At 44.6% G+C, this 57,671-nt stretch carries 57 protein-coding genes (1 of these 57 running past the window's edge); 46 read left to right on the forward strand and 11 right to left on the reverse strand.

The window, feature by feature from the left end; all coding sequences use genetic code 11:
- Window positions 1-150 precede the first annotated feature (150 nt).
- Complete coding sequence (locus tag ABLT31_RS26955; RefSeq protein ID WP_367757668.1) at window positions 151-1,164, reverse strand: YeiH family protein; 1,014 nt, start codon at window positions 1,162-1,164, stop codon at window positions 151-153.
- Window positions 1,165-1,357: 193 nt separating this feature from the next.
- Here ABLT31_RS26955 and ABLT31_RS26960 point away from each other — a divergent pair, with 193 nt between their 5' ends.
- Both ABLT31_RS26960 and ABLT31_RS26965 read left to right on the forward strand, forming a co-directional pair.
- A complete protein-coding gene (locus ABLT31_RS26960) occupies window positions 1,358-2,245 on the forward strand; it encodes a LysR family transcriptional regulator (RefSeq protein WP_367757670.1) in 888 nt (295 codons plus the stop codon).
- Between the two features lie 120 nt (window positions 2,246-2,365).
- Window positions 2,366-2,485 (forward strand): putative holin-like toxin, encoded by a 120-nt coding sequence (locus ABLT31_RS26965; protein WP_367757672.1) that lies wholly within the window; start codon window positions 2,366-2,368, stop codon window positions 2,483-2,485.
- Window positions 2,486-2,739: 254 nt separating this feature from the next.
- On the opposite strand, the gene ABLT31_RS26970 is transcribed toward ABLT31_RS26965, so the two are convergent.
- Window positions 2,740-3,840, reverse strand: a complete 1,101-nt coding sequence (locus ABLT31_RS26970; protein ID WP_367757674.1) for a CdaR family transcriptional regulator — start codon at window positions 3,838-3,840, stop codon at window positions 2,740-2,742.
- A gap of 163 nt (window positions 3,841-4,003) precedes the next feature.
- On the opposite strand from ABLT31_RS26970, the gene ABLT31_RS26975 reads away from it, so the two are divergent.
- Window positions 4,004-5,149: a glycerate kinase gene (locus ABLT31_RS26975; protein ID WP_367757676.1), complete on the forward strand. Its 1,146-nt coding sequence runs from the start codon at window positions 4,004-4,006 to the stop codon at window positions 5,147-5,149.
- A gap of 19 nt (window positions 5,150-5,168) precedes the next feature.
- Entirely contained in the window at window positions 5,169-6,509 is a 1,341-nt protein-coding gene (locus tag ABLT31_RS26980) for a GntP family permease (RefSeq protein WP_367757678.1), read from the forward strand.
- A 121-nt stretch (window positions 6,510-6,630) separates the two neighbouring features.
- Here the strand turns inward: ABLT31_RS26980 and ABLT31_RS26985 are convergent, their stop codons facing one another.
- On the reverse strand, window positions 6,631-7,890 hold the full coding sequence (locus ABLT31_RS26985) for an L-lactate MFS transporter (RefSeq protein ID WP_367757680.1): 1,260 nt from the start codon (window positions 7,888-7,890) through the stop codon (window positions 6,631-6,633).
- A gap of 190 nt (window positions 7,891-8,080) precedes the next feature.
- Entirely contained in the window at window positions 8,081-9,802 is a 1,722-nt protein-coding gene (gene acsA, locus ABLT31_RS26990) for an acetate--CoA ligase (RefSeq protein WP_367757683.1), read from the reverse strand.
- A 615-nt stretch (window positions 9,803-10,417) separates the two neighbouring features.
- On the opposite strand from acsA, the gene ABLT31_RS26995 reads away from it, so the two are divergent.
- The 3 genes from ABLT31_RS26995 to ABLT31_RS27005 all read left to right on the forward strand — a co-directional run bounded on the left by ABLT31_RS26995 (window position 10,418) and on the right by ABLT31_RS27005 (window position 14,209).
- On the forward strand, window positions 10,418-11,083 hold the full coding sequence (locus ABLT31_RS26995) for an adenylate kinase (RefSeq protein WP_367757685.1): 666 nt from the start codon (window positions 10,418-10,420) through the stop codon (window positions 11,081-11,083).
- A 116-nt stretch (window positions 11,084-11,199) separates the two neighbouring features.
- Entirely contained in the window at window positions 11,200-11,853 is a 654-nt protein-coding gene (locus ABLT31_RS27000; protein ID WP_367757687.1) for an acetate uptake transporter, read from the forward strand.
- Between the two features lie 190 nt (window positions 11,854-12,043).
- Window positions 12,044-14,209 (forward strand): S41 family peptidase, encoded by a 2,166-nt coding sequence (locus ABLT31_RS27005; protein ID WP_367757689.1) that lies wholly within the window; start codon window positions 12,044-12,046, stop codon window positions 14,207-14,209.
- Here ABLT31_RS27005 and thiH read toward each other — a convergent pair.
- The gene (gene thiH / locus ABLT31_RS27010) at window positions 14,170-15,285 is read right to left on the reverse strand and encodes a 2-iminoacetate synthase ThiH (RefSeq protein ID WP_367757691.1); all 1,116 of its coding nucleotides are present in this window, start codon (window positions 15,283-15,285) and stop codon (window positions 14,170-14,172) included. The two genes, ABLT31_RS27005 and thiH, sit on opposite strands and share 40 nt — an antisense overlap.
- 271 nt (window positions 15,286-15,556) lie before the next feature.
- On the opposite strand from thiH, the gene ABLT31_RS27015 reads away from it, so the two are divergent.
- The 18 genes from ABLT31_RS27015 to ABLT31_RS27100 all read left to right on the forward strand — a co-directional run bounded on the left by ABLT31_RS27015 (window position 15,557) and on the right by ABLT31_RS27100 (window position 32,256).
- Window positions 15,557-16,159, forward strand: coding sequence for a SurA N-terminal domain-containing protein (locus ABLT31_RS27015; RefSeq protein WP_367757694.1), 603 nt, complete (start codon window positions 15,557-15,559; stop codon window positions 16,157-16,159).
- Between the two features lie 159 nt (window positions 16,160-16,318).
- Window positions 16,319-17,038 (forward strand): metallophosphoesterase family protein, encoded by a 720-nt coding sequence (locus tag ABLT31_RS27020; protein ID WP_367757696.1) that lies wholly within the window; start codon window positions 16,319-16,321, stop codon window positions 17,036-17,038.
- Between the two features lie 458 nt (window positions 17,039-17,496).
- On the forward strand, window positions 17,497-18,909 hold the full coding sequence (locus ABLT31_RS27025; RefSeq protein ID WP_367757698.1) for a hypothetical protein: 1,413 nt from the start codon (window positions 17,497-17,499) through the stop codon (window positions 18,907-18,909).
- Window positions 18,910-18,927: 18 nt separating this feature from the next.
- Window positions 18,928-19,878 (forward strand): phosphoglycerate dehydrogenase, encoded by a 951-nt coding sequence (locus ABLT31_RS27030; RefSeq protein ID WP_367757700.1) that lies wholly within the window; start codon window positions 18,928-18,930, stop codon window positions 19,876-19,878.
- A gap of 136 nt (window positions 19,879-20,014) precedes the next feature.
- Complete coding sequence (locus ABLT31_RS27035) at window positions 20,015-21,145, forward strand: M20 family metallopeptidase (RefSeq protein ID WP_367757702.1); 1,131 nt, start codon at window positions 20,015-20,017, stop codon at window positions 21,143-21,145.
- Between the two features lie 236 nt (window positions 21,146-21,381).
- On the forward strand, window positions 21,382-22,146 hold the full coding sequence (locus ABLT31_RS27040) for a fumarylacetoacetate hydrolase family protein (protein ID WP_367757704.1): 765 nt from the start codon (window positions 21,382-21,384) through the stop codon (window positions 22,144-22,146).
- Window positions 22,147-22,168: 22 nt separating this feature from the next.
- Window positions 22,169-23,188 carry a Bug family tripartite tricarboxylate transporter substrate binding protein gene (locus ABLT31_RS27045; RefSeq protein ID WP_367757706.1) on the forward strand — a complete coding sequence of 340 codons (1,020 nt, stop codon included), beginning with the start codon at window positions 22,169-22,171 and terminating at the stop codon, window positions 23,186-23,188.
- Between the two features lie 66 nt (window positions 23,189-23,254).
- Complete coding sequence (locus tag ABLT31_RS27050) at window positions 23,255-23,701, forward strand: tripartite tricarboxylate transporter TctB family protein (protein WP_367757708.1); 447 nt, start codon at window positions 23,255-23,257, stop codon at window positions 23,699-23,701.
- Between the two features lie 12 nt (window positions 23,702-23,713).
- Window positions 23,714-25,219: a tripartite tricarboxylate transporter permease gene (locus ABLT31_RS27055; RefSeq protein ID WP_367757710.1), complete on the forward strand. Its 1,506-nt coding sequence runs from the start codon at window positions 23,714-23,716 to the stop codon at window positions 25,217-25,219.
- A 16-nt stretch (window positions 25,220-25,235) separates the two neighbouring features.
- Entirely contained in the window at window positions 25,236-26,003 is a 768-nt protein-coding gene (locus ABLT31_RS27060; RefSeq protein WP_367757712.1) for an SDR family NAD(P)-dependent oxidoreductase, read from the forward strand.
- A gap of 102 nt (window positions 26,004-26,105) precedes the next feature.
- The gene (locus ABLT31_RS27065; RefSeq protein ID WP_367757714.1) at window positions 26,106-26,429 is read left to right on the forward strand and encodes a DUF3870 domain-containing protein; all 324 of its coding nucleotides are present in this window, start codon (window positions 26,106-26,108) and stop codon (window positions 26,427-26,429) included.
- Window positions 26,430-26,564: 135 nt separating this feature from the next.
- Entirely contained in the window at window positions 26,565-27,554 is a 990-nt protein-coding gene (locus ABLT31_RS27070) for an NAD(P)H-quinone oxidoreductase (protein ID WP_367757716.1), read from the forward strand.
- A 27-nt stretch (window positions 27,555-27,581) separates the two neighbouring features.
- Entirely contained in the window at window positions 27,582-28,679 is a 1,098-nt protein-coding gene (locus ABLT31_RS27075; protein ID WP_367757718.1) for an amidohydrolase family protein, read from the forward strand.
- Window positions 28,680-28,716: 37 nt separating this feature from the next.
- Window positions 28,717-29,073: a Rieske (2Fe-2S) protein gene (locus tag ABLT31_RS27080; protein WP_367757720.1), complete on the forward strand. Its 357-nt coding sequence runs from the start codon at window positions 28,717-28,719 to the stop codon at window positions 29,071-29,073.
- Between the two features lie 33 nt (window positions 29,074-29,106).
- A complete protein-coding gene (locus ABLT31_RS27085; RefSeq protein WP_367757722.1) occupies window positions 29,107-30,147 on the forward strand; it encodes an Ldh family oxidoreductase in 1,041 nt (346 codons plus the stop codon).
- A gap of 591 nt (window positions 30,148-30,738) precedes the next feature.
- Window positions 30,739-31,311, forward strand: coding sequence for an HD-GYP domain-containing protein (locus ABLT31_RS27090; protein WP_367757724.1), 573 nt, complete (start codon window positions 30,739-30,741; stop codon window positions 31,309-31,311).
- Window positions 31,312-31,438: 127 nt separating this feature from the next.
- Window positions 31,439-32,011 (forward strand): S-layer homology domain-containing protein, encoded by a 573-nt coding sequence (locus tag ABLT31_RS27095; RefSeq protein ID WP_367757726.1) that lies wholly within the window; start codon window positions 31,439-31,441, stop codon window positions 32,009-32,011.
- A gap of 116 nt (window positions 32,012-32,127) precedes the next feature.
- A complete protein-coding gene (locus tag ABLT31_RS27100) occupies window positions 32,128-32,256 on the forward strand; it encodes a hypothetical protein (protein WP_367757728.1) in 129 nt (42 codons plus the stop codon).
- A 401-nt stretch (window positions 32,257-32,657) separates the two neighbouring features.
- Here ABLT31_RS27100 and ABLT31_RS27105 read toward each other — a convergent pair whose 3' ends face one another.
- Both ABLT31_RS27105 and ABLT31_RS27110 read right to left on the reverse strand, forming a co-directional pair.
- Window positions 32,658-33,122, reverse strand: coding sequence for a hypothetical protein (locus ABLT31_RS27105; protein ID WP_367757730.1), 465 nt, complete (start codon window positions 33,120-33,122; stop codon window positions 32,658-32,660).
- 91 nt (window positions 33,123-33,213) lie between these two features.
- Window positions 33,214-33,348 (reverse strand): hypothetical protein, encoded by a 135-nt coding sequence (locus ABLT31_RS27110; RefSeq protein ID WP_367757732.1) that lies wholly within the window; start codon window positions 33,346-33,348, stop codon window positions 33,214-33,216.
- A gap of 258 nt (window positions 33,349-33,606) precedes the next feature.
- On the opposite strand from ABLT31_RS27110, the gene ABLT31_RS27115 reads away from it, so the two are divergent.
- Window positions 33,607-33,786 carry a hypothetical protein gene (locus ABLT31_RS27115; protein WP_367757734.1) on the forward strand — a complete coding sequence of 60 codons (180 nt, stop codon included), beginning with the start codon at window positions 33,607-33,609 and terminating at the stop codon, window positions 33,784-33,786.
- Between the two features lie 42 nt (window positions 33,787-33,828).
- On the opposite strand, the gene ABLT31_RS27120 is transcribed toward ABLT31_RS27115, so the two are convergent.
- On the reverse strand, window positions 33,829-33,975 hold the full coding sequence (locus ABLT31_RS27120) for a hypothetical protein (protein ID WP_367757736.1): 147 nt from the start codon (window positions 33,973-33,975) through the stop codon (window positions 33,829-33,831).
- A gap of 575 nt (window positions 33,976-34,550) precedes the next feature.
- Complete coding sequence (locus ABLT31_RS27125; protein ID WP_367757738.1) at window positions 34,551-34,736, reverse strand: hypothetical protein; 186 nt, start codon at window positions 34,734-34,736, stop codon at window positions 34,551-34,553.
- Window positions 34,737-35,261: 525 nt separating this feature from the next.
- Here ABLT31_RS27125 and ABLT31_RS27130 point away from each other — a divergent pair.
- The 4 genes from ABLT31_RS27130 to ABLT31_RS27145 all read left to right on the forward strand — a co-directional run bounded on the left by ABLT31_RS27130 (window position 35,262) and on the right by ABLT31_RS27145 (window position 39,162).
- Complete coding sequence (locus tag ABLT31_RS27130) at window positions 35,262-35,825, forward strand: class I SAM-dependent methyltransferase (protein ID WP_367757740.1); 564 nt, start codon at window positions 35,262-35,264, stop codon at window positions 35,823-35,825.
- A 24-nt stretch (window positions 35,826-35,849) separates the two neighbouring features.
- Window positions 35,850-36,443: a DedA family protein gene (locus ABLT31_RS27135; protein ID WP_367757742.1), complete on the forward strand. Its 594-nt coding sequence runs from the start codon at window positions 35,850-35,852 to the stop codon at window positions 36,441-36,443.
- Between the two features lie 162 nt (window positions 36,444-36,605).
- Entirely contained in the window at window positions 36,606-37,301 is a 696-nt protein-coding gene (locus ABLT31_RS27140) for a response regulator transcription factor (protein ID WP_367757744.1), read from the forward strand.
- Window position 37,302: 1 nt separating this feature from the next.
- A complete protein-coding gene (locus ABLT31_RS27145; protein WP_367757746.1) occupies window positions 37,303-39,162 on the forward strand; it encodes a sensor histidine kinase in 1,860 nt (619 codons plus the stop codon).
- A 24-nt stretch (window positions 39,163-39,186) separates the two neighbouring features.
- Here ABLT31_RS27145 and ABLT31_RS27150 read toward each other — a convergent pair whose 3' ends face one another.
- A complete protein-coding gene (locus tag ABLT31_RS27150; protein WP_367757748.1) occupies window positions 39,187-40,272 on the reverse strand; it encodes a nuclease-related domain-containing protein in 1,086 nt (361 codons plus the stop codon).
- 180 nt (window positions 40,273-40,452) lie between these two features.
- Between ABLT31_RS27150 and ABLT31_RS27155 the strand changes: the two genes are divergently transcribed.
- From ABLT31_RS27155 to ABLT31_RS27165, 3 genes are all read left to right on the forward strand, one after another.
- Complete coding sequence (locus tag ABLT31_RS27155; RefSeq protein ID WP_462976540.1) at window positions 40,453-42,228, forward strand: 5'-nucleotidase C-terminal domain-containing protein; 1,776 nt, start codon at window positions 40,453-40,455, stop codon at window positions 42,226-42,228.
- A gap of 62 nt (window positions 42,229-42,290) precedes the next feature.
- On the forward strand, window positions 42,291-42,770 hold the full coding sequence (locus ABLT31_RS27160) for an SRPBCC family protein (protein WP_367757753.1): 480 nt from the start codon (window positions 42,291-42,293) through the stop codon (window positions 42,768-42,770).
- A gap of 253 nt (window positions 42,771-43,023) precedes the next feature.
- Window positions 43,024-43,185, forward strand: coding sequence for a DUF3973 domain-containing protein (locus ABLT31_RS27165; protein ID WP_367757755.1), 162 nt, complete (start codon window positions 43,024-43,026; stop codon window positions 43,183-43,185).
- Here the strand turns inward: ABLT31_RS27165 and ABLT31_RS27170 are convergent, their stop codons facing one another.
- Window positions 43,186-43,383 (reverse strand): DUF3231 family protein, encoded by a 198-nt coding sequence (locus ABLT31_RS27170; protein WP_367757757.1) that lies wholly within the window; start codon window positions 43,381-43,383, stop codon window positions 43,186-43,188.
- A 113-nt stretch (window positions 43,384-43,496) separates the two neighbouring features.
- Between ABLT31_RS27170 and ABLT31_RS27175 the strand changes: the two genes are divergently transcribed.
- The 13 genes from ABLT31_RS27175 to ABLT31_RS27235 form a co-directional block, all read left to right on the forward strand.
- Window positions 43,497-45,377, forward strand: coding sequence for a XylR N-terminal domain-containing protein (locus ABLT31_RS27175; protein ID WP_367757759.1), 1,881 nt, complete (start codon window positions 43,497-43,499; stop codon window positions 45,375-45,377).
- Window positions 45,378-45,794: 417 nt separating this feature from the next.
- Complete coding sequence (locus ABLT31_RS27180) at window positions 45,795-47,105, forward strand: MFS transporter (protein WP_367757761.1); 1,311 nt, start codon at window positions 45,795-45,797, stop codon at window positions 47,103-47,105.
- Window positions 47,106-47,313: 208 nt separating this feature from the next.
- Window positions 47,314-48,495: an acyl-CoA dehydrogenase family protein gene (locus tag ABLT31_RS27185; RefSeq protein WP_367757763.1), complete on the forward strand. Its 1,182-nt coding sequence runs from the start codon at window positions 47,314-47,316 to the stop codon at window positions 48,493-48,495.
- Between the two features lie 60 nt (window positions 48,496-48,555).
- Entirely contained in the window at window positions 48,556-49,035 is a 480-nt protein-coding gene (locus ABLT31_RS27190) for a flavin reductase family protein (protein ID WP_367757765.1), read from the forward strand.
- A gap of 21 nt (window positions 49,036-49,056) precedes the next feature.
- A complete protein-coding gene (locus ABLT31_RS27195; protein WP_367757767.1) occupies window positions 49,057-49,896 on the forward strand; it encodes an adenylyltransferase/cytidyltransferase family protein in 840 nt (279 codons plus the stop codon).
- A 32-nt stretch (window positions 49,897-49,928) separates the two neighbouring features.
- The gene (locus ABLT31_RS27200; RefSeq protein WP_367757769.1) at window positions 49,929-50,870 is read left to right on the forward strand and encodes a DODA-type extradiol aromatic ring-opening family dioxygenase; all 942 of its coding nucleotides are present in this window, start codon (window positions 49,929-49,931) and stop codon (window positions 50,868-50,870) included.
- A 53-nt stretch (window positions 50,871-50,923) separates the two neighbouring features.
- On the forward strand, window positions 50,924-51,787 hold the full coding sequence (locus ABLT31_RS27205) for an alpha/beta fold hydrolase (RefSeq protein ID WP_367757772.1): 864 nt from the start codon (window positions 50,924-50,926) through the stop codon (window positions 51,785-51,787).
- 53 nt (window positions 51,788-51,840) lie between these two features.
- Window positions 51,841-52,635: a 2-keto-4-pentenoate hydratase gene (locus tag ABLT31_RS27210; RefSeq protein ID WP_367757774.1), complete on the forward strand. Its 795-nt coding sequence runs from the start codon at window positions 51,841-51,843 to the stop codon at window positions 52,633-52,635.
- A gap of 11 nt (window positions 52,636-52,646) precedes the next feature.
- Window positions 52,647-53,534 carry an acetaldehyde dehydrogenase (acetylating) gene (locus ABLT31_RS27215; RefSeq protein ID WP_367757776.1) on the forward strand — a complete coding sequence of 296 codons (888 nt, stop codon included), beginning with the start codon at window positions 52,647-52,649 and terminating at the stop codon, window positions 53,532-53,534.
- A 12-nt stretch (window positions 53,535-53,546) separates the two neighbouring features.
- Window positions 53,547-54,554 carry a 4-hydroxy-2-oxovalerate aldolase gene (gene dmpG, locus ABLT31_RS27220; protein ID WP_367757778.1) on the forward strand — a complete coding sequence of 336 codons (1,008 nt, stop codon included), beginning with the start codon at window positions 53,547-53,549 and terminating at the stop codon, window positions 54,552-54,554.
- Between the two features lie 245 nt (window positions 54,555-54,799).
- Window positions 54,800-56,320 carry a sulfatase-like hydrolase/transferase gene (locus ABLT31_RS27225; protein WP_367757780.1) on the forward strand — a complete coding sequence of 507 codons (1,521 nt, stop codon included), beginning with the start codon at window positions 54,800-54,802 and terminating at the stop codon, window positions 56,318-56,320.
- Between the two features lie 38 nt (window positions 56,321-56,358).
- Window positions 56,359-57,342 (forward strand): Bug family tripartite tricarboxylate transporter substrate binding protein, encoded by a 984-nt coding sequence (locus ABLT31_RS27230; protein ID WP_367757783.1) that lies wholly within the window; start codon window positions 56,359-56,361, stop codon window positions 57,340-57,342.
- Window positions 57,343-57,423: 81 nt separating this feature from the next.
- Window positions 57,424-57,671, forward strand: the 5' portion of a protein-coding gene (locus ABLT31_RS27235; protein WP_367757785.1) for a tripartite tricarboxylate transporter TctB family protein. It continues 223 nt past the right edge of the window; only the first 248 of its 471 coding nucleotides appear in the window; the start codon lies at window positions 57,424-57,426; the stop codon falls past the right edge of the window.

Here is a 57,671-nt window from a genome sequence, read left to right on the forward strand (position 1 = left end):
TGGCTCATGTGATCCACGAGGATGGATCGGTAAAGGAAGCGGTCGAGTTGTATAACGAGCTAGTAGGGGAAAAGGCATTGGTATAAGCAATCGCAGAACAAGAAGAAGCTCCTGAAGAGTCAGGGGCTTCTTCTTGTTTAAGGTTCTCCTCTAAAACATAAGACTATAAGCAAAAGAAGTTATCGAAAGGATGATCGATGCAATAAACATAGCAATGAGGGGTTTCCATCCTTTGGCTTTTAAGGCTTGGAAGCTTACGTTGAGCCCTAGCCCAACCATAGCGGCTGTTAAGAGGAAGGAACTGAAGGTGGCGATGTTATCCAATACGCCCTGTGGAATCGATACGTAGGTTCCAATTAAACTAGCTAGAACAAATCCGGCAAGAAACCAGGGGAATTCTACCTTTGACGGGGTATTCGTGTCCTTTTTCTTCATCCAGCAAGCCAAGATCAAACAAAGGGGGACTAGAAGCAGCACCCTGCCTAGCTTCGCTAATAAGGCCATGGCGAGTGGATCTTCTCCGGCGGGTGCGGCCGCAGCGGCAACGTGGGCGATTTCGTGAAGGCTCATTCCTGACCAGATTCCATACTCGATTCCTGTTATCGGCAGGAAGGGGTACAGTAAGGTATAAATGATAGTAAAGACCGTTCCCACCAAGGCGATGATCCCAACACCTATGGCGGTATCTTCTTCTTTCGCTTTCAAGATAGGGGAAACGGCTGCAATCGCTGCAGCTCCGCAGACCCCGGTTCCAATGGCAAGCAATAAGGACAAGGAAGGATGAGCCTTCAGCCGTTTGGCGATCACCATGGTGACCGCGATCGCAAGGACGATACTCACCACATCCTTGACTAAAAGGCCTAATCCCTGATGGAGGATTACTTCCACATTAAGCCGAAAGCCAAAAAGAATGATGGCATATCGCAAGATTGCTTTTCCGGAAAATTGCACTCCTGCACGAATTGACTCAGGATAATTAAACAGCTGGCGATAGAGGACGGCCATTAAAATGGCCGTGACCATGGGGCCAAGAAAGCTGATAAACGGGAGTTTGGCCAATCCCACACCGAGCGAAGCGATAGCAAATGTAAAAAGAATCCCTCCCAGCAGCCCATTCCCGTATGATGCCTTATGGATAGCGTGAGCCGAAACTTGAACGCTCATATCTCTCAACCTTTCGGGTTTGTTTCTGTCGTATACCTTTACTATAAGGGGCCGGCAAGAAAATGAGAAATACCGATATCAAATGGGTTGGATTAGGAATACTTATGCTTTACTGCGCTAAAGCAAGCGGTTTGATGAATCCTCGTATTGCTGAGATAATAATAAAAAAGGGAAAAGAATAGAGGGGATTTTATTGATTGTTGATGCGTTAAAAGTATTTGTAACGGTTACCCAGCAGAAGGGATTTTCAAAGGCGGCGGAAGTGCTGCATCTTTCCCAGCCTGGGGTCAGCTTGCATATCCAAAATCTTGAAAATGAGCTCGGGGTAAAATTAATCCATCGTTCTACCAAACAAATGGAATTGACACAGGCGGGCCGCATTTTGTACGAACGTTCTATCCAAATTTTAGATTTATATGAAAATGCGAAACAGGAAATTAATTTATTGCAAAACATGGTGACAGGCAGCCTGAAAATAGGAGCCAGCTATACGATTGGCGAGTATATCTTGCCTCGCTTATTAGCGGAGTTCTCCGCAGAATTTCCGATGGTGGATATGGAAGTTACGATTAACAATACAGAGGATGTAGCTCGACTGGTTCGGTTAAGTCAGTTGGATGTGGGCCTGATCGAAGGAGAGGCGGACAGTAAAGGCTTGGTTATCGAGCCCTATCTGAAGGATGAGATGGTTTTTATTGCACCTAATCATCATCCTTTGAGCCTGCAGAAAACGGTGAAGATGAAGGACTTGAACGACCAAGTGTGGATTTTCAGAGAAAATGGCTCGGGTACAAGAGCTTTTAATGACCAGGTCATTGATGAGCACCAGATTAAAGTGAAAAAATCTTTTGTTTTCAGCAGCAGCCAAGGTGTGAAAGAAGCGGTTGCCGCAGGGCTTGGCATTGGTTTGCTTTCGAAATGGGTGGTTCAAAAGGATTTGGAAGCCGGAACATTAGCCCGCATCCGGGTGGGGGAAGATCCTTTTTTTAGGGAGTTTTCTATCATTCTAAGAAAAGATCCCTATTTGACGAAGGCTATGGAGATTTTTTTGCAAAGGATAAAAGCAAATAAGCCCCGATAGAAATGGGTAAACAAAAAGGGGAACAAATGTTCCTATTTTTAATTAGTTGTGATATAATACCAGTATTGTACAATTGATAGGCTCACTCAAGGGCGGTCGCTCATTCTTTCCCATCTAAGGATGGAAGGGGGTGAGATCATAACAGTATACGAAGCATTGAGTCTGCTAGTTGGATCTGGGCTATTGGTCGCAACGATTTTTCAAGTTGTAGTCACCATGCTGTCAAAAGATAAAAAGTAAGACCTCCCTTGAGCCGGCGAGCTTAGGAGGTCTTCCTTCACGAGGTATGAGCCGATCCCCAGTGGGAATCGATTTGTGCAATGTCGCTGCAGATGTGCCAGCATCTGTAGCTTTTTACGGAATAAGAAAGTATAAACTTCAATGAAGCTTTTTCTATTATTGTACTCCATTTTAGCATATCCCCATGCAGAATTAAACGGTGGCCAAGCATCGGATCCAATAACAGCATCTTCCCTGCCCATTCCAACAAGGCCCTATTCCCGGTGCCGTTGTTTTATCTGATGGAGCCATAGGGCTAACTGAAGGGAAACCGCATCCTGGAATTGCAGCGGATCATAGCCTGTCACCTCTTTCATTTTGCTGATCCGATAATTTAGCGTATTGCGATGGATATATAGCACTTTAGCCGATGCGCCAATGTTTAGGTTGCAGCGGAAGAACACATCCAGGGTGTCCAGCATCTTATCAGGCATCTGGTTTAAAATGCGCTCGAGGAACCGTTCTTTAGCGTAGGCATCGACTGACGAAAGCAGTGCTTTTGTCTCGATTTCCGTGTAGCTGATCAAGGTTTGACTGGGGGTGCCATAGGTTAAAGCTGCTTTTGCTTCATCTAAGGAATAGCGGATGTTTCCCTGATCGATTTTGGAGGTGCCTAGGCCGATGCGATGATCAATCCCCATCTGATGCAAGAACTTTTGGAGGTGATCCATTTTTCGGTAAATGAGGGCTTCGGGAATCCCTGAAAAAAGGAAAAACAATCGATTAGCGCCTATTGATCCGATCATGACTCGTTTCTCATCCAGGTTTTGGGCCATCTTTTCAATGAGCTCCTGTTTTTTCAGCGTGCTATGGGTGCCTTCTACTAAGCCTACTTGAAAAGGGGGAATCCATTGCAGGTTAAGCAGATTTAGCCGCTGCCGAATGGATTCCTGGGGAGCCTGCTCCAGAAGGAGATCTTCGAAAATCTGCTCCTTCATCCGTTGCTTCCACTCCAGCTGAGAGGCGATAAACGACTGGTTAATCATCATTTCCGTGACCATCTTCACCAGTTCGCCGAATTCCTGAATCTCCTCCGGTTCTCCCGTGATGCCGATCACGCCAATGATTTGGTTCTGAAATTGGATCGGAAGGTTCATTCCCGGCAAGGTTCCTTCCCAGTGATCCAGATGGTGGCGGGTGACCAGCAGGGGGATTCCGGTGCGCAAAACTTCCAGGGCTCCTTCATGCAGGAGACCAATCCGATCCGGATTGCCTGAAGCGATAATCTTTCCCTCATGGTCCATAATATTGATATTCCGGTTTAAACGGATCATTGTTTGCTCAACAATTTCTCTCGCTATCTCTTTCGTTAGCATATCGGAATTCGTCCTTTGAATTTTTTGATATTGTTAATCATACACATAAATGAACCTCGAATAAACCGTCTTTTTTGTATATGGTAACCAATGAATTTATTGTATTGTCTGTCTATAATAAAGATTATGATTTGAAAGCGTTTTGAAAAGGCGGTGGGGGAAGATGAAGATTGTCATTGCACCAGATTCATTTAAAGGGAGCATGTCTGCTTGGGAAGCATGCATTGCAATAGACAGAGGGATAAAAAAGGTATTGCCAAATGCGGATTTGCGCCTGGTTCCGGTAGCGGATGGGGGAGAGGGGACGATGGATAGTCTAGTTGCCGCTACCTCCGGACAAAAAGTGGAAGTTACGGTTACAGGCCCGTTGTATGCACCTGTGGCAGCCGCTTACGGAATTCTTGGCGATCAAGAAACCTGTATCATCGAAATGGCCAGTGCTTCGGGATTATATCTCGTCACGCCTGAACAGCGTGATCCGATGAAGGCGAGCACTTACGGAACCGGTGAATTAATCAAGAGCGCCTTAGATAACGATTGCAAAAAATTCATTTTGGCCATTGGCGGAAGCGCAACCAATGACGGCGGAATCGGCATGCTGCAGGCCTTGGGGATGAAACTGCTGGATGCAGAGGGAAAGCCGATCGGGATGGGCGCACAGGAACTGCATCGGATTGCCGAGATCGATAGCCGCGAATTCGATCCGAGAATAGCTGAAGCGGAGTTTTTGATCGCAACGGATGTTCAAAACCCCCTTGTCGGACCATATGGGGCATCTCATGTATTCGGCCCGCAAAAAGGAGCTTCACCCGAGATGGCAGAAGCGCTGGACGGCTATTTGAATCACTGGGCAAATTTAGTTGAAGCTCATACGGGGATTCGCCTTCACGACCGGCCAGGGGCTGGTGCCGCCGGCGGAATCGGTGGGGCCTTCCAGGCGTTCTTCCCCTCGCAAACGAAACGCGGAATTGACATCGTCATTGAATATACCGGGCTGGGAGAGACAATGGAAGGGGCCGACCTGGTCATTACCGGTGAAGGTCAAATTGACTTCCAGACCGCATCGGGAAAAACGCCGATGGGGGTAGCCCAGGAAGCAGCCAAGAGAGGAATCCCCGTAATGGCCCTTGCCGGTTCCATTGGGAAGGGGATCGATACGCTATACCAATACGGCATACACAGTATTCACAGCATAGTAAGCGCGCCCATGTCGTTGCAGGAAGCGATGGACCGGGGAGAGGAATTGCTTTCCCTCACAGCGGAGCAAGTGCTTCGAACCTACCTCGCCGCATTACATCATCGTTCATAACATATAGGAGGAGAGATTTATGTTATTTGCTGTTTTAGCAGCTGGAGTGGTCCTAGTGGTCCTTGCCACGGCCAAGCTGAAGCTGCATCCGTTTTTATCCCTTTTGCTAGGCGCATTTTTTATCGGAATCGCTTCCGGAATGCCACTGGATAAGGTGGTTGAGAGCGTTAATACCGGATTTGGAGGACTCATGGGCTCGATCGGGATCGTGATTGTGGCCGGTACGATCATCGGGACGGTGCTGGAAAAGTCCGGTGCTGCTCTGCGGATGGCCGAAGTGGTATTGCGCGTGGTAGGACCGAAAAGACCTCAACTCGCGATGTCCTTGATCGGTTATATCGTTTCCATTCCCGTTTTTTGTGACTCTGGCTTTGTCATTTTAAACAGCTTAAAAAAAGCGTTAGCCAAGCGGGCCAAAGTGGCCATAGCTTCCATGTCTGTCGCCTTGGCCACTGGCTTATACGCGACCCATACCTTAGTCCCTCCAACCCCAGGGCCGATTGCCGCTGCGGGTAACATAGGGGCGAGCGATTTCTTGGGTACGATTATTGTGGTTGGACTTCTGATCGCGATTCCTGCGGTCCTCGTGGGTTATCTTTGGGCCACGAAAGTAGCGAGCAAAATCGAAGTTCCGGATGATCACGAGAACTTTGATTATGAGGAGATTGTGAAGTCATTCGGTGTCTTGCCATCTACTTTTAAGTCTTTCTTGCCCATTGTGATGCCTATTGTTCTTATTGCCCTAAGCTCGATCGTCAAGTTCCAGGCCATGGAGGGTCCACTAGCCGGTTTCTTGAATTTCTTAGGTACACCCATCGTCGCACTCCTTATGGGGATTTTTGCTTCTTTTGCTCTTCTGCCTAAGTTTGACGAAGAAACCTTAACGGGCTGGATCGGGAATAGCTTGACAGATGCCGCACCGATCTTGTTGATTACGGGAGCTGGCGGCGCCTTTGGCTCGGTGATTAAAAACACGGGCATTGCCGATGTGATCCAAGGGTGGTCTATTGGGGATATGTTCAGCGGGGCCATGTTCCTGCTCATTCCATTCTTGATTGCTGCCGCTCTTAAAACCGCTCAAGGCTCATCGACGGCCGCTTTGGTAATCACCTCTTCTTTGATTGCACCGATGCTGCCTGCTATGGGAATCGAAGGGGCGCTGCCCTTGGCATTAGTCGTGATGGCGATTGGGGCAGGGGCCATGACCGTTAGCCATGTGAATGACAGCTTCTTCTGGGTCGTAACGGAATTCACCGGAATGAAAGTCACAGATGCCTATAGGGCACAAACGACTGCCACCTTATTGCAAGGGGTAACCACCATCGTTGTCACAATGATCGTGTGGGCCATATTGATTTGATTGCACTTTCTAGGTTTACAATGTGGAAAGAGAACAAAAAAGGAGTCAAGAGCTCTACAGCTCTTGACTCCTTTTTTAGTTTCTTGCCAAGTTTATCTGTTTACACTTTATGAACAGTCGTTTATGCCACTCCTTCTTTTTGCTGCTGTTGGCTTCGGTACTTTTTGATATCCGCGCGAAGGAGAATCGAAATGAGGAAGCCGATCGTAATTAATGCAAGGAAAACATAGGACACTGGTATATAACTGCCTGTTGCGGCTTTAATTTTGCTGACTAACAACGGTCCAATGATCCCGCCGAGAGACCATGTTGTTAAAAGGTAGCCATGAATGGCACCGAGTTGTTTGGTTCCGAATAAATCTCCAATAAAGGCAGGGAGATTAGAGAAACCGCCGCCGTAACAGCTCACCACGAGAAAGATCAGGACTTGGAACACAAGTACATTGGTTGTTAAAGGGAGGGTTGCAAACGCTACGATTTGGATGATAAAAAAGATTAAGAATATATTGTGGCGACCAATATAGTCGGATGCTGCCGCCCAGCCCAATCTGCCGCCCCCATTAAAGATTCCCATGATTCCTACCATAGTAGCTGCCGCAGCAGCGGATAACCCAACGACGTCTTGAGCCATAGGAGAAGCTACAGAAATCATCATAATGCCAGCACTCGTGTTGATCAGCATCATGGTCCATAACATCCAGAAATGTTTGGTTTTAACCGCTTCTTTAGAAGTTAATTGTCTTAAGTCTTTGATCACTACTTTTTGGCCGGATGCAATCGCTTTCTTCAGGCCGTCTGGCATCCAACCTTCTTTAGGAGGGGCAATATAGGACGCGCCAAGCACCATGAGTGTGATGTAACATGCGCCTAAAATGTAGAACGTGTTGGCAATGCCAACGCTTACAATTAGATTTGCAGCAACTGGAGCTGTAGCAAGCGCTCCTGAACCAAACCCAAGTACCGCCATTCCTGTAGCTAAGCCTCTTCGGTCAGGGAACCATTTTACCAGTGTGGATACGGGCGAGATGTAACCAATCCCTAATCCTAAACCGCTTAATAGACCGTAAGTAAGAAGGAAAAGCGTAGAGGAGTCGGCAGCAACGGCAAATCCGGAGCCAGCTTGTCCCAAACCGAACAAGACAGCGGCGAGCAGGGCTGATTTTCTTGGACCCAGTCTTTCAACCAACTTTCCGAAAATGGCTGCGGACGATCCTGCAAGCGCCATCATAATGGTAAAGGCTAAAGTAACATTTGTCTCTGACCAACCCAGGGTTTCGGTTAATGGCTTTTTATATACACTGTAAGCGTATGCAGAACCAATCGAGAGATGAATAGCAATAGCGGATAAAGCAATGAGCCAGCGATTTTTGGTCGTTTTCATCGTTTCCTCCTTTAATATCGTGTTTAAGTGATTTTCGAGTTACTCCAATTATAGTAAGTTTTCGAATGTTGCGTATAGTTTTGTCCTAAACAGTTTTAATTTTTGTGTAAAGAGTAGAAATCGCTGACTAAACTGCAAAAAAATACACAAAAAGCCTCTCCCCATTAAAAGGGTGAGGCTATTGGTAATGCTAATCCTCCATCGTAGATAAATCCCCCGTAGGCAAGCCTAATTCCCAGGCTTTTAAAACACGGCGCATGACCTTTCCGGAACGCGTTTTAGGGAGTTTATCCCTGAATTCGATCACGCGGGGAGCGGCATGGGCAGCGAGTCTTTTTCGAACAAACTGGGTAATCTCTTGAATCAATTCTTCGTTCTCCTGGTAACCCACCCTTAAGGTGATAAAGGCTTTAATGATCTCTCCGCGCACGGGGTCGGGAATCCCGATGACACCGGCATCAGCGACAGCGGGATGTTCTACAAGCTTGCTTTCTACTTCGAACGGTCCCACGCGTTCGCCTGATGTATTGATCACATCGTCCACGCGTCCTTCAAACCAGAAGTATCCATCCTCGTCCTGATAGGCGGAGTCGCCGCTTACATACCAGCCATTCAAGAAATACGATTCATATTTTTTCGGATCGCCCCAAATTTGTCTCATCATGCCGGGCCATCCTGGCTTTACTGCGAGATTACCCATCTGAAGGGGAGGCAGCACATTACCTTCATCGTCGACAATGGCCATTTCAATGCCTGGCATCGGTTTTCCCATAGAACCGGGGCGTATTGGCATGGATCCATAGTTCGCACAAATGGTGCATCCGGTTTCTGTCATCCACCAGTTATCATGAATTCGTCGCTCAAGCGTTTCCAATCCCCAGTAAATGACCTCCGGATTGAGGGGCTCGCCAGCGGACAAGATATGTCGTACTGAACTCAGGTTATATCGTTTTGGCAATTCAGAGCCTTGGGACATCAGCATCCGAAACGCGGTCGGTGCACTAAACCACACCGTGACGTAATATTTCTCAAGCGTTTCATACCAATTTTCCGGTTTGAATCGCCCGCCGCGAGAAACGCTGCTAATCCCGTGCAAGAGGGGGGCGAAAATGCCGGCAGACGTACCGGTTACCCAACCGGGGTCAGCGGTGCACCAGTAAATATCGCCTTCCTGAAAATCAAAAACCCATTTTCCAGCGGCAAACTGATGAATCATCATGTTGTGGACATGGAGTACGCCCTTCGGTTTTCCCGTACTGCCAGAAGTGTAGAACAGGATGAGGCCGTCTTCGCGATCTACCCACTCCATCACATATTGATCGGACTGATTCATGAGCTCTTCAAAACGAAGTTCCTTTTCCTGAAGAGATTCGTTGCCTGGCCCCGCTAAAATGATGTGCTTTAAATCAGGCAGCTCCTGATCCGCTATTCTTTCTCTTAACTCAGGGGAAGTGACCACGGCTACGGCCTGACTATCGTTCAGGCGGTCTTTAACCGCTCCTTCCATAAACGCTTCAAACAGCGGGCCGACGATGGCGCCGATTCGAGCGGCCCCTAAAAGAGCGATATATAACTCCGGGCTTCTAGGCATATAGAGGAACACCCGGTCGCCTTTGGCGATGCCGAGATGTTTGAGGCCATTTGCAAAACGGCATGATAACTCCATTAATTCCCGATAGGTATACTTTTCATCTCGCATTCCATCGGTAAAGTATAAAGCTATTCGATCTCCGCGCCCTACCTGGACATGACGATCAATAGCCTCAAATACGATATTCACTTTTCCAGTCTGATGCCAGGTAAACTCCTTTTCAATATCCATCCAGTCAAATTGAGAGGCCGTTTCCTCATAGTTTTTTAAATTCGCTTGCAAATTGAAGGAGGATATCTCCCGAGATCTGGTATTATTCATGGTTTCTCCACTCCCTTGTTTTTTGATGCTCTTATTCTCTATCTGTGTTATAGTGTTATAGGACAGATTGTAAATCAAGGTTTTTGATTTGTAAACAAAATATTTTAAATTAATTCTATTGAGTTTTATGTGTATATTGCATTTAGTTTGATATAATCTCATATGCGGGTAAAAACGCCTATAAACCATGTTTATCTAGGTCTATGGAATCAAATTTCTGGTCGGTAAAGCTGTTATCGGTCACTCATTTGCGGCCATTTCTAGCTTGAAAGGACTTCTAGTCAACTCTAAATGTAGGGGGTTTTTATATAAAATGTAAAAAAGTATTGAATTTAATAGTATGCTTGTTATAATACAAGTAAGCTAACTATTTATGGAAAAAGAGATTCAATCTGTAAAATGAGAACGCTCTTTATTCAGAGAGAGTAAACCATAGTAATATGATGTGTTTACCTATAATTGGACTTTAGAATTGAACCATCTCTGATACTGGGGTGTCATAAAGAGGGCATTGCAATAACAAACCAACTAGTCGGTTTGTTATATTGATGCAAGGTTTTAATCTAAAACACATAGATAAAACAAAGTGCAAAAGATGAGGAGGAGAGGAAGAGAATGAGCACAAACATGATCTTAATGGGATTGCCAGGGGCAGGAAAAGGAACACAAGCGGAGTTTATGGTGAAGGAATATAAGATTCCGCATATTTCTACTGGGGATATGTTTCGAGCCGCAGTAAAGGAACAAACCGAAATGGGCCTAAAAGCCAAATCTTATATGGATCAGGGATTATTGGTTCCGGATGATGTGGTGATTGGCATAGTGAAAGAGCGTTTAGGAAGCGATGATTGCCAGAATGGTTTTCTGCTGGATGGATTTCCGCGTACGGTTGTACAAGCTGAAGCATTAGGTAAAGCCCTGGAAGAAATGGGGCGTCACATTGATCATGTGATCAATATTGAAGTGCCTAGAGAGGAACTCATGGTTCGTTTGACTGGCCGGCGGATATGCAAACCATGCGGAGCCAGTTACCATCTTGCCTTTAATCCTCCGGTCCAAGCGGGAATCTGCGATAAATGCGGTGGAGAATTGCATCAGCGCGATGATGATAACGAACAAACGGTGGCTACTCGCTTAGATATCAATATCGAGCAATCGGCAACTCTTCTTGCATACTATCAACAAAAGGGACTGGTAAGAAACCTAGATGGCCAGCAAGAAATCGCAAAGGTATTCAGCGATATTAAGCAAGTATTGAGTCAGTCCCAATTAAGTGTTTAAACAGAAAGAATATATCCCTTCTGTTCGCAGCGAATAAATAGAGAAAGACCAGGAGAGCGCTGTTAGCAGGATTTAACCGGGGTATTTTCTATATCAAAACAAGGGAGTGGAGTAGTATGGAAAAGAATGTAGTTGTAACAGAAACCAAAATGTCAGATCCTACAGCACTTGGCGTTTTTGGGTTATCCATGGTAACCTTTGTGGCGGCCTCGCAAAAAATGGGGTGGACATCAGGGACGACGTTTGTACTGCCATGGGCCATCTTCTTGGGAGCCTTGGCTCAAATCTGGGCTTCTACGGTGGACTTTAAGAAAAATAATTACTTCGGCTCCATTGTCCTGGGCGTTTATGGGCTGTTCTGGATGGGAGTTGCGATGCACTGGGCAATCAGTCTAGGCTGGTTCGGTGAAGTGGATTCGTTGGCAGACCCAAAGCAACTAGCCTTTGCTTTCTTTGGATACCTGATTTTCTCCATATTCATTACCGTTGCGGCATTTGAAACGAATAAAGTGTTCGCTGCCATTTTGGTTCTCATTGATGTTTTATTTATATCGCTGGGACTAGCCACATTAGGGATCAATGCTGCGCTATTCTCTAAGCTCGCGGCCATCTCTGAATTCAGCATTTCCTTGTTGGGCTTTTATGCCTGCGGTGCGATTTTCTTAAATAACTTCTTTGAAAGAAAGGTTTTATCTTTAGGAGCTCCTTTTGGATTCCTTAAAAAAGGAACGGCTGCATCTTCGATGCCAGTTGCCAAACGTACCGCATAACAGAGATCGGGATCGTGATGGGCGGGATGAATAAATAGACGGCTTGCTGTAAGGAAAGAAGAGCGCATGGGTGTTGTGCTCTTCTTTCTTTTTTATGTATTTCTAGTAGTTACGTATCAAATAGTGTAGTAATATAGCAAGGTAAGATCGGCTAGTAAATTTTTCTATTTTTAGTGAGGGGGATCAATCGTTGTTCTTGTTTCCGCGCAAAGTAAGTAAAAAGATAGTCCAATCAGTAGTTTCCTTCCTTATTTTAAGTTCACCCCTCTCTAGTGCGATGGCGGAAATCTCCTTTTCAGATATTGAAAACTCTTACGCGAAACAGGCCATCCAAGAGCTTGCGGCCAAGGGAGTGATACATGGAATAGGAAATGGACAATTTCATCCTGCCGGTTTGGTGACGAGGCAAGACTTTGCTATTATCCTAGCCAAAGCCCTCGGCCTAGAAGCCAATCATTCGTCTAGCCATGCTGCCTTTTCCGATTTGCCCCAGGATCACTATGCTTTTGCAGCGGTAGAGGCGTTGGCTGAAGCTGGCATCATAGCGGGAGTAGGACCGAATCAGTTTGGCACGGGGCAAGCCCTATCGCGTGAACAGATGGCAACGATTTTGGTTCGTGCTCTTGACCTTGATTCTCCAGGCAAGAGGTCCCTTCTAACTTTTAAAGATACAGATAAGATTTCCGCATGGGCAAAAGATGCCGTGGGAGCAACGGTAGAACTGGGATTGATGTACGGGGCTGAGGGCAACCTTTTCGATCCTCAAGGGAATGCGCGAAGGGAACAAGTGGCTCTGGTGGTAGCCCGTTTCTTAGAGGTGAGAGGCAAAGTTGAACAAGGGCCTAACTCTCATTCATCTTCCGACACTTCTCCAGACTTATTTGTATTGGGGGAAATCCGCCAGCAATTACGTGAAAATTATCTATATGACGTTCAGCAACATATTCTAAACCAAAACCATACTCCTGAGTCGATTGTAAATGCGTTGGCTCACGAATATGATGATCCGTGGACGGGCTACATGAATCCGACGGAATATCAAGAATTTCTCGAAGATATAAATCCCAGGTATGCTGGGATCGGGGTCGTGATGTTTCCTGATGTTGAGGGGATGAAGGTGACGGAGGTGATTTTAGATTCACCAGCTGCAAGAGCAGGCTTAGAAGTAACGGATGTGATTACGAAGGTGGATGACTGGATTTTGTCGGAGCTTCCTGAAGAAGAACGAGCAAAGCCTTTCCTGGGGGAACCAGGGGCCGAGGTAACTGTGGTCGTTAGGCGGGAAGGGCGCGAATTCTCCTTCTCCATCACTCGTGAAGAAATTTACCAGTCGACGGTAAAGGGCTCCATGATAGATGGGCAATTGATGTACATATTAATCAATCATTTCACAGAGGAGACCGGGAAAGATTTTTACCAAACGTTAGGTTGGTTACAGGATCAAGCTGATCCTTCGACGGTGAATGGACTGGTCATTGATCTTCGGAATAATCCCGGTGGATTTATCTCGTCTGCCGCACATATCCTATCTGCCTTTATTCCAAAAGATGAAGTGACAAGCGTCTTAAGATACCGCAATGGAGATGAGGAGATCTTTTGGAGTACAAATTTATATGATGATTACCCCGTACCGATCGTCATCCTCACAAATAAAGAAACAGCTAGTGCTGCGGAGATTGTAGTCAGCGCGATGAAAGAGCATGAGAAGGCCTCAACGTTGGGGGAAACGACTTTCGGTAAAGGGGTGGGTCAAAATAACGTGGACTTATCCAATGGCGGGTTGTTAAAGTATACGAGTTTTCAGATCTTAACACCCAAAGGAAATAGCTATAATCAAGTGGGAATTTCCCCTGACTTCTCTTTATCTGCTATGAGTGAAGAGACATGGATTGATGTCGTGCGTATATTACTATCCGGAAACCATTTTGAAATGCCCCAGATTGGGGATCTTCAGATCATCATTGGACCAAAAGCTTATTCTATTTCCAGCGAGTTCATCCAGGATACCGAGCGTTGGGATTTATTTAAGGAAGTGGTAGAACTCGCTGCTCAGACTCAAAGGATTTCGATTTCCACTCCTAATGGGCTTCAAGATTTGACATTGGAACAGATACAAGCTGTTATAGCGGTTTATCAAGCAGAGATGAGTCGATTGAAGCAAGATAGAGTTGATGCTAAAGCACTGGTAGAGTTAATAGAAGAGGAAGATATAAGGAATGTTTTATTAGAGCGGCTTCAGGGAATCGAAGGAATAGCGGATCGTGAAAAACACGCTGCCCTGATCACTAGAATCGGAACAACAGCGTGTTTCGATGTTTATACCTTAACAAGAGCATTTTTGTCCAAAATGGGCTGATAGCCTTGGTTGACTAACCTATCGATTAATTCCTCGGCCGTTCTCTCATCTGAGATTTGGAATTGCTGGACCCCTTTCTCTTCATTTTGCTGAGAATATCCACCTACTTCTGTGGATACACCGGCAGACATTTTGGTAATGCCGAGATGAACCATCCGGTCGCGCAGTTCCGATCCTTCTCTGGTGGACAAGGTTAGTCCCAGCTTGGGTTGGTACAGCCGCAGAGCGAGTACAATCTGGATCAAATCCTCATCACTGACAACCGATTTCGGCTGAAAGCTGCCTAAATGGGGCCGCAATCTAGGAGGGGAAATACTGATATTGACTAATGGATATTTATTCTGCAGATAGTTGGCGTGTGCTCCTGTAAAAAAAGATTCCTTACGCCAATCATCCATTCCCAGCAAGGCGCCAATATTTACAGAACGCATTCCTGCAATACAGCCTCTTTCTGGTACATCAAGCCGGTACAGATAGTTTCGCTTGGGTCCTTTAATGTGGATTTCTTTGTAGATATCCTCATTATAGACCTCCTGATAAATAGTGAGTCCCTCTACACCTGCTTCCACTAGTTCTTGATATTCTTCCGTATTTAACGGGTAGATTTCAATCGCTATCGACGAGAAATGTTTTTTTAGTACTTGAACACTTTCTTTAATATAAGAAACTGGGGTTTCAATTCGTGATTCCCCTGTTAGAATCAGAATTTGCTTAATCCCTGTTTTCGCGATCTGATTCGCTTCTTCCTCAATCTCTTGCATACTCAGCTTTTTCCGCTCAAAGCCGTGTATGATACTAAAGCTGCAATAGGCACAATGATTTACGCAATAATCTGCAAGGTACATAGGTGTGAACAATTGAATCTGATGGCCAAACTGTTGCGTGGTTAACTGCCGGGTCTTCTCTGACATCTCCTTTAGGAATTCCTTCGCTATGGGGGAAAGCAAAATTAAAAAATCTCTTTCGTCTAGCTGATCCTTTTCTAATACACGTTTAACCATCCCTTGATTGCAATTTTGAAAAAATTCCTCAAAGGGAATGTTTTTCAGCTTTTTGTATTCCTCATAAAAGCCCAAAGGTAAGTCTCTCCTTTCAAAGGTCGTTCCAAGTTTTCTTTCCTGCCTTTTTATTGTAAGGATCCTTCTTATAGAAAGATGTTATATTCGTCACATTTTCCTAAATTATTCTAATAGATTTCCTTCGAGAGATTAATCAATAAGAGGGGTAACTCTAGTGTTCGAGCCATTTTGAGCTATCAATGAATAAGGTGGAAAAATAAAATTCATTATTTTTAAGGTTTCTTTAAGGTTAATGTTTTATAATAGGTTTATCTTGAGGAGGTGCACAATGAAGGTAGTTTTCAACAAATGGCTTCTTAGTTTTCTAACCCTATGTGTGATCATAGTCGGTATCGCTGTCGTACAGGATTCTATGATGAGTAAAGAAGCGTCCGCTTCTATCGGAAATAGTAAAACCGCTGCGATTGTCAATGGAGAATCGATTAAGAAGGAACAGCTTCTTGAAGAATTGTACAAGCTAGAAGGGGAAAGAGTCCTTGACGGATTGATAAACAAGAAGTTGCTAGAGCAAGAGGCTAAGAAATCCAATATTCAAGCAACAGAAGAAGAGATCAATAAAGAATTAGATAAAATTAAAAGTGAGTTAGGCGAAAACTACAACAATGCACTCACAGAAAGTCAAATCACGGAAAGTGAATTAAAGGATAATCTTGCGTTTAATATCGTACAGAAAAAAATGTTTTCAGATAAGGTAACCGTCTCGGACGAAGAAGTTAATCAATATTTAGCCCAATTACCTCCAGATGGACAAGCCAACCAGAAAGAAATGGTGAAAGAGTACTTGCAAAGTGCAAAGATACAGCAAGAGGCTCAAAAATGGCTGGAAGAAGCCCGTTCAAAAGCCCAAATACAGATCAATATCAAAAATTAATAGAGACTCTCTGAGCCACTTCACCGACCCGGTGTGGTGGTTTTTTCATTATGCTTTTTTAACAAAGTTGAACATGCATAACTCGCAAAATTCAACCCTGTTGGACTTGAAAACTAGAGAATGGTAAACTTTTACTATTATCTAGTGGAGGTTAAAGGGATGAAAATAGCATTTATTTCGGATATTCACGGAAATGCCATCGCTTTGGATGCGGTTCTTAACGATATAAAGAAACAGGAAATCGATAAAATATACGTATTAGGCGATCTTTGCTACCGCGGGCCGGAACCCAAACGTTCCCTTGAGCTCATTCAATCATTGAATACGGAAGTCATCAAGGGGAATGCAGACGAATGGGTCGTCCGAGGAGTTCGCGAAGGGGAAGTTCCCGAGAAAGCTCTTCAGATGATGAATGCCGAGCGCGAGTGGATCGTTTCTAGACTTGAGCCTTCCGATATGGAGTACTTAGAAGGTTTGCCAACCCGCATTCATTGTGAGATCAATGGAACGGTTATACATGGATTTCATGCTACACCAGATAGTTTATTTGACGTCGTTCTTCCCAACGCGGAGGATGGGGTATTGGAAAGCCGCTTGATGAGCTCCCAGGATGCGCAGATTTATGTGTACGCCCATATTCATAAACCGTATATTCGGTATATCAATGGTAAAGTGATCATGAATATTGGAAGCGTGGGTCTGCCGTTTGATGGAATCCCCAAAGCTTCATATGGTCTGATTCAAATCGAAGAGGGTAAATTGAACACATCGATCCAACGGGTGGACTATGATATTGAAAAAGTCGTTCGTTTATACCTTGAAGGCAATTATCCCAATTTGAAGATGATGACCGAGGTTGTCCGGACGGCTAGAATATAAAATGATTGAACTCTGATTGAAAACCTTTTATAATCACTGTAAGTGATATCATATTGCCTTTTAAAGGGTTTCTATTGGGAAGGTTTGAATAAAATCTTCTCATCTAGTAGATGAACTCAGTTCCATGCCATTGGACTGAGTTTTTTTGTTTTTATTGTAAAGGCTCTGTTAAATGTCATTGTTGATTTTGCCCATCCTGTTCCATTACGGACATTAGATTCGTTAAATGAGAAAAAATTGAATGATTGAGAGTGGTGTGGACATAGGTTCCGTTATTTTGTTGAGATTCTGCTCTATTTCAACATTTTTGAGCAAATAACAAACTCAATGTCCGAAAAAAGCTCCTATATCTGTTTTTCACAAGAATAGCGAACTCTATGTCCGCCTAATCCTGCTGAACCTATTCAAAAAATCAATAACCAATGTTAACAGAGCCATTGCAAAAGGAGGTCATGGCTTTGAGTGTTCAATCTTATGTTCCGGTGGAAAAGGCGTCACCTTCCGCTTCGCGTACGGAAAAAGGTCAAGGGATGATCATTAGCTTACTGGCTCTCGGCTATTTGATGCTGCAAATTTTCCCTGTACCGGAGGTGGAGGCGGCGGTCAGCTTCATTATTCTCGGTGTGATCGTATGGGTGATGCCAAGAATTCGGGGATCCACATTAATGATAAGCGGTGTCATGCTGATTGTCGCAGTAGGTTTAATGTTTTACTATGAAGCTTCTGTTCAGGAATGGCTCCAATCCATGAGGGTCAATCTGACCTTGGTCGCCTTGATTTTGTTTGTTCCCCTTCTGGGCATTCCGGTTCGGGCGGGTGGATATGTCGAAGCGCTGAAATGGGTCTTATCCCGCCGAATGAATGAACCTTCTTTTTTCTATGTCGGTTCTAAGCTGTTGACCCATATTCTTGGGGTGGTGTTGAATATTGGAGCGGTTTCGATTGTGCATCAACTGACACAAGCGTCCAATATTTACTCGTCCCGCTTGGTCGCCAATGCTCTCAATCGAGGGTTTGTGAGCAGCATCTTTTGGTCGCCTTACTTTTCTGCCATGGCTCTGATCTTAAGCCAGTTGCATATTGCCTGGTCATCGATTGTCCTTTATTCTCTTGGGCTGGCCCTGATGAGCATGGTTGTCGGGTTCTCTCTGGATCTGCCGTTGATCCGGTCAAAAGACCAGCGCCGAGGGGAAGAGCCAGTGGAGGGGATGGGGGATATCCCATTTTTAAGAACCAAGCGTAAGGTGATTGAACTGTTTCTTCTCCTATTTTTGGTGATGGGCCTCGTTTTACTGATGGAAATGATGATTTCCTATTCAATGGTGCTCATCATTTGCTTAGTGTCTTTGATTTTTCCGCTGTTATGGTGCAGTTTATCCGGTAAAGGTGCTTTCTGGGCAGAAGAGTTTCAACAGCACGTTTATGTAGGAATACCGCGGATGAAAAAGGAAATTGTGCTGTTTCTGATTGCTGGTTTTTTCAGTGGCGCTTTCGTTCAGGCAGAACTTAGCGAACATTTGATCGGATTGATGAATGCTGTATTTGGTTCGTTTTCATTGGGAGCCGCCATTTTTATTTCCCTATTGATTGTTTTATCTGCTGTTGTTGGCTTACATCCCATTATCATGGTGACGATTCTTGCAACGAGTATCGAACCGGAATTGATTGGGTTTAGTCCAGAATATTTTGCTGTCCTGCTGTTGGCCAGCTGGGGAATTTCGAATACGGTTTCTCCTGCCACAGCCGTAAACAATCTATTGGCTCATCTATTGAAAGTGGATGTGTTTGAGCTATCCATCCGCTGGAACTTGAAATACGCGCTTATTATGCTATTGCTCATTCCGTTCTATCTTTGGTTGATTGGTATTTAAAAAAAGGAGGAAATATCTATGTATAAAGTCGTATCTACATCACCAACTTTCGGAAAGTATTCGCTTGATCCGGTTCATCTTTTGGAAGCGGAGGGGTGTGAGGTGGTTATTCTCCCTGCGGAGATCAGCCATAACGAAGAAAAGCTAGCTAAAGCCTTGGAGGATGTTGACGGGTTGATTGTCGGGGTGGAAAAGATCACCCAGAACGTCCTGCGCCATGTCCCGAAATTGAAGGTCATAGCCAAGCATGGAGCAGGTGTGGACAATATTGACCTGAAGGCCGCAGCGGAGAAAGATATTCCGGTTGCCTTTGCTCCAGGAGCCAATCGTCATGCCGTAGCAGACCTTGCCATGGGACTTATGCTGTCGCTAGCGCGGGAAATCCCTCGTTCTTTCACCGAAGTCAGGGAAGGGGAGTGGCCACGGGTCATTGGCTTTGAGATGTTTGGAAAAACGCTAGGAGTAATTGGTACTGGGAAAATTGGAAAGGAAGTCATCCGCCGAGCCCAGGGCTTTCAGATGAAAATCTTGGCCTTTGATCTCTATCCCGACCAACAATTAAGCCAGTCCGGCCTGGTCATTTATGTTCCATTAGATCAGTTGTATAAGGAGTCCGATTTTATTACGATTCATACCGACCTTAACGAACAATCCAAAGCAATGATTGCGAAGCAGCAGCTTGAAGCGATGAAGCCAACTGCCTTTATTGTGAATACAGCGCGAGGCGGCATCATCGATGAGCAGGACTTGTATATCGCTTTAAAGGAAAGGAAGATAGGCGGAGCCGCCCTCGACGTGTTTTCCGCAGAGCCCGCCAAGGAATCGCGGCTATTAGAATTGGCTAACTTTATCGCCACTCCGCATATGGCTGGGTATACCTATGAAGCGCTCCGAGAAGTTGGGATGATCACTGCCCGCAACGTATTAAATGCCTTAAAGGGAGAGCAGCCGGAATTTGTTTACTGTTAAGAAAGTTTAAGTTCACTAAAACACTAAAGTGAACAAACTTTCTTAAACGCATAAAAAGCTTCCTCTTAAGGGGGTCTGGCTACCCCGAAATGCTTCAATGAAGATTTTTTTACCAAAGATAAGAAGGAGGACTATAATGTTAAGCCAAATCAAGCAGAGGTTAATCGAGCAGGAAGCCCTTTCTATCGAACTGATTAGAAAATTCACGGAAATTGAATCGTTCTCCCATGATAAGGAAGGAATCGACCGATTGGGCACGGAATTAATAAAGGTTTTTTCACGGTTTCAGCTGCAGGCGGATACGATTCCGGATGACATCTATGGGAATCATATTCGGTTCACCTGGGGCAAAGGTGATCGCCAGATTACGATATTGAGCCATTTGGATACGGTTTACCCAAAAGGAACGCTTTCTAGTATGCCCTTTAGGGCAGAAGGAGATCAAATAATGGGTCCTGGTGTTTATGATATGAAAGCAAGTTATGTCATGATGTATCATTTGTTCGAGTTACTGGAGGAAGAAGGGCTTTCAGGGGATATCCGGCTGGTGTGGCTATGCACGTCCGATGAGGAAATCGGAAGCCCATCAGGCCGACATCTCGTTGCTGAGGAGGCAAGAAAAAGCGAAGCGGTGCTCGTCTTGGAGCCAAGTGCGGAGGGTGGAGCTTTGAAAACAGCCCGAAAAGGCGGAGGAAAGTTTCGTTTGGAGGTTTTCGGGCGCTCTGCCCATGCAGGAGTCAATCCCCAAGATGGGGCGAATGCCATCGAAGAATTAGCTTATCGCATTGTACAAATCAGCGGTTGGGCGGATGAAAGCCTCGGGACAACCATCAATGTGGGAGAGATTAAGGGGGGGACCCTGTTCAATGTGGTCCCGGATTATGCTATGGCTGAGGTGGATGTGCGAGTGCTGCACCCGACGGAGGCAGAACGACTGGAACAGGCATTTCATGGCTTACAAGTCCGCAATGCCCGGACCCAACTGAAAGTGGAAGGCTCCATCTATCGACCTCCTATGGTTCGAACGGTGCAAACGGGGGTTTTGTTTGAAATGGCCCAAAAACAGGCCTCCACGTTGGGAATCCAGTTATCTGAAGTGATGACGGGAGGAGGAAGCGATGGCAATTTTGCTGCTGTTACGGGTGTGCCTGTTTTAGATGGATTAGGTGTCGTAGGAGGATACGCACATTCTCCGCAAGAATTCCTATGGAAAGATTCTATCGCTGAAAGAACCGCACTGCTATATGGCTTGATCAATAGTTTGTAGATCCTTTGCAAGGTAAACAACATAAGTATATTGACAATGTTTTTTGTGGTGTGTTAAAATTCAAACAAGTAATAAATATCTAGTTATGCTGGATATCTATTGGGGAATTACCACAAATAATTTCTCGATTCGTAGATATAACTCAGCGACAACTGCGCCCGGGATGGGGGTTGTTTGTCAATGGGTTATTTTTGTTGTCTTTATTTATTAAAAGCCAATGGAGAGAGGGATCAGAAATGAAATTTGCTAGATTTTTAGAAAACGGTATCATTTCTTATGGAGTAGTTGAAGGGGACGAAATTATTAAGATTGATGGTTCGATTTTTGATGCATATAAGCTTACGGATCAACGAGTTGCGTTGAATCAAGTGCAGCTGCTTGCTCCTGTCGTTCCAGGAAAAATGGTGGCGATCGGCTTGAATTACAAAAAGCATGCAGAAGAAATGAACAAGCCGCTGCCTGAAGAACCGATGATGTTTTTGGTATCTCCAACAGCTGTGATTGGTCCGGAGGAAGAAATTCAACTCGTCAACCCTGAGCACCGGAATGACCATGAAGCCGAAATTGCTATTGTGATCGGGAAGCGAGCGTCTGAGGTGGCGATAGATGAGGCGCTTGAATATGTATTCGGTTACACCATTTGTAATGACGTGTCTGACCGCGTGCTGCAAAAGAAGGATGGCCAGTTTACGAGAGCCAAGTCCTTTGCTACCTACAAGCCGCTTGGCCCTGTAATCGCAACCGACATCGATCCGGATCGTTCACCGATTCAGCTTCGCGTCAACGCTGAGATCAGACAGGATTCTAACACGAACGATATGATATTTTCGGCATCCGAAATCATTTCCCTTGTTTCTCATGTGATGACCTTAGAACCTGGTGATGTAATTATCACGGGAACACCATCCGGCGTGTCGCCTTTATATGATGGGGATGTCGTAGAAGTGGAAATTGAAGGCATTGGCGTGTTATCCAATAAGGTTACGAACAAAAATATTTAAAAATCATAAAGGGGGATTACTTATGAAAAAATGGAGATTTTTATCGACGCTAGCGGTTGTGGGCGCGCTTGCAATGAATCTTGTAGGGTGCTCGAGCGGCGGTCAAGAAACGCAAGCCACGGGTGCTCCAGCGGAAGAAAAGAAAGTCGATTTTCCTACAAAGCCGATTGAATTGATTGTTCCCTTCTCCCCGGGAGGGACGACAGATACAGCGTCTAGAGCACTAGCTGGCGTTATCAATAAATATCTGCCGAATGGGCAAACCGTAGCCGTCGTTAACAAAGATGGCGGAGGCGGAACGATAGGGATGTCGGAAGTCGCTCAGGCCAAGGGCGATGGTTATAAGATCGGGATGGCTACATCCGGGCCGATCACCATCAAGACGCACGATGGAAGCGTTGCTTATACGCCGGAAGATTTCAAGCCGGTGATTGAGGTTGTAGCTACACCGAATGTGCTGGTTGTCCAAGCGGATGCCCCTTGGAAGACGTTTGAAGAATGGTTGGAATATGTGAAAGCGAATCCGCAAAAATTTACTTACGGTACGAGCGGTGCGGGTTTGACACAGCATATTACCATTGAGAACTTTACTGTAAAAACGGGTGCCCAGCTCAAGCATGTTCCGTTTAAAGGCGGATCTCCTGCCCTTACCGCGCTGCTTGGCGGAAATGTCGAAGGGGCTGTCGTACAAACGACAGAAGCCTTGCCCTTTATTCAAGACGGAACGCTTCGCCCGATCTTCATCTCAGGTACCTATAAGCCGGAAGAGCTGAAGGATGTGCCGCTCTTGACGGAGAAAAACATTGATGTCCAAGCGGATGTATGGACTGGACTTGTCGCTCCGAAGGATGTACCGGATGAAGTGGTCCAAATTCTGCATGATTCGTTCAAACAAGCTTTAGAAGACCCTGCGGTGGTGGAGCAATTTAAGAAAATCGGGGCTGCCCCAGTCTATAAGAGCTCTGCGGATTTCAAGGCCGTAATTGACCAAGATTACACCATAAACGGTGAAGTGCTTAAAGCGATTGGATTGAAGAAGTAAGAGGTTTTGCGAAAGGGCGCAATGCCGTTGCGCCTTTTCCCTTCTTTAAGAAAGGGGTGCTAAAACGTGCGGAATGCGGGAGTATGGGCTGCGGCCACCATTCTATTTTTTTCCGGAGTGATTTTCTATCAGTCGATGAAGCTGGATTTTGAGGGTCCGTTAGGCTTTGGCCCAGGATTCTTTCCTTTCTGGCTCAGTATCTTTTTATTCGTCCTGTCTGTCACTTATTTGCTGAGTGCGTTGAAGCATTCCATCAGGATCAGTGACATTTTCCCCAAGCAGCAGGCCTTGGGAGAGTTTTTGGCCATTATTGGGTCCATGGTTTTGTTTGTTTTAATAGTGGAGTTCACAGGTTTCATGATCGCCGGCACGCTAGCCTTGATTCTGCTGCTGTACCGTTCCTTTAAATGGTATTATTCATTATCCTTATCTTTCATTATTACATTGGTTATATTTTTGATTTTTGCAAAAGCGCTGGCCATACCGCTGCCGGTAAATTCGCTTGGATGGTAAGGAGGTGGGGATATGGAATCCCTAGATTTATTGCTTAACGGCTTTGCCCAGGCCTTAACCTGGCAAAATCTGCTCTACTGCATCCTCGGGGTGTCTGTCGGGATGTTCGTGGGCGTCATGCCTGGCCTAGGGCCCGTAGCGGGAACAGCGATTCTGATTCCGCTCACCTATGGGATGGATCCGACATCCGCCATTATCATGCTGGCTGGAATCTATTATGGGGCGATGTATGGCGGTACGCTGACTTCAGTTTTAATCAATATACCGGGAGAAGCCGCGTCGGTAATTACCTGTATTGATGGGCATGCCTTGGCGAAGCAAGGGAGAGCGGGAGTGGCTCTCGGGGTTTCGGCAATGGGATCGTTCGTCGGCGGAATCTTTGCCCTGCTCGGTTTGACGTTCATTGCGCCCATGCTGGCCAAGTTTGCCCTGCGGTTTGGCCCACCTGAATTTTTTACCTTAATGATGGTCGGGCTGATGATGCTCATTGGGTTAATGGGGAAGTCCCTGGTCAAAGGCTTTATCGCTGCGGCCATCGGACTCATTCTTTCCTTGGTCGGGATCGATCCGGTCTCGGGAGCCACGAGATTCACCTTTGGCGTGCCGGAGCTTCTGGGCGGAATCGATTTTGTTATTGTGGCGATGGGCTTGTTTGGGATTTCAGAACTCCTGCTGAATGCGGAGAGCAATCAGAAAATGGAGAAGCCGGAAAAGGTCACAGGGCTGTTCCCGCGAAAAGGCGAATGGGCTCCGGCCATGAAATCGATTGGAAGAGGAACCGGTTTGGGATTTCTCATCGGCCTCATGCCTGGTGCGAATGCCGTACTGGCCTCGTTAGCCTCTTATACGCTGGAAAAGAAAGTTTCCAAGGAGCCCTCAAAGTTTGGGAAGGGCGCTATTGAAGGTGTAGCAGGACCGGAAACGGCCAACAATGCCTGCTCAGGAAGCGCCCTCATTCCCTTGTTCACGCTGGGTCTTCCCAGCTCGCCTACAGTGGCTGTCATTATGGGTGCGCTCATCATGCATGGATTGCAGCCCGGCCCTAGATTGTTCCAGGAAAATGCCGATTTTGTATGGGCGATTATAGCCAGTATGTTTATTGGAAATCTTGTTTTGCTGGTGATGAATCTTCCTTTAGCCAATTTATGGGCAAAAGTTGTGCTAATCCCCTATAAGATTTTACTGCCGCTTATCATGATGTTCACCATGGTGGGAGCTTACACGGTCAATAATAATATGTTTGATGTAGGAATGATGATTGCATTCGGACTGATCGGCTATCTGATGAAAAAACTGGATATTCCCATTGCAGCAACCGTATTAACACTTGTCTTGGGGGCGGAAATTGAAGCTTCCCTTCTGCAGTCTCTTGCGATCTCCAATGGAAGCTTCAGTATTTTCTTCACCAGGCCGATTGCAGCGGGATTACTGGCTTTGACAGCTATCATCATCTTGACTAGCGTATTCGCTGGAATGAAGAAAAAGAAAGATATGTTTTCTACTGATATGGAAATCTAAGGCTAGGGGGCTTGTCATGAGACTGGAAGGGAAAATTGCTTGTATTACCGGATCCGCGCGCGGTTTGGGGTATGCGATGGCCCTGGATATGCTGAAGGAAGGGGCAACGGTTGTTATTAATGATCTGGATGAGGCTTCTGTTGCTGCTGCGGTTGAATCTTTACGGAGTGAAGGCTATTCCGCTTATGGACATGCGGCCAATATTGCTGATAAGCAGCAGGTCATTGCATTGATGGACTTTATTCGAGACACCTTTGGCAAACTGGATATTCTAGTCAACAATGCTGGGGGAGAATTGCGGACACCGAAAAAAATAGAGGAAATTATGGAGGAGCATTGGGATCTGGTTCTCGGCGTGAATCTGAAAGGAACGTTCCTTTGTTCCCAGGCCGCGATCCCTCTGATGAAAGCAGCCGGTGGTGGGAGTATGATCAATTTGGCTTCGATCGGAGGTAGAACCGCCAGTATTGTAACAGGGGTATCCTATGCTGCGGCAAAAGGAGGCATCATTGCCTTCACCAGACGTTTGGCTAAGGAAATGGGACCGTATCAGATCCGCGTCAATGCGATTGCGCCAGGGCTTGTCATCAGCGGCGAACGCTTGCAGGAAACTTGGAATAAAATGGATGAAACCGAACGAACTTCCGTCCTCGAAGATATTCCTTTGAGAAGACTCGGCACGATTGAAGATCAGGCGAAAGTGGTGACCTTCCTGGCGTCCGATGATTCGAAGTATATGACAGGCACCGTACTGGATGTGAACGGCGGACGGTTCATGGGATAACCAAAACTTGGGGATAAAACCCTTCAAAAACCTATTGAACTTCTCTTTGTTTGACTATATAATATTTTATAAATAATATATTTTCAGGCTGAGGAGATCAGAATGAAAACACAAGATACCGTGCTGGTCACCGGATTTGCGCAAGTTCCCAAAGGTACGACTCTTTATGAAATGTATAAAACCATGGCCGTTGTACTGGTCATTGATTGTAAGACCGAAGTGATTGAGGATGCCGAATTCACCTGCACCACGGACCTGATGAACTACTATCTCAGCGATTTAGTGAAGGGCTATAATCTGAAGGAAGGCATTAACCCTCTTTTGGATACCGTGAGGCAGCATTGCATCATTCCCTCCCAGGGAGCTCTAGTACAGGCGCTCCGTTCGGCATGGGACCGCTATCAAGAATCAAAACCGAATCGATAATTTCGAAGACAGCTGGTTATCTATGGGGATAGACCCAAACTCTATCTCAGGCGAAGTAGATAAGACCCAGTAACAGGAGCGAAGGCTCTTTGTTGCTGGGTTTTTTGTTTGTAAAAAAACTAAAAGGGCGTGGAAATGTTGAAAGCGGTATTAGTAGAAGAGTTGACCAACCGGTTGTATATCGGTCAGGCACCGGATCCTGTTCCAGGGGACGACGATTTGCTCGTCTCTGTCAAAGCAACCGCCTTAAACCGAGCGGACTTATTGCAAAGAATAGGAAAGTACCCCCCACCCGCAGGTGCATCCACGATTCTTGGCCTAGAGATGGCGGGGACGGTAGAGAAGGCAGGGCGGAAGGTGACCGGTTGGAAAGCAGGGGATCGTATCTGCGCTTTGCTCCCAGGCGGCGGCTATGCGGAAAAAGTTGTGATACCCGCCGGCATGGCGATTCCCCTTCCTGATCATTTTTCCTTCGAGCAAGCTTCGGCCATTCCGGAAGCTTATCTGACCGCCTTCCTGAATCTATCGGTTTTGGGAAAGGTATCCGCTGGCGACTATGTCTTGATCCATGCTGCCGCCAGCGGGGTAGGAACAGCCGCCATCCAGTTGGTTAAGGAGATGGGGGCTATCCCGATCGCAACGGCTGGCTCGAAGGAAAAATTAGAGGTCTGCCAGTCACTTGGCGCACAGCATGTGATCCATTACAAGGAAGAGGATTTTTCGAAAAAAGTAGCGGAGTTTACCGGTGGAAAAGGGGTTCAGGTCATTCTCGATCCGGTCGGCGCTTCGTATTTTGAGCAAAATATACAATCTATTGGATTGGACGGCAGATGGCTCGTGATCGGCGGCATGGGGGGATATCAGCTCGAACAGTTTAATCTCCAGTCGCTTATGAGGAAAAGGATTCAACTCATCGGCTCAACCTTAAGATCCCGTACCGAATCCAACAAAATTGAATTAACGCAGGCTTTTATGCACTTTGCCGAAGACCGGTTGAGAAACGGCAAGCTCGTTCCCGTCATTGATCAGGTTTTCGATTGGACACAGGCTATGGAAGCTCATGAATATATGGAACAAAACAAAAACATCGGAAAAATTGTGTTACGCATCGACGACAGCATGTAAGGAATGAAGGATAAGGAGGAAAACCAAATGACGACCCAAACTGAATTAAACCATTTGCAGGAAACGAGCAGCCGAAAAAAACAACCCACAGGCCTCATTGATACTGATGTGCACCATGAAATACGTTCTCTGAAAGATTTGCTCCCTTATTTGCCAGATCAGTGGAAACGATACATTTCCGAATATGGATGGGTACCGGAAAGATCCATCCCATTCAACCAAATCAGAAAAGAAACGAAATATCGTATGGATACCCGTCCCGAGGACGGTTCTACACCCGGTTCGAGCTATGAATTGATGAAGGAGCAGCTATTGGATGAGCACAATATGACCTATGCCGTGTTGACTGGATGGTTTTATGAAGCGACGGTATGCAATGGATGGTATGAATTTGCTGCAGCCCGCGCATCCGCTTACAACGACTATACTGTAGAGCATTGGCTAGAAAAGGATAAGAGGCTCTTGGGCTCGATCACCATTCCCAGAGATCCGGCAGCAGCGGTTCGCGAAATCGACCGGATGGCCGCCCACCCGCAGATGAAGCAGGTCATGCTGCCGATTGGAGATTTTGCTTGGGGAGATCCGCAATATCATCCGATCTTTGAAGCAGCCAACCGCCATGGATTGCCTATTGGCATGCATCTTTCCGCAACAATAACTGCTCAGGGCGGAGACTTCTTGAGATACTATGTGGCTTGGCGCTCTTTACATCCGCAAGCGTACATGACACAAACCATCAGCTTGATCACCAATGGCGTATTCGATAAATTTCCTGATTTAAAGGTCGCTTTAGTTGAAGGCGGGTTTGAATGGGTTCCTTTCATGATGCATCGAATGGATTCGGCGTATAAGGGACTAAGACAGGAAACGCCTTGGGTCAAACGGATGCCGAGTGACTATTTCCGCGATAACCTGCGGTTTACTACCCAGCCGTGGGACGATCTGACAGCGAAAGAGTTTATGAATATCATTGACATGATGGGTTCGGAAGAGATGATTATGTACGCTTCGGATTATCCGCACTGGGACTTCGATCCGCCAGAACGCACGCTACCGCATGGAACGCCAGACAGCTTGCGGCAAAAGATTATGTTCGACAACGCACGCCATTTTTACAACCTATAATCTCACCGGCAATCAGGCCAAAAAGGAGTGGTATGACATGAAGCATCTGATATGCAATTATGACGAATTGAAGCAAGAAGGCAAAAAGGCGGTTTCCATCGACCGAAAGCCGATTGTCGTCGTTCGATCCCAGAGTGGGGAAGTATACGCTTTGCGCGATGTGTGCCCTCATAAGGGACCTTGCTTATCCGCAGGCATGCTGGACAAAAACTGCAGCGGGTATGATGTAGGCGAATATATTTTCGAACAGGAAAAAGAAGTGCTGCGATGCCCTTGGCATAGCTGGGAATTTGATATCAAGACCGGACGCTCTTTGTTTGATCCTGAAAAGGTCAAGGTGAAAACATACGAAGTGACCATTGAAGATAATCAGGTTTTTGTTGAAGTAGTATAAGGGAATTTATTAATAGGAAGAAGGACGAAACGTATGGATATCCAAACCACCCAATTAGCCGAATTCTCTAACCGTTGTTTGGTGAAGGCTGGAGTACCGGAACAAGAAGCGCAGATCATTACCGAAACGATGATTGAAGCGGATGCGAGAGGGATTCACAGCCATGGCTTGATGAGACTGCCGATCTATATCCAGCGCATTCAGAAAGAATATATTCGCAACGTGTCCAACGTGATTGTCGAAAAAGATGACAAAGCGATCGCCGTATATGATGGGGATTTTTCAGCCGGTCAAGTCGTGGCCACTCAAGCGATGGAAAAGGCAATGGAAAAAGCTGCAGAATATGGCATCGGAGCGGTCACGGTTAAGAACAGCAACCATTTCGGCATCGCTGCCCATTATGCGCTGATGGCCAGCAAGAAGAACATGATTGGCATCGTCATGAGCAACACAGCTCCGCTAATGCCGCCGATAGGCGGAGCGGAGAAGGTACTGGGCAACAATCCGTTGGCCATTGCCGCACCAACCAACAATAAGTACCCGTTGCTTCTAGATATGGCACTCAGCAATGTGGCATTGGGCAAAATTCTGTTTGCCAAAGCGAAAGGGACCTCTATTCCGGAAGGCTGGGGGGTTGATAAGGACGGAAAGACAACCACGGACCCTTCGGCTGTTTTAAACGGCGGCTTCATTTTACCCATGGGCGGCCCTAAGGGATTCGGACTTGCCCTCATGATTGAAATGCTGACCGGTGTATTATCCGGCGGGGAATTTTCTAAAATGATTCCGTCGATGTATGACCTGACTCAAAAACAGTCGATCGGTCACTTTATGCTGGCGATTAACATTTCTTCCTTCATGGATGTCGATCGTTTCAAAACGATGGCTACTATTCTGTCCTCCTACGTAAAAGATGCGGTGAAAGCAAGCGGAGTGGAAGAGCTCTATCTGCCAGGAGAAATTGAGTTTAATATAGAAGAGGATCGGATGCGGACGGGAATTCCGATCAGCGAGAGTGTAATAGACGAATTGAACCAGCTCGCTGCAACGCTGCAGGTTCCTTCGCTAGTATAGTTAAAGGCTTAAGCCTGATCTCACCCTTTGGGATGTTGATCAGGCCTTTTTTGCCTTCGCGCAATTTTGCTCTTTTTTAATGGAAAATTTAGCGAATCTTAACATCAAAGGTTTTCATCACATGCTAAAATATTTCTATTATAAGTGAAGGAGTTTATTGGGATGTTTAAAAAAAATTGTAGTTATTGTAACTCCCCTTCATATGGAAGTTCCAATGATCACTGGATGTGTCCTTATTGTGAAACAGATATGTCAGATATTCGATTGTGATGATTTGGATATCAGGGCTTTGGAACTAAATAAAATTATTGATCTGAGCCGAAAGTATTGTAAATATTAGGATAAAGGGTTATAATTTAGTATACATATTTTGCAAAATTCAACAGATTTCAATAAAAACCAACTTATAAATACATAAAGCTACTTCCCTAAGACAACGGCAACCTATACGAAAGATAGTGAGACAAAGCTACAAGTTAAAGGCACACTTTTCGCTAGTTTGGCCGGGTTATGGAAAAGTTGGGTTCAGTTTACTATCTTTCATGCTCTTTTTTCGAAGGATGGGTTTTTTATTGATTGGGGGAGAACGAGTTGAATAAGCTTCTTAGGAAATTAAAGGAGCATGATCCTGACACTTACTATCACTGCACGAGAGTAGCCGACTTGTCATTAGCCATTGCAAAAACAATGGATTTTTCTAAGAAGGAACAAGAAATTGTATATTATGGTGGATTACTTCATGATATTGGCAAATTAAAAATCAGCAAGGATGTTTTAACTAAACCGGCTAAGTTAAGTTTCGAGGAATGGGGTCAGATACAAAAACACCCTGTTTATGGATTTGAAATTCTAAACGCGCATCGTTCGATTCTTATGGATATCAAATATATAATTTTATTGCATCATGAAAGATTAAACGGGTCGGGTTATCCGTTTGGGTTGAGTGGCGAAGATATTGATCTAAAAACTCAGATTGTTTCGATTGCCGACAGTTTTGATGCGATGACAAGTCTGAGAGCCTATAGCAAGGCTAAATTAAGAGAAGAGGCTTTAGATTTGCTGCAAGCTGATAAAGGAACACTTTATTTACCTATCATTGTCGATAAGCTGGTGGAAGTTTTAAACAGAGATATGTTGGATAATAGAGAATGGCTGCAGGCGTGAATACAGGTATAAGATAAATAAAGTAAAAAAGGGTCTCCTCGTTCAAGAGGCTCTTTTTTGCGTCCAAGAACTTACAGACTAAGACCTTTCCCTCCTTCAAAAGCTATAGGTACGAAGGGGGGATATCATGAAGAAATCGATCAAGTCTTTGATGGCGATTACATTAGTGGCAAGTACACTGGTTGGTTGCGGTATGGCGAATGATAATAATCAAGCAGGGACTCGCAACTATAATCAAGCTGGTACTCGTTCCCTTGATCAAACTGGTAATAATCAACGTGGTTTGGATAAATCCGTTGGAATTCGTAATACAGCGGATGCAACACCAACGGCTGATAAAGGATACTTTACGGATGTGCCAAGCACACGCTGGTCCAGCGAAAGTATCGAATGGGCACGGGAGCAAGGGATTATGCAGGGAACGGGACAAGGTTTCTTTAATCCCAACCAGCCTTTGACCAGGGAACAGATGGCCGCTGTCATTAAAAATTTAGCAGATAAGGGATATATCACAATTCCAACACGCGATACAGATGAAACCCCAGGAACCGATGAAACGCCGGAAATGGATCAAACCCCAGCAACTCCGGGGGCAGGAGATACAACGCCAACACCAACGGCTCCAGGAGCGGGAGATACAACGCCAACACCAACGGCTCCGGGGGCTGAAGGTACAACAACACCAACACCGGCAACTTAAAAATAAGTAATATAACTGCTTGGATTCCGTTAGAACTCCAAGCAGTTATATTTTCTACCTTTTCGTATAATCTTATGTATATTTACCTCGAAACCCTGCAGAAGGAGTGAAAGAAAATGCCGGATCGTAAGCAGCCAAATGATAAACCACAACGAAAAAATGCGATTGGACAGGTCCAGGATCAGCTTCATCAACAAGCGGATGCCATTCAGGCCCTGCAAAGCCGAGCTCGCGGGGATAAATAGACTTGTTTTTTATGAGGCTGTCCTTATCCATCGGTAAATGGGGGCAGCCTTTTTTTAAAAATATTTTTGGAGTCAGAGTAGGTTCCGGACGAGAAGAGAAGAGGCTGTTAGTGGAAATTCTCCAACTAAATCTCCATATCATTACTATTTCTTTCCTTTAGGTGGAAAAACACCCACTAAAGGCGATGAAACGACTGAAATGAGGAGATAAAGCTGAATTAGGTGGAGCTTTGCCCACTATTTCAATTGTATAGTGGTTGATTTTGATTTTAATTGACGAATTCTTCACTTATTTAACACGGGAATGTAAAAATGGGCGTTTCACTCTTTCGTCCCAGGTACCGATTTCCTCGCCCGCTTTTTTAAAAGAGACAGGTTTCACGACTTGGAGTCAGTCTCTTTTATTCCTTCAGTTCCTCCATATTACTTATTAGAAAGGACCCATTCTCTTGCTTCGTAACCGTTACAATATATTTAACCTGTGAATTAGCGGAGGTGTTGGTTACCTCACTGGTGATGGTTCGGTTAACTTCAAAGTTAAAAAGAAAATCATCGCCATCATGTTCGATGAAGGTGATGGTTGGTTCTGTCCCGCTTACCGTCGCTTTTGAATCTTTTATAAATTGTTCCATTCCGGCCCGCAATTCATGATATTGTTTAGCGAATTCAGGGGTTAGATATTGGTCGCCTTTTGTAAATGATGCGGGATCTTTATAGGTGATTTGTGATTGTGTAGCTTCAAATTGTGCAATCAATTGAGCAGCTGCATCCTTATCCTTCTGATAATCTTCAGCATTAGGACTGCCACATGCAGAAGCAATGGTGAAAATAAGGATACCTAACATAAGGTTCATCCACTTTGGCATATCAATCCTCCTCCAAATTTAAAGCCCATAACCAGTTCTTTACTAATGTAGTTAAAAATAAACCTTGTTTATTTGCAAGGAAGGCTATTCTTTAAACGAATGGTTTTTTGAGCAAGGTATAGAGGAACCTAAGCAAGCGGAAGATGCCGTAGAGGATTCTTTCCAGGATGATCTCTACAAATACACGAACGATGAGCCCTATAATAAATTCGAAAATGAAATGCATGATGACCCCTCTCTTTCTTAAGCTGATTTTAGTTAAACCGGCTTATAAAAACAAAGGAAAGGGTTGGATGGAACAAAAAAAACAAGCGCTAAGCTTGTTTTTCAGGGATGAATACATTACAGCCAGTCCCTCCACCAGTCCGTAGATTTCTTGACGTGATCTATTGTAGGTTCTATTGTTTCTGTTCCCCGACTACTCTTTATGAATAGTCCCAACCAAACCCCATTGGTATTCTCATTTATGAAGGGGAACTCTTTCATGAATGAGTCTGGATGTTTGGCTTTGCGCATGATCCCTGGAGAGACCGAGAACACCCCCGTTGAGCTTCAGGATGATATTACGAAAATCAACAGCATTTTAGGAAGTCTGCAATCCCACGTTCAAGCTACAGCGACAAGTGGGGCGAACCCTTTGGTTGAACAGAATAATGTAAAGTAGAAATCAGAAAGCCGCTCCTCATAATAGGAACGGCTTTTGGATCTAAGACTCTTCATTGTTTTCGTTGGTTTCTCTCCAAAATAACTCTTTCCCGGAGAAGGTATTCACTTCCATCATTTCACCGGTTTGCGGATTGGGTATATACTGCTTGCTTTGCTTGAGCTCTTCATTTCTTGGCTGTTGTTTCATGGATGCTCCCCCTATAGCTTAGGATGCTTATATTTTTCCCTCTTAAAAGATAAATACGCACGAGGAGATTTGTCGAGTGGAGTAGGAGATTGGAGAAAAAATAAAAGGAGCAAACGATGCTCCTTATGCATTAATAATAAAAATTGCCCATCCAAAGAAAGCAATAGTTGGGACTGCCGCTAAGCCTACGATAAATAATTTATCCATTAGTGTCACTCCTATGTATTATTTTGTCTAGTTGATTTTAACACTATTTTCACTGTGTTTAAATTAGCAAGTTCGACAATTCCGTGAACGTTATAGATCGATTCCCTAAGTACTTTGGTTTGGCTTATTTTTACTTCCATTAAACCAAAAAATAAAAGCTAATAATAATTGAATGATAGGGATGAATCCAATGGCCATGAGGCTATTTTCAGCTCCCAGAAAATAATAGGCAACAGGTGAGAAAACTAGACCACTGAATAAGAGCAAAGGCCATGAGCGTTTAGTGAATCCGTATATTGACGCAACCCCGGATAAAATTAGACACGTCCACCATAAGAAAGTGATCATTTTTGACCTCTTATAAGCTCCTAATAAGTCTTCTTTCTGCTCCAAGAATGAAACGTTAAACGAATGGTAGTTAGCACCATACAAAAGAAAAAACCTAATATAAGCAATACACCCAATTTGTATTCTAGATGATGCGGCTTCATGCTGAGGTGATTGGCCATTTGAACGAACATATCCTGCGGAAGCAAATATAAATCTTGTTTCATTTTTTCAACTCCCAAAACGCAATCTACCTATTTGACGTTGGTGCGGGTAGTTTTGTTACAAATAAGAGAAAGACCTTGTTATATTATCTGCCTATCGACCTGACATGTTTGTAAATTTTGGTATAATTTAACTTGTTGAGGGGGTAGCGCATTGGCACTGCTTTTTTATAAAGGATATACTAAATAATAAAAGAAGGTTCGTTTCTTTAAGAAAAGCAGCCAATACCGGAGAAAACGAAGGCCTGATTTCATTGGATGAGTCAGGCCTTTTTGCTGTATTACATTACTGCAATTTCCCATAATTATAGGAACGCTCGTTAATAGATGTAACCTTTCTGATCGGCCATACGTCTATAATGAATGAGGGGTACTGTAGAGCTTCCACTCGCCATTGATCTCCAGACAACGAATAGAATTTATAAAATGATTACATTTGTTTAATCGAATGTAATCATTTTAGGATATAATAGAGGAATATTTATATAATTTTTAAAATTTTGGATGACCACAAGGAGAGAGAGCTTCATGATAGGTTTAACGAATGACCGCTTAACGTTTTTATTTAAGTTTATTCAGTCGCCAACCCATATTGGGAGCATTACACCAAGTTCCTCTTTTCTTGCCAAAAAGATGTTTGAACAAATTTCTTGGGATACAATGGATGCCATTGTTGAATTAGGGGCAGGTACAGGAGTATTCACCAGATATATTCATCAACAGAAAAAAGAATCAACCAAAGCCATCATCATTGAAAAGGATGCACAGATGCGCAAGGAATTGCAGGCTTCTTTTCCATCCTGTTATTTTAGTTCGGATGCTGAGAAGTTGGACAGCCTATTGCAAAAACTCAATATTCCGCAAGTGGATTGCATTATCTCTGGTCTCCCCTTTGCTAACTTTTCACCGGAGCTGCGAATAGAAATCATGAATGCCGTAATGGATTGTTTAAAGCCAGGAGGGCTGTTTATTGCCTTTCAGTATTCATTGCAGATGAAGACCATGCTAAAGCAATATTTTAAGAAAATGGACATTGCTTTCGAGCTCTTTAATTTTCCCCCAGCTTTTATTTATACATGCGAAAAGCAATAGAAGGAAGGTGCTTAAAGGTTGCCTTTGGATCTCATTGTTCAAGATATTGAACAGTATGGCTATGCCGCTCTGTTTTTCTTTTTGTGGCTGGGCATTGTCGGTATGCCTATTCCCGATGAGGTGATCGTCATGAGCGGAGGTTTTGTTACCTCTCTGGGAATTTTAAAACCGATCCCTGCCTTTTTGCTCACGTATGCTGGGGTCATTTCAGGATTATCCATCGGCTACGCGATAGGAAGAGCCATTGGTTCGCCAGCCCTAAACTATCTGATGCGAAAAGAGAAAATGGGCAAATATGTGGAGAAGGCCCACAAGCTCATTCATCGTTACGGAATATTATCACTGGTTGTGAGTTATTTCTTTCCTGTTGTTCGACACGTTGTGCCTTATATTGTTGGGATGAATAAACTATCATTTGCAAAGTATGCCTTGTTTTCCTATACGACAGGCTTTGTCTGGACAGTTGCCCTGTTCATGGCGGGAAGGTATTTTGGTCAATCCATAGGAGCGGTTAGCCAGTTTTTAACTCATTTTGGGACCTATTCCATCCTATTATTTGCACTGATCTTATTGATAGTAGCCGTTGCCACGAAAATGATGAAACAAGCAAGCGGATGATATAAACTTTTATAGAAGAAGACAAGAAGAGCACGCTTACCTGCTAAAGGTAGGTGTGCTGTTTTTATACTGTTTAAGAAATTATTAAGAATTTCCCACACAAATCGTTAAGAAATCTTGCCTATTATAGAGTTCATAAAATCTCAGGAAGAGAGGGCTGGTATGGAGAAAGAAGTAATTCTCATCGTAGACGATGAAAAAGAAATCCGGAATCTCATTGAAATTTATCTTCGTAATGAGGGTTTTCATGTCGTTATGGCCACCAATGGCCAGGAAGCTTTATCCATCGTTCAACAGCAAGATATTCATTTAATTATCCTGGACATCATGATGCCTAAAATGGATGGCATCCAATTTTGCAGAAAAGTAAGGGAGTGGAAAGAGATGCCCATTATTATGCTTTCTGCCAAAACAGATGATATGGACAAAATTCTTGGGCTCACGACGGGGGCTGACGATTATGTCAGCAAGCCATTCAACCCGATCGAGCTTATGGCAAGAGTGAAATCCCAGCTTAGAAGGTATATGCGTTTTTCACGGCCGTTGGAACAACAACCGGATGAAATCGTCATCGACGATATGGTCATTAATCATCATACTCACATGGTCACAGTGGATGGTCGAGAGATTAAGCTAACGCCGCGCGAATTCGCCATTTTGGAGCTGTTAGCCAGAAATCGCGGGATGGTTTTCAGCGGGGAACACATTTACGAAAAAGTATGGAATGATGGCTTCTTCCAATCCGACAATACGGTCATGGTCCATATACGCAAAATAAGAGAAAAGATCGAAGAAAATCCGCGAAAGCCTCGATTTATTAAAACGGTCTGGGGAGTGGGGTATAAAATTGAGAAATAAAATGTGGAACTTCGTCAAAAGGGTATTTCTGTTTCCGTTTCGCCTGTTGAACAAGCTCATTCCTCAACGTGTAAAAGATCTGGTTCCGGTAGGATTAGACAAAATCAAAAGAAGCCTTCGCTTGCAGTTAATCATTGCTTTTGGCGTTTGTTTGCTTGCTTCCACCATTGTCGCTTCGATTGCTCGTCCCTTTACGGTTACGCGATATGCTGAGCTGGAGTATCAGTACAGTATTGCCAACATCGACCGACAAGCCAAAGAAATGGTGGAAGAAATTCGCGATATAGAAGGCCAGGGAACAGAGAGCCATATTTATATGCGAGCAAGGAATTATTACCAGCAAAACCCTGACAAATGGAAGCTTGTAAAGGATGCTGGAGAACAGCAGGTTCCCGTGCAACCATCAATGCCAGCTAAACAAGAAGGGGCAGGCACGCAGCCCCCCAATCCGGTTCCAGGAGAACAAGCCACTCCACCCGCTGGCCAACAAGGAAGCTCGGTACCTCCAGCCCCCGTCATGGAACAGGAGAAGCCGGCCAGTCCGCTTGCATTGCCGGTAGAGCTGTCTCTGAAAGCGGAACAGGGCCCACCTTCATCAGAAGATCAACATACAGAAGCTGTTACGGCCATTTTGCCTCCTCTAACCAAAGGACAGGTGCTGCAAGCGATCATGGATGATTTCTCAAGCTCAGATCTAAAAGTCCTCCTGACCGATTTGGACGGAAAGGTTCTCCTCCGTTCGGAGAGAGCCACAGAAAATCAAGTGGACATTCATAACATCATCCAAAATGCGATGGATCAGCGAAATTATGATCAGGGAGATAACAGAGGCAGGGAATATACCAGCTTTTATCCGGTCTCGATCAGCCGAGAGAAAATGTATCTCATTGCCACAGCCATTCCGCATCCGGATATCATCTATAAGGAAAATGACAGCTTCATCCCTACGCTGCTAGCCTTCGCTTCGTTCATCCTGCTGTTCTATTATATGACGAGAAGAAGAATGCAGGAAATCAGGGATCTGGCAGATGGATTAAAGGAAATCGCTACAGGCGATTTGAATTACCGTGTTCCGCAGCGCAGCAAGGATGAGTTAGGTTCCTTGGCTGAAAACATTAATTACATGGCAGAAAAGCTTCAAGACAAAATAGAAGAAGAGCGTCAAGCCGAGCGAACGAAAAACGAATTGATCACCAATGTTTCTCATGATCTTCGTACTCCGCTGACATCCGTCCTGGGATACTTGCAATTGCTAAAGGATAAAAAATTCGAAAACGAAGAACAGAGAGAACAGTATGTGGATATCGTCCATGCGAAATCAGAACAAATTGTAAAACTGGTAGAATCCCTATTTGAATATACGAAGTTGTCAAATGCCGGAGCGAAGCTAGAAAAAAGGGAAGTTTGCCTGAATGAACTATTGGATCAACTGACCGATGAACTCTACCCTCTTGCCGAAAGCAGTGAAGTGAAATTCCAAAAGCACTATCACTATCCGCCTCAAAAGGTCATAGTCCGGGTAGATCCTGACAAGATAGTGCGAGCCTTTGAAAATCTTTTAATCAACGCCATTAAGTATAGCCAAAAACCCAGTGACATTACGCTTAGCATTGAGACGGACCATGAGAAGCGGATGATCCGCATAACGTTCTCCAATGCATGCGAAGAAATGGCTGTCACTCAACTCAATCGATTATTTGATCGTTTTTATCGTGTAGATACCTCGCGATCTTCCGATACGGGGGGGTCAGGCTTAGGCCTTGCAATTACAAAGAGCATCATTGAACTTCACCAAGGTACGATCGACGTCAAATACGAGGAGGGGACGATTGCCTTTATCATTGACCTGCCTTTGTCATAGTGGGGGAGGACCAGATTCTTGCCTTCAAGCCCGATGCTGCCGATAATAAACTCTGCCTTTCGTGGATCCCTTTGATTCAAGGTTCATAGAAGCAAGCAATTTGTATGCAATGTTCCTTGAGGGAAGAATCAGGAAGTCACGGCATTGCGGATTGGTGATCGTTGCGCTGATGAGGTGAAAGTAATCATCAATCGCCTGCTGGTAGGCTGTTTGGGATGTTAATAGACAGTTGGGGCAGCGCCAGTTGGATTGGTTTCTTTCCTTTACCATGGGAAGGAAGTGGCAGGCTGGGCATTGAACGCCCTTGAGAATTTCCTCTTTGGAGATTTGGTAATGCAAGAGGATGTCGAAGGGAGCTGGTGTATGCTCTTGGAGGATAAGCTGGCTAAGCTTTTGCAAATAGTAGGGGCTTAAAGCTGGATTCATGTATTTCTGTTCAAGTTCCTTGATTTTATCTGGTATATGAATTGCATGCATAACTTTGTCAGTAAGGCCGATTCGCTCAATGGACGTTTTTAGGATTGTGGATGGATTGCTAATGGTAATGAGGTAATCTAACGGAATAGGCTTGATTTTGTGGAGGTCTAGCCATTTTTGCAGCTGGTGAAGCTGACGTCTGGCTTGGGCTATCGGATCGAGGAATCCTTGCTCCTTTTGGTCCTTCATTCGGATCATTTGATTGAATTTTTCAAAGGTAAGAGTTCCAGCGATGTTTTTGTTTTCTATAATCAGGCCAAAATATGCGGTTAATAGCAAGCTGTCAAGCTGGAATGCCTTGTGGTCATAGATCAGCCGAAGTCCGTTAAACAGGAGGTAGTTTTTTTCGGGAAGAAAGCTCAAATGATAATCAAGGTTTACTTCGCCGCGGAAACCCGCTTTGGCTTTTTCCAGACTATCTTCAATCGCCCCTCGTTTTTTGTGGGTCTGGGGTAACCTCCTCAGCAGAGCCTCCTCTTTCTGGGCTGGTATAGGGAAACTGCGCTCCAGGATAAACAAATTTTTCACTCCTTTACATGGGATGGAGGAATATTTCGCTGCGATTGGACGGATCTCCTGCTGATTGCGTCTAAATTGATATTTATTGCGTCGATTTTGGAATAATTGCGTCACTTTTACATGGAATTGCGTCTATTTTTCATTTATTGCGTCTCTGCACCGTTCCCGACGGACTATATTTCACAAATGGTTGAGTCGTTGATTTTTTTACACTAATTTTACAAGCTAATAGAGATAAAATGGTATAATTAGGCTGATATTGGAATTTTTGGGCACAATTTACTAACGGAGGTTATGAAAGTGAAAAAGACAAACATGAGACGCTTAGTTTTCTTAGTGCTTGCTGGAACGCTCACTTTTTCTCTAGCAGCTTTTGCGAATGCCAACGAAGCAACAGATAAGGTTACGAAGATTACCTTGCTTCATACGAATGATTCCCATTCCCGCGTTTTTGAAGGGGAGTTTGATGGGATGGGCTTTGCCAAACTATCAACGCTAGTAAAGCAGCAAGAAGAGAAAAATGCCAACACCCTTCTATTAGATGCAGGGGATACGTTTCATGGTCAAACCTTTGCCACGCTAACGAAAGGGGAAAGCATTGCCAAGGTGCTAAATGAAGTTGGTTATGACGGCATGGCTGCGGGAAACCATGATTTCAATTATGGGTATGAACGTCTATTAGAGCTGGCTAAAATCGTTGAGTTTCCCGTACTAAGCGCGAACGTGATTTACGAGGAAACTGGGGAACGCGTATTAACTCCTTATGTGATTAAAGAAGTGGATGGCATCAAACTGGGTTTCTTTGGTTTATCCACTCCAGAAACGCATTACAAAACGCATCCGAAAAATGTAGAAGGTTTGAAGTTTACGGATCCGGTTGAGGCTGCCAAGGAAATGGTCGCCGAGCTTAACAAGCAAGGGATAGATGCGGTCATTGCGGTAACCCATCTAGGAACGGATGAGTCCAGTACCGACACGAGTATCAAAGTAGCGGAAGGTGCTCCTGGCATAGATTTAATCATCGATGGGCACAGCCATTCATTGGATAATGTCGGTGTAGGCAAGACGAAGATTGTAAGTGCCGGAGAATATCTGAAGAACTTAGGGGTCGTTGAGCTTGAGTTTAAAGGAAAAAAATTAGCTAGCTTGAATAATAGCTTGATTACCAAAGAAGAGACGGCGAGCATTGAGCCGGACGCAGAAGTGCAAAAGGTCATCGATGCCGTGGAAACGGCCCAAGAAGCCATTCTTGCTGAAGTTGTCGGGAACACATCGGTTGCTCTTGACGGTGAGCGTGACCAAGTTCGCAAGGGGGAAACCAACCTGGGCAACTTGATTACCGATGCTATACTAGACGTTACCGGTGCCGATTTTGCCATCACCAATGGCGGTGGTATTCGTTCCTCCATTGATGCTGGTGAAATCACCATGGGAGAAGTGATCACCGTTCTTCCATTTGGAAACTATATTCAAACCAAAGACATTGCGGGTAAAGACGTAAAAGCCGCTCTTGAAAATGGGGCTAGCGGATATCCGGCAAACCATGGAGCCTTTGCTCACGTGGCTGGTTTGACTTACAAGATTGATGATACCAAGCCTGCTGGGGAACGCGTTCATTCCATCATGATCCAAGGACAGCCGATCGACATGAACAAAACGTACGCGATGGGAACCAATGACTTTATGGCTGCTGGCGGGGATAACTATACCATGTTTAAGGACGTAGCTTATACGGGCGATTTCCCAGCTTTAGACGAAGCCGTCATCCAATATATTAAAGCCAAGGGAACGATTGCTCCGGCTGTAGAAGGACGCATTTCGATCGAAGCTATGGCTGTGGAAGCCCCACAACCAGTTGAAGCGGTTAAACCAGCTCAACCGGCACAACCGGCAGAACCAGTAAAATCCAAGGAGCAGAAATCTGGCGTGTATGTTGTTCAGCCTGGAGACACGTTAAGCAAAATTGCAAGGAAATACGGTACAACGTGGCAAGCTTTGCATAAGTTAAATAAGCTAAAGAATCCAAACCTCATTTATCCTGCACAAAAGCTTATTGTGCCTCAAAAGTAAGATAGAAAGCCAAGCCCGCCAAAGAAGATACCTTTACAATACTATAAGAGGAGGAGTTTTCATTGTCAGCCGAAATAAAAAAAGTCGAAAATGGCTATACTGCTCGCTTCGAACGACCTTTAAAGCATTCAGCAAAAGAGATATGGTCCTTCTTAACAGATAACGAAAAACTGAAACAATGGTTTCCTGAACTCCATATCGATGATTTGCGTGAAGGGGGAATCATTAAGTTTGACATGCAGGATGGTACATATGAGGAGATGGATATTACAGAGCTTAAAATGTATTCTGCTCTAGAATATACGTGGGGAGAAGACCTCGTACGGTTTGAGCTATATCCGGAAACGGAAGGCTGTCGATTGGTTTTCATAGAACGATTGAAAAAGATGACGGATCATACCCCGAAGGATATTGCCGGTTGGGATGTTTGTTTGGATGTGATTGAAGCCCTGTTGGACGGCAGGACAGTTGAATCTCGAAAGGATATCTGGAAAGTAAAGTATGAGAAATATGTTCAGGAAATCGAACAACTGGAGCTTTAGTTATTTAGCTCCTGTTCAGCATTTTCCGGGAAATTTCGACGACAAAACTTAAAAAAGTGTCCGTGGGGACACTTTTTTGTTTTCATTGAACAGAAAAGAAAGCATCCATCCAATAAAATATAGATGAATAAGGTGTATGCCCAAATGTTTCCCTTTTCATGAGCGAAATTGAGGTTTGCCAAAAGCGTACCTGAAGTTAGATAATTGGTATTAATCTATCAATGGAGAATTGATAATTTAAAGGAGTAAATAAATGTACTACTGTATATATTGCAAACAGTATCATTCTCAATCTACTGCTTTAAAAATTTTAAATACTGGTTTTCGCACGGAAAGCGCAATGCAGAAGAATATCCCTCTCGGTTACTGTCATAAAGAACTTCAGCAACAAGAACAATATGCAAAGAAAAAATAATTACACTTTAATTAGTGCTTTTCTATCCTCAACGGGTGGAGGCTCTTCCATCCATCCGTGTTTGATCATGATTTCCCCACCCCGCTTGGCAAAATTATAAATCTTGGGCGTAAGGCGGGCCATTGTCAGGGTTAAATCACTGCGTAAACGAAAAGCCTCTCTTGCCGCATGGAAACTTAATCCATGCCCTCCAACCAACCCAAGTTTACAGAAGCCTTTGTTATGCTTATACTTAATTCATAAAAATGTTTGTACAATAACCGCTTTCTTACTTGTCCTATCCCCATCAATTACAGTAATAGGGTGGTAAAATGATCATTAATATTTCTGAAGAGAGAATCAACCATGATTTAGACGTCAAGGAGCGTAAGATTTTAACTTCCTCGGCTGCTTTTGGGATTCTTCGGCAGCAGCTGGTTCGAAATATTGGAATAGAGAGAATCAAAGGCTTCCTGTTTAATTTTGGGTGGGAAATGGGAGTGAATGATGCCAAAGAAGCGATGAAAACGGATTTATCGTTGGAAGCTTTAATCAAGAATGGACCTATTTCTCATATTTCAACCGGCCATATTAAGGGAATACAGCAAAATTGCACCTTTGAGCTGGATGATGACAATAAGCTTTTATCTTACTTTTCCACGGGCATTTGGATTGATTCTTATGAGGCAGCCGAGCATATTAAATGGCTAGGGCAATCAAAAACTCAGGTTTGCCATACGCTGATTGGTTTTGCAAGCGGTTTTATGACCACGATATTTGGCCAAACGCTGCTTGCCAAAGAAGTCACCTGTGTCGGAAAAGGCGATTCAGAGTGCCGCTGGATCGTGAAGACCCAGAAGGAATGGGAAAGCGACATGAACGAAGAGCTGGACGTTTACAATGAAACGCCGATCGTGAAAGAGCTAGAGTATACGTATGACCAGCTGGTTGAACAAAAGAATTTTATTGCGCGTACGGCCAATTTTCAAAATAAATTAACGGAAGAGATTATTAATGGAAGTGATCTTCAGACGATCGCCCATATGGTCTATGACATGGTTCAGATTCCGATCATTATTGAAGGGATAGACTTTCAGACCATTACGCATTCGGGCTTATCGCATGAGAAATACTTGGAACTAAAAGAGGATATGGAACAATATATCCAAGAAAATATACCAGAGGATATGTTAAAAAGAAAAGAAAACCACTCCTTGCTTTTTAGGAAAAAGATCATAAGAACAGCCGTTCAAGAACGTCTCATGACTCCTATTCTTGTCCAAAAGGAGGTATTGGGTTATTGTGCCTTTGTTTACGAGCACATGGAAAATAATAAGCCAGAGGAAGATTATTTGCTATTGGATCGGGTGGCCAATGCGGCTTCTCTTATTCTATTAAATGAAAAGACAAAGTTTGAATCATTGGAGAGGATGAAGGGGAATTTTCTTGAGCAAATCTTAGATGCTAAGGATCCTCCAAGTGAAATCATCAAAAGAGGAAAATATACGGGGCTCGACCTTGGACAGCCTTATTATATAACGGTCATGGAATATAGGAAAACGCAAGGATCGATTGAGGAAGAATTCCATTTGCAGGAACAAATTTTTGAAACCGCTTTTCGCTATTTCAATGCCAAGAAACACAATCTATTAGTAGGGCAGCGCGATGGGAACATGATTTTATTCATTACGCACGATAGCGTCAAAAATTCTACGATCTATGATGTCATTAAAGAATTTCATGATGATATGATGCAAAAATATCCGCAAGGTGAATTTAAGTTTGGAATTAGTAATTTGAGTGATGATATTAAAAACGCATCAAGACATTATGAGGAAGCAACCATAGCCTTACGGTTATCGTTAAGGAAGAAAATTGTTCCTTATCGTTCATTAGGAATCGTTGGGGTGCTGATTAATTCAAAAAATATAAGCGGAATCCAAATGATGGCGGAGCAAGAGCTGGGACCTTTATATAACACGAAGGACCCCAAAGTAGTGGAACTTCTTAAAACGTTATACTGTTTCTTGTTAAATGGCGGGAAACTTGAGCAGACCATGAGTGATCTTTCACTTTCCATGAGCGGACTGCGTCATAGAATTAATAAGATAGAAAGTTTGCTAGAAAAAGATCTGCGAGATCCAAATGAAACGCATCAATTATTGCTGATCATCAAATCCTTGATCGCTTTAGGTGAATTAGATATTGAGTAATGAGGTTTTCTCACGAGGGTTTGAATTAGTGGAGATTCTCCAACTAAACGCCCAGAAGCTATCCATATTATGCCTATAGGTGGAAAAACGACAACTAATGGTCGTGAAAAGACCAAATAGATCGGATAGGGATGAAATAGATGGATTTTTTCCATCTATTTCGTTTTTATCTTGTTTGATTATGAGCTTAAGTGTCATTTCTCCACTAATTAGTCATCACCTTCCCAAATCCCTCTATTGAACCCTTTATACAAATGAACAAAATCTAGCTGAAAATAATAAATTTATGAACACTCCTTGTCCTATCTCGAATAATTCAAACCTAATACACTATAAGTACCGGGGATAAGGTATAAAAGAGCTCAGATGAAGCTTATGAAAGCGGTACAAATAGTTGTTAAAAAAGGAGGCTGTTTTATGGTTCAAAAGGAAGCAAAGGACGTTCGAATCACCAAAAAAGCTTGGATTATGATTATCCTCTTATTCACATTGACTGTGATCAGTAATGCGGATAAGGCCATTATCGGATTTGCATCGGTTCCATTAATCAAGGAGTTGGGATTGACTCCCGAGCAATGGGGAATTGTAGGCAGTGTGTTCTTTTTCTTGTATTCGATTTCAGCCGTTCTGGGTGGAGCTCTCGCAGACCGGTTTGGCATGAAAAAAGTGATTGCTGGAATGGCAGCCGTTTGGGCACTTGTTCAGTTTTCAACGGTATTCGTAAGCAGCTATTCTTATCTGCTGGTGACTCGAATCATTTTGGGAGCGGGGGAAGGACCTTCCTACTCCTTAGCGATGGCCGCAGCTTCCAAATGGCTTCCTAAGGAAAAACTGGGCATCGGTTTAACGCTGGTATCCGTAGGCGGACCTCTCGGCGTAGCCATATCCGCCCCCATCCTAATGCATCTCATTTTAACATATGGATGGCGTTCCGCTTTTATCGCTTCGGGTATTGTTGGTGTCATTTGGATCGCATTATGGTTATGGTTAGCCAAAGAGAAAGCGGATTCAGAAGCGGAATTCTCTGCAAAAAGCGAGATGGCAAGTGGATCTTCCGTCCAGCCGGAAACCAAATTCTCATCAGCATTGCTTTCTAAAAATTTTCTGTTTATTTCTTTATGCGGTTTTGCTACTTATTGGTCCTTTACCGTTGGTTTAAACTGGCTTCCTAATTATCTGGAGAATGTCCGTCAATTAAGCGATGAACAATTAAAAATCGTGGTGGCCTTGCCTTGGATTCTGATTACGGTTTCACAAATTGTATTCTCTACGATATCTGATCGCCTTTATCATAAAACGCAAAGTGTAGTCAAGGGACGAGTGTTTGTGCTTGGACCTGTGTTGATGGCAGGTGCGGCAAGCTATATCCTTGGAACGATCGTGAGCTCGAACTTTATGGCCATCGCTTTCTTATCTCTTGGGTTAACACTTGGGTGTCTAACTTTAGTTCTTGGACCTGCCATCTTAGCGGATCTGGTTGCGAGGAAACACCATGGAAAAATTCAGGGCTGGTTTATGGCTTTAACTTCATTAGGCGGTATAGTTGGACCTTATGTTACAGGATATCTTATTCAAAATTCTTCTAATCCAGCTGCAGGTTTTCATTCGTCTTTCCAGATGTGCGCTGTGCTTCTATTTGTTTTTGGAGGATTGGCATGGGTTGCTGTTCGCCCGAAGAAAGCTGAAAATGAAATAAATACATTGATAACCAAAGATATACAAGGTTAGAAAACGTGTTTTTTACGGCCATCCGGCTTTTCCGGATGGTCTTTTTTTCTTTTCATTTACGAGCAAAAACTTACTATAAACAACAAAATCATAGACAGTCTTTGTTCTATCTTGATCATAATAAACCGATTACACTATAGATATCAGCAAGTAAGTGATATAAGCGAGTTGGAAATGCACGAAATATAAACGAAAGAGGTGTATAGAAATGAGTAACATCGCTGTAAAAGAAGAGGTAACGGTTGAACAGTTATTAGCCGGGGCGGAAAGAATCGGGAAGCTAGCTGAACAAGAAGCGCAAGCAGCCGAGGAAAATGCGACGATTTCTGAAAACGTGATAAATCTTATAAAAGAAACCCAAATCGCGAGATTGATGCTTCCTAAGAAGTATGGCGGACCTCAAGTGGACTTGAAAACGTTCGCAAATATTGTTCGCAAGGTGGCGAATTATAATATTTCTGCCGCTTGGCTGACGTACCTGTATCCCCTTCATAATATGCTGCCGGCTTTTCTTCCTGCAAAAGGGAGTGACGAAATCGTGGGTCAAGGCGGACTGATCTGTGACATCTTTGCTGCATTAGGAAAAGCGGAAAAGGATGGCGACGGGTATCGGATCAGCGGACAGTGGGATTTCGTCAGTGGTGTCTTATATAGCGATTGGGTAGGCGTTGGCGTCATGATTAAGTTCCCTGACAGCGAAAAGCCGGTGTATTGTTTACCGATGCTAAGGACATCAGAAGTTCAAGTAATAAATAATTGGGATACTTTTGGGCTTCGGGGCAGCGGAAGTAACCGAGTCATTGCGGATAACGTCTACGTCCCCATGGAACGAATTTTGCGCATCGACGCTGCGGAGGCGACGAGAAGACCGCCTGAGGAAGATTATGATCAAGATTATCCTTTTTATCATGTACCACTTTTCCCTGCTTTTTATCTCGGTTTTCCCTTCATGGCCCTTGGAGGTGCGGAGCGTATCCTTCAAGAATTTAGACAACAAACCGAAAAACGGGTCCGATTAATGGATGGAGTACGGGAAAGTGAGTCGCCTCGCAGTCAAAGAGTATTAGCTGAAATGACAACGGAATTTCATGCAGCAGAAGCCTTGCTAGACAAATATATTTATCTATTAGAAAACTATGAGAAAAATGGCGCTGTGACCAGCCCTGCTGAATTCTTTGCTATTCGGACAAAAGCCATTAAGATCTGCACAGATATCGCTGTAAGAGCACTAGCTACACTAGGAGGCGCTGCTCTCTATAAAGGCGGTGCGATGGAATTGTTCCTCAGAGATATCATCTCCGTCGCTACGCATAAGACCTCTTTATACGAAGATGCGGTAGCTGCTTACGGAAAAGAACTGTTTGGTTTCTCCGGAGGAGTTAGGGGATAGGTAAAGTTAAAAGTATCTGATGATTAAAAACATAAGAACAATAATTAGGAGGATTTTGAAATGGATGACCGTCAATTTCGCAGTGCAATGGGGAAGTTTGCAACAGGTGTAACAGTGATTGCGACCGAAGAGAATGGCGAAGTACATGGGATGACAGCGAATGCTTTTATGTCCGTGTCGCTCGATCCGAAGCTCATTGTCATTTCGATCGGAGAGAAAGCTAAAATTTTAAACAAAATCAAACAAAGTAAGATCTTCTCTGTCAATATTTTAGCAGCGGATCAACAAGAACTGTCCATGATATTTGCCGGTCAGTTGAAGGAACATCGTGCAGTCGAGTTCCATCGCCTGGATGGAAAACCCGTTCTGCCGGGTGCCGTGGCACAGATCGCATGTGAAGTATCGGCAGAGCATGTTGAAGGGGACCATACCTTATTTATTGGAAAAGTGACCGACATTCACCTGGAAGATGTCGAACCGCTCGTGTTTTATAGCGGACGCTATCGCTCCTTGTTAGAAGAACAGCCTGCCGCCGTCTAGAGCGGCAAGAAAGGAGACTGTATGGAAACGATTTATCTGAACCGGAAAAATTTGCGCTATTGGCAGGAACAAGCTAAACCGAAGGTTATCGCTCTTGGATATTTTGACGGTCTCCATCACGGACATTGTAAAGTGATCCAAACAGCTTTACAAAAGGCGAAGGAAAAGAATTTGTCCTTAACCGTCATGAGCTTCTATCCCCACCCGAAAACCATTTTATCGGGTGGAAAAGAACGGGTTCACGAATTGATGCCTCTGTCCGAGAAAGAGAAGAAGCTGCGAAACCTTGGTGTGGATACGTTTTATATTGTGGAGTTCGATAAGTCATTTGCTGCTCTTCCACCCGATCAGTTTGTCGCAGATTACTTGGTTCAGCTCGGCGTCGTCCATGCAGTCGCTGGTTTTGATTTTTCGTATGGCGGTCAGGGAGCCGGACATATGGATCGGTTAAAAGCTGATTCCGGAGGACTCATTGATGTCACCAAAGTAGCGAAAGTGGAGTGCCATGGGGAAAAGATCAGTTCCACCCGCATCCGGAAAAACCTCTTAAGCGGGAACGTGGAGGAGCTGCCGCAGTTTCTTGGACACTTTTACGAAGTGAAATGCGACTGGGATGGAGGGCGATTCAAGCTTCATCCGGATTATACCCTCCCTGCTCCCGGCTGCTATGCGGTCACGCTGAAAAATGAGATCAGTTCCCTTGAAACGGAGCTGACCGTTATGGATCAGCAGCAAGGTCCATCTCTGAAATGCATGGAAAAAATCCCCTCCTTTATGGAAGGCAGACTATCCATTGTGTGGCATCGCCACCTCCGGAAAGACCACGTCCATACGTTTGAAGAGAAAGCCTTGATCTATTAAACCTGTATTTCATAGAAAGGGAGTGGGGATGAATGGCTGAAATTATCGCGGGAATCGCAATGTCACACAGTCCTATGATTATGACCAATGAAGAAGGGGCTGGAGAAAAAGGGAAAGGGTTTCTCCGTCAGACGGCTGAAATGAAGAAATGGCTGGAAGATATCGGAGCGGATATTTTGGTCTTGGTTTCCGATGATCATTTCAATAGTTATTTCTACGATCATATGCCTTCTTTTACGATTGGAATTGGGAATTGTGAAGGATGGGGAGACTGGCAACTGCCCAAATACAAAATTCCGGTTCAACAAGACTTAGCTAAACATATTCTCCACACGGGCCTGGAAAATCATCTTGATTTTGCTTTTACGTTGAACATGAAGGTGGACCATGGCCATACCCAAGCCATTTATTTTCTAAACTCTGAACTGAATATCCCGGTTGTTCCGATCGCGGTCAATACCTCTGCTCCTCCGCTTCCTACGATGGACCGCTGTTTCCAATTAGGGGAAATCTTACGAACAGCCATCGAGTCATGGGAATCAGATAAAAAGGTGGCCCTTGTAGCTTCGGGCGGATTATCCCATTGGGTGCCCATTCCTAAAATTGACAGCGAAAAGCCAGAGGATCAAAATTTGATTCACGTACTAAAAAACGGCCGGCAAGAAATCAAACAGCTGGATGAATATTTGAAAACGCGGGAAACGAGAGTAACCCAAATCAAATCAGGCCCTGTGAATGAAGAATGGGATCGGGAATTCTTGCGGTTGATTACGGAAAAGGATTTTTCATCATTAAGGAAGTGGAGTGCTGAATTTATTGAGGAAAATGGAGGCAATGGAGGACAGGAAATACGCAACTGGCTGGTCCTGCTGGGAGCTCTCCAAAGCTTCGTCCCGGAGGTCGCTTTCTATCAGCCGATACCGGAATGGGTGACAGGGATGGCCATCGTACAGTTCGGTCAATCAGCTGAATAAGAAGTGAACATACAATTCATAATCTATCATTTGAAAATAGAGGAGAGATCACGATGAGTATATGGACAGACTTAGCAGACTTGGAATTCAAACTTTATTATGTGAATGCGAATGGGATTAAAACAAGAGTCTTAGAAGCAGGTACGGGAGAACCTCTGATCTTGCTACATGGCACAGGCGGGCATATTGAAGCGTATGCCAGAAATATAAAAGGTCTAAGTGAAACCTTCCGCGTCATTTGCATTGATATGGTCGGACATGGCTTTACCGATAAGCCGAATCGACCATATGGTATAGATTACTATAGCGACCATTTATTGGGGGTCATTCAAGCCTTAGATTTGTCTCAAGTGTATCTTTCCGGTGAATCATTAGGAGGTTGGGTAGCCGCTTGGTTTGCCGCCTATCATCCCCAATATGTGAAAGCGATGGTGCTAAATACCCCAGGTAACGTGAATAACAAGCCAGAAGTGATGCAAAGGCTGAAGGAATCTACCGTCCGGGCGGTTGTGGAAGCTAACTATGAAAATGTAAAAACGAGACTGGAATGGCTGATGTATGACAAAAGCCAGGTTACCGAAGAATTAATCGAAGCACGCTATAAAATCTATACTCAACCCGCTTATAAAGAAGCGGTTTACCATATCGTATGCCTTCAAGATATCGAAGTCAGAAAACAATACAGCTGGGACCCTTCCTGGTGCAGCAAAATCAATGTTCCGACTTTGCTAGCCTGGACGGATCATGATCCGACTTCCACCGTTGAGGAAGCCAAGCCGATTCAGGACATGATTCCGGGCAGCGAATTGACGGTAATCAAAGATGCAGGACACTGGCCGCAATGGGAGAAACCTGAAGAGTTTAATCGCGTTTTAACGAACTTCCTTGCGGGAGTCAAACAGAGTGTTTCTTATTAGATAAAGAGGGGAGAGACCCCTCTATTACTTTTTAATAGAAAGAGGTTTTGTCTTTGAGTCATCCAGTCATCCATCGCGTAGATCAGGCCTATGACCATTTGCTTCAGGCCGAGCTAGAGAAGAAAGCAGTCGCGCCCCTCACGGATGTATTTCCAGATCTGTCCGTTGATGAGGCGTATCAGGTACAAATGAGAGCCATTGAGCAGAAAGTTCAAGAGGGCCAACGGATTGTCGGCAAAAAAATTGGTTTAACCTCTCTTGCCATGCAAAAGCTGTTGGGCGTGGACCAGCCCGATTATGGACATCTATTGAATCATATGGAAGTCAGCAATCAAGGCAGCATCCCCATGCCCCGCCTTTTCCAGCCCAAGGTAGAAGCGGAAATTGCGTTTGTTCTGCACAAGGATCTAAAAGGTCCATCTGTCACCCTAGAGGATGTTTTAGAGGCAACAGAATACATTGTCCCCGCATTAGAAATTGTGGACAGCCGAATCGTGGACTGGAAAATCAAACTCCAAGATACGATTGCAGATAATGCGTCTTGCGGGCTTTATGTATTAGGGGATCAAAAGGTTTCTGTGACTGAAATCGATTTGAGAGAAATAGAAATGAGCCTGTATCGCAATGGAGAGCTCATGAATACAGGATCGGGTACGGCTGTATTGGGTCATCCCGCAACCTGCGTAGCCTGGTTGGCCAATAAGCTATTTGAATATGATGTCATTCTTAAAGCGGGTGAAGTGATTCTATCAGGAGCCCTATCGGCAGCAGTGAATGCTGAAAAAGGAGATCAATTCATCGCGGATTTTCATCATTTGGGAAAAGTCGAAGTTACATTTAACGAGTAAGGGGGATTATTATGTCCAAGGTAAAAGCAGCGATAATCGGTTCAGGGAATATCGGTACAGATTTAATGATGAAATTAGAGCGATCGGAAGTATTGGAATTTACGACGATGATTGGAATCGACCCGGAATCGGATGGGTTAAGGCGGGCAAAAGAACGCGGGTATGTCGTGATTGATAATGGGATCGATGGGTTTTTAGAGCGTCCCGAGCTGGCCGACATCGTCTTTGATGCCACATCCGCTAAAGCGCATGTTCGGCATGCCAAGAAATTGAAGGAAGCGGGTAAAATTGCCCTTGACCTGACTCCTGCTGCTCGCGGAGTGCTTGTCGTTCCTCCTGTAAATCTGAAAGAGCATATTGGAAAAGCAGATAACGTCAACATGGTCACGTGCGGCGGACAAGCGACGATTCCAATTGTCCATGCCATTAATCGAGTATGCCCCGTTGATTATGCAGAAATCGTTGCGACGATTTCCAGCAAGAGCGCAGGCCCTGGAACGCGAGCCAATATCGATGAATTTACCGAGACGACGTCCCATGGGATTGAAATAATCGGGGGAGCTAAAAAAGGGAAGGCGATCATTATATTGAATCCTGCCGAGCCGCCGATTTTAATGAGAGACACGGTCCACGCCATCGTGGAAGAAGGAAAAATGGATGAAGAAGCGATTACCCGCTCTATTCATGAAATGGTTGAAACCGTTCAAACCTATGTGCCGGGTTATCGCTTGCGCAACGAACCTGTTTTTGATGGGAATCGCGTGACGGTATTCCTGGAAGTGGAGGGTGCGGGGGATTATCTCCCTGCCTATTCAGGGAACCTGGATATCATGACATCGGCTGCTGTCAAAGTAGCGGAAGAGCTCGCAAAATACCAATTAAGCAAACAACCCGTATAGGAGGGAGTACCCATGTCAATAGAACGTCAAATTACCATTACCGAAGTCGCCCTGCGGGATGGCAGCCATGCCATTGCCCATCAATATACTGCAGATCAAGTGCGGCAAGTCGCCAAAGCCTTGAATGATGCTGGGGTTCCCTACATCGAGGTCTCTCATGGAGACGGGCTGGCGGGTTCTTCTCTTCAGTATGGATTATCCCGTACCGATGAATTTGAACTAATTGAAGCGGCTGTCTCGGTTTGTGACCAATCGAAAGTGGCTGTCCTTCTCTTGCCTGGGATCGGTACATTAAAGGAACTGAAGCAAGCCCATCATTTAGGGGCTCAATTGGCTCGTGTCGCGACACACGTCACGGAAGCGGATGTATCGGCCCAACATTTGCATTATGCCAAGGAACTGGGTATGGAGACGGTTGGCTTTTTGATGATGGCTCATATGGCTCCCGTTGAAAAATTGGTGGAGCAGGCCAAATTAATGGAAAGCTACGGAGCCGATACGATTTATGTCGTCGACTCGGCAGGGGCGCTTCTTCCTCATCAAGTAACCGAACGAATTCAAGCTCTTCGTGAATCACTCCAGGTCCATATTGGCTTCCATGGACATAACAACCTATCGTTGGCGATGGCCAATACGCTAGCGGCCATTGATGCGGGTGCTACCCGAATCGATGGAAGTGTCCGCTGTCTCGGTGCAGGTGCAGGAAACACCCAAACCGAAGTCTTGGTTGCGGTCTTGGATCGGTTAGGGATTTCAACGGGGATTGACCTTTATCAAATGATGGATTTGGCAGAGGAAATCGTGGCCCCCATTCTGCCTGTTCCTCAAGAAATTACGAGAAACAGCTTGGTGCTGGGCTACGCAGGAGTATACTCCAGCTTTGCGCTGCATGCCCAGCGGGCCGCTCAGCGATTCAACATCGATGCGCGCGATATCCTGGTTGAACTAGGCAAGCGCAAGGTGGTTGGGGGACAAGAAGATATGATCGTCGATGTGGCAGCGGAGTTGGCTAAACTATAGAACAGAAGTTCTTCCAATAGGTGATCAAGACCATCCAGTGTTTCTGGTTGGTCTTTTTCTTAGGGAAGCAATATCTCTGAAATAGACAATTAATATCTAAAAATTATAATTTTATGAACATTTGTTGTCCTAGATGGGGGTTGGCAAACTTATTACACTATAACTACGGTGCTAAACCATGTAAGCGTTACAATTCATGATCGTGGAAAACTGAACCAAGTGATTAAAGAAAGGGGTTGCGGAAAATGAAAAAGAATCTGCCTAATATTGTATTCATTACATGCGATCATTTAAGGGCCGATATGCTGGGATGTGCGGGAAATCCGGTGATACAAACACCTCATATTGATGAACTTGCCCAAAGGGGGGTGCGTTTTTCCCAAGCTTATTCTACGACTCCCATGTGTATACCTGCACGTTCCATGATTATGACCGGTATGGAAGGGCATAGCCTGGATCTCATCGAATTCAAACCCGGTTTTCAGCTTCCCGTAAAAGAAACCTTGCCGCAGCAGCTGAGTCAAGCGGGATACCAAACCAAAGTAGTGGGGAAGATGCATGTTTACCCGGAAAGATGCCACTATGGCTTTGAGAGCATGCTGCTTTGTGAAGAAGGGCGTCTGCTAGGCAAGATTTATGGCGAAAACAGAGGGTATGACGATTATGAGCAATGGGTGGCTGAACAGGGATATCCCGGCATGGCCTTCTCGCACGGAATATCGATGAACGAGTATGCGGTTTCCCTATGGAATCTGCCTAATCACTTACATCCGACAGAATGGATCGGACAACAGACCTGCAAGGAGATTAAGCGCCGGGATTGGACGAGACCTTTATTCATCTGGGCATCCTTTACGGCCCCGCATCCTCCTTTAACTCCCCTAATGAATGATCTTTTCATGTATGAAAGGGATAAAATGCCTAAACCCGCTGTCGGCGATTGGGTTGAGAATCACTCGATTTATAATGAGCTAAACCTATCTCGCTTTGGAAAACGAAAAACGGATAAACAGATCGAACTCGCTCATCGCGCTTATTACGCTATGGTTACGCAAGTAGATAGACAAATTAATAGAATCATCGGAACGCTTCTTGAGGAAGGGATGCTAGAAAATACGTGGTTTATATTAACATCTGACCATGGAGATAACCTGGGTGATCATCATCTCTGGCAAAAAGCGAACTTCCTGAAAGGGGCATGTAACATTCCTTTCATTATTACACCGCCGCTGCGTCGGGAAAATTTCGAACAAACTTTGGGTAAAGAGTGGATACCGGGAACTGTAAGCGATTCCGTCGTTGGTTTACAAGATATCCTGCCTACGTGCTTGAATATTGCCCAAGCCACCGTTCCGGAGCATGTCGATGGAAAATGCCTACTGCCGCTTGTCAAGGATTCCGCTAGTTCGGTTCGAGATATCATCCTGGGTGAATATCGGGAGCATGGCCGAAAAGATGGCTATCGTTCAATGATGGTGACGGACGGAAACTGGAAGTATATCTGGTACGAGGAAGATGGAGAAGATTTGCTTTTCCATATTGAAGAAGATCCGAATGAATTGCGAAATCTATCATTGGAAGAACCGGAAATCCGAGAGGAATGGAGAAGCAAGCTCGTTAATCTTTTATCTCGTCGAGAGAATGACCGGGCTGTGGAAGGAAAACAATTAAAAGCCGTGTATCCCGGCTGCAAAATGTCTGAAACGGAAAAAGCGAAAAGATTAAGCTCCTATTTTACTCATAAAACCCCTGTCGGGTTACATTAAGATGCTTTTTTCTATTAAAAATAAAAGGGGGAAGGAACATGAAGAAACTGATGATGTCATTTTTAATTATTCTATCCATGGTTGCAGCCGGATGCTCACCATCCTCTCAAGTCGCAAAGGACGGGGAAGCCACCGATTTCCCTAAGAAACCCATTGAATTGATTGTTCCGTATGCTGCAGGGGGCCCTTCCGATTCAACGGCTAGGGTGTTAGCCAAAACCGCGGAAAAATATCTTCCCAACGGGCAAACGATTGTGATCGTTAACAAGCCTGGAGGTGGGGGCACCATTGGTCTTGCCGATGTATTTAAAGCGAAACCTGACGGTTATACCATTGGCTTAACGGCTATAGGTCCCGTTTCCACTCAACCGCATTACGGGAATACACCTTATAGTTACGATAGCTTCCAACCGATTATGAGAGTTTCTTCGCTTCCTCTTGCACTGGTTGTGAAATCGGATGCTCCTTGGAAAACATTCGAAGAGTGGCTAGAATACGCCAAACAAAATCCAAATAAATTTTCCTATGGAACGACTGGGGCAGGGAGTGCTCCCCAATTGGCCATGGAGGCCCTTAATCTGGCAGCGGGCATTCAAACAAAGCCTGTCTCTTTTGAGGGCAATGCACCCGTCATTACGAATCTATTAGGGGGACATATTCAAGGCGGGGTGATTTTGCTTAATGAGGTTGAGCCTTTAAAAGATAAATTGAGACCGCTGGTTAATTTGGGAAGTACGAAAATAGAGCCTTTTACAGATAGTCCGTTGTTAAATGAAAAGGGGATTGATGTATCGGTAGATATTACCACGGGAGTTCTTGCCCCTAAAGAATTGCCGCAGGAGATATTAACGATTCTTCATGATGCCTTTAAAAAAGCCCTTGAAGATCCGGAGCTCCTCGAACAGTTTGAAAAATTAAAGGTAAATCCAGCCTACGCTGGCCCAGAGGACTACCAAAAAGAACTTAAGGAAAGATTCGATACAGATGGGGAAATTTTAAAAAGGGTGGGTTTAATTAAGTAGGCATGCGAATGATAGGGTATAGGGGCTCCCATCTATACCCCATATCATCTTTATTTCTAGGTGAAAGGACGATGAGAGCCAATGATGAAATTGAAAGCGGATTTTTGGGCGGCAATGATGGTTTTGATTCTTTCTGTCATCTTTCTTTTTGAATCTTCGATGTTTCCTTATTCGAATAGGCTAGGACCAGGACCTGGACCGGGTTTCTTTCCGATCTGGCTTAGCAGTATTTTGCTTGTTCTATCCCTTTTCTATCTCTATCAATCCTTAGAAAGACAAAAGGAGGGGCAGGGAGAACAAGAAGGAATACTGCCAAGGGGAGAGGGGCT

This window comes from Ammoniphilus soli, from assembly GCF_040813775.1.

What these genes read in the sequence shown, in the direction of transcription:
- ABLT31_RS26955 (WP_367757668.1), bottom strand. Translation starts at nt 1,164, where the DNA reads ATGAGCGTTCAAGTTTCGGCTCACGCTATCCATAAGGCATCATACGGG.
- ABLT31_RS26965 (WP_367757672.1), top strand. Translation starts at nt 2,366, where the DNA reads ATGGAAGGGGGTGAGATCATAACAGTATACGAAGCATTGAGTCTGCTA.
- ABLT31_RS26970 (WP_367757674.1), bottom strand. Translation starts at nt 3,840, where the DNA reads ATGCTAACGAAAGAGATAGCGAGAGAAATTGTTGAGCAAACAATGATC.
- ABLT31_RS26975 (WP_367757676.1), top strand. Translation starts at nt 4,004, where the DNA reads ATGAAGATTGTCATTGCACCAGATTCATTTAAAGGGAGCATGTCTGCT.
- ABLT31_RS26980 (WP_367757678.1), top strand. Translation starts at nt 5,169, where the DNA reads ATGTTATTTGCTGTTTTAGCAGCTGGAGTGGTCCTAGTGGTCCTTGCC.
- ABLT31_RS26985 (WP_367757680.1), bottom strand. Translation starts at nt 7,890, where the DNA reads ATGAAAACGACCAAAAATCGCTGGCTCATTGCTTTATCCGCTATTGCT.
- acsA (WP_367757683.1), bottom strand. Translation starts at nt 9,802, where the DNA reads ATGAATAATACCAGATCTCGGGAGATATCCTCCTTCAATTTGCAAGCG.
- ABLT31_RS26995 (WP_367757685.1), top strand. Translation starts at nt 10,418, where the DNA reads ATGAGCACAAACATGATCTTAATGGGATTGCCAGGGGCAGGAAAAGGA.
- ABLT31_RS27000 (WP_367757687.1), top strand. Translation starts at nt 11,200, where the DNA reads ATGGAAAAGAATGTAGTTGTAACAGAAACCAAAATGTCAGATCCTACA.
- ABLT31_RS27015 (WP_367757694.1), top strand. Translation starts at nt 15,557, where the DNA reads ATGAAGGTAGTTTTCAACAAATGGCTTCTTAGTTTTCTAACCCTATGT.
- ABLT31_RS27020 (WP_367757696.1), top strand. Translation starts at nt 16,319, where the DNA reads ATGAAAATAGCATTTATTTCGGATATTCACGGAAATGCCATCGCTTTG.
- ABLT31_RS27030 (WP_367757700.1), top strand. Translation starts at nt 18,928, where the DNA reads ATGTATAAAGTCGTATCTACATCACCAACTTTCGGAAAGTATTCGCTT.
- ABLT31_RS27035 (WP_367757702.1), top strand. Translation starts at nt 20,015, where the DNA reads ATGTTAAGCCAAATCAAGCAGAGGTTAATCGAGCAGGAAGCCCTTTCT.
- ABLT31_RS27040 (WP_367757704.1), top strand. Translation starts at nt 21,382, where the DNA reads ATGAAATTTGCTAGATTTTTAGAAAACGGTATCATTTCTTATGGAGTA.
- ABLT31_RS27045 (WP_367757706.1), top strand. Translation starts at nt 22,169, where the DNA reads ATGAAAAAATGGAGATTTTTATCGACGCTAGCGGTTGTGGGCGCGCTT.
- ABLT31_RS27055 (WP_367757710.1), top strand. Translation starts at nt 23,714, where the DNA reads ATGGAATCCCTAGATTTATTGCTTAACGGCTTTGCCCAGGCCTTAACC.
- ABLT31_RS27060 (WP_367757712.1), top strand. Translation starts at nt 25,236, where the DNA reads ATGAGACTGGAAGGGAAAATTGCTTGTATTACCGGATCCGCGCGCGGT.
- ABLT31_RS27065 (WP_367757714.1), top strand. Translation starts at nt 26,106, where the DNA reads ATGAAAACACAAGATACCGTGCTGGTCACCGGATTTGCGCAAGTTCCC.
- ABLT31_RS27070 (WP_367757716.1), top strand. Translation starts at nt 26,565, where the DNA reads ATGTTGAAAGCGGTATTAGTAGAAGAGTTGACCAACCGGTTGTATATC.
- ABLT31_RS27075 (WP_367757718.1), top strand. Translation starts at nt 27,582, where the DNA reads ATGACGACCCAAACTGAATTAAACCATTTGCAGGAAACGAGCAGCCGA.
- ABLT31_RS27080 (WP_367757720.1), top strand. Translation starts at nt 28,717, where the DNA reads ATGAAGCATCTGATATGCAATTATGACGAATTGAAGCAAGAAGGCAAA.
- ABLT31_RS27085 (WP_367757722.1), top strand. Translation starts at nt 29,107, where the DNA reads ATGGATATCCAAACCACCCAATTAGCCGAATTCTCTAACCGTTGTTTG.
- ABLT31_RS27095 (WP_367757726.1), top strand. Translation starts at nt 31,439, where the DNA reads ATGAAGAAATCGATCAAGTCTTTGATGGCGATTACATTAGTGGCAAGT.
- ABLT31_RS27100 (WP_367757728.1), top strand. Translation starts at nt 32,128, where the DNA reads ATGCCGGATCGTAAGCAGCCAAATGATAAACCACAACGAAAAAATGCG.
- ABLT31_RS27105 (WP_367757730.1), bottom strand. Translation starts at nt 33,122, where the DNA reads ATGCCAAAGTGGATGAACCTTATGTTAGGTATCCTTATTTTCACCATT.
- ABLT31_RS27110 (WP_367757732.1), bottom strand. Translation starts at nt 33,348, where the DNA reads ATGCATTTCATTTTCGAATTTATTATAGGGCTCATCGTTCGTGTATTT.
- ABLT31_RS27115 (WP_367757734.1), top strand. Translation starts at nt 33,607, where the DNA reads ATGAATGAGTCTGGATGTTTGGCTTTGCGCATGATCCCTGGAGAGACC.
- ABLT31_RS27120 (WP_367757736.1), bottom strand. Translation starts at nt 33,975, where the DNA reads ATGAAACAACAGCCAAGAAATGAAGAGCTCAAGCAAAGCAAGCAGTAT.
- ABLT31_RS27125 (WP_367757738.1), bottom strand. Translation starts at nt 34,736, where the DNA reads ATGAAACAAGATTTATATTTGCTTCCGCAGGATATGTTCGTTCAAATG.
- ABLT31_RS27130 (WP_367757740.1), top strand. Translation starts at nt 35,262, where the DNA reads ATGATAGGTTTAACGAATGACCGCTTAACGTTTTTATTTAAGTTTATT.
- ABLT31_RS27140 (WP_367757744.1), top strand. Translation starts at nt 36,606, where the DNA reads ATGGAGAAAGAAGTAATTCTCATCGTAGACGATGAAAAAGAAATCCGG.
- ABLT31_RS27145 (WP_367757746.1), top strand. Translation starts at nt 37,303, where the DNA reads ATGTGGAACTTCGTCAAAAGGGTATTTCTGTTTCCGTTTCGCCTGTTG.
- ABLT31_RS27155 (WP_462976540.1), top strand. Translation starts at nt 40,453, where the DNA reads ATGAAAGTGAAAAAGACAAACATGAGACGCTTAGTTTTCTTAGTGCTT.
- ABLT31_RS27165 (WP_367757755.1), top strand. Translation starts at nt 43,024, where the DNA reads ATGTACTACTGTATATATTGCAAACAGTATCATTCTCAATCTACTGCT.
- ABLT31_RS27175 (WP_367757759.1), top strand. Translation starts at nt 43,497, where the DNA reads ATGATCATTAATATTTCTGAAGAGAGAATCAACCATGATTTAGACGTC.
- ABLT31_RS27180 (WP_367757761.1), top strand. Translation starts at nt 45,795, where the DNA reads ATGGTTCAAAAGGAAGCAAAGGACGTTCGAATCACCAAAAAAGCTTGG.
- ABLT31_RS27185 (WP_367757763.1), top strand. Translation starts at nt 47,314, where the DNA reads ATGAGTAACATCGCTGTAAAAGAAGAGGTAACGGTTGAACAGTTATTA.
- ABLT31_RS27190 (WP_367757765.1), top strand. Translation starts at nt 48,556, where the DNA reads ATGGATGACCGTCAATTTCGCAGTGCAATGGGGAAGTTTGCAACAGGT.
- ABLT31_RS27195 (WP_367757767.1), top strand. Translation starts at nt 49,057, where the DNA reads ATGGAAACGATTTATCTGAACCGGAAAAATTTGCGCTATTGGCAGGAA.
- ABLT31_RS27200 (WP_367757769.1), top strand. Translation starts at nt 49,929, where the DNA reads ATGGCTGAAATTATCGCGGGAATCGCAATGTCACACAGTCCTATGATT.
- ABLT31_RS27205 (WP_367757772.1), top strand. Translation starts at nt 50,924, where the DNA reads ATGAGTATATGGACAGACTTAGCAGACTTGGAATTCAAACTTTATTAT.
- ABLT31_RS27215 (WP_367757776.1), top strand. Translation starts at nt 52,647, where the DNA reads ATGTCCAAGGTAAAAGCAGCGATAATCGGTTCAGGGAATATCGGTACA.
- dmpG (WP_367757778.1), top strand. Translation starts at nt 53,547, where the DNA reads ATGTCAATAGAACGTCAAATTACCATTACCGAAGTCGCCCTGCGGGAT.
- ABLT31_RS27225 (WP_367757780.1), top strand. Translation starts at nt 54,800, where the DNA reads ATGAAAAAGAATCTGCCTAATATTGTATTCATTACATGCGATCATTTA.
- ABLT31_RS27230 (WP_367757783.1), top strand. Translation starts at nt 56,359, where the DNA reads ATGAAGAAACTGATGATGTCATTTTTAATTATTCTATCCATGGTTGCA.